Genomic DNA, 56020 nt, shown 5'->3' on the forward strand with positions numbered 1-56020 from the left:
CCGTCACGAAGAAGTGGGAGTACACCGGGGTCATCAGGAAGTTCCCGACGTACCCCGCGATCTTCCTGATGAACAACGGCAAGCTCTTCTACTCCGGCTCCAACGCCGGGTACGGGCCCGCCGACGAGGGCCGCGAGCCGGGCATCTGGGATCTGAAGACCAACAAGTTCAAGAAGATCCCCGGCCTCAGCGACCCGGACCGGATGGAGACCTCCGCGACCGTGCGGCTGCCTCCGGCCCAGGACGAGAAGTACATGGTCATCGGCGGCGGCGGCGTCGGCGAGTCCGAGAAGTCCAGCGAGAAGTCACGCCTGGTCGATCTCAAGGAGGCGAACCCGCGCTTCAAGGACGGCGACTCGCTCGACGAGGGCACCCGCTACCCGAGCGCGTCCCTGATGCCCGACGACTCCGTCCTGATCACCGGCGGCTCCAACGACTACCGGGGGCGCGGCGGCTCGGACATCCTCCAGGCGCGGCTGTACGACGCCAAGACCGGCAAGTACCGCCGGGTGGCAGACCCGGCCGTGGGCCGCAACTACCACTCGGGCTCGCTGCTGCTGCCCGACGGGCGCGTCATGATCTTCGGTTCCGACTCGCTGTACTCCGACAAGGCCAACACCCGGCCCGGCGTCTTCGAGCAGCGCATCGAGATCTACACGCCGCCGTACCTCTTCAGGGACGCTCGGCCGAAGCTCACCGGCGGCCCGAAGACCATCAAGCGGGGCGGTACGGCGACCTTCAAGTCGGCGCACGCCACGTCCATCAAGGACGCGAAGCTGATGCGGCCCAGCGCCGTCACGCACGTCACCGACGTCGACCAGCGCACGGTCGCGCTGGAGATGAAGAAGACGAAGGGCGGTATCTCGGTCACCGTGCCGAAGAACCGGGCGCTGGTCCCGTCCGGCTACTACATGCTGTTCGTGACGGACGACCAGGGCACACCGTCCGAGGGAGTCTGGATCGAGGTCCCGTAAGCCCGCGGGAACGGAAAGGGAGGGCCGCCCGGTGCCGGGCGGCCCTCCCTTCGCGTTCCCCGCGACCGCTACTTCTGCTTCGCGTTGCGGGCCAGTTCGAGCGCGTACTCCTCGTACCACTCGCCGGCCTTCGGACCGCCCTTGCAGTCGCCGTCCGACTCGCCGGGACGCTTGATCCACAGGAACGCGTCGACCAGGTCGTCGCCGGTCTTGGTCGTCGGCTTCTCACCGAGCGCGCGGCCCGGCGGATTGCACCAGTTCTCCGCGGGGTCGCCCCCGGTGTACGGACCGTTGCCGTTGCGGCTGGTGTCGATCACGAAGGGCTTGTTGCCGACCTTCGCCGAGACCTTCTTGCCGAAGTCCTTGCTGACCTCGGTGGTCTGGAAGTTGGAGACGTTGACCGAGAAGCCGTCCGCTTCCGCGATCCCCGCCCACTGGAGCGGCTCGAACAGCGAGTCGGGCGACTTCCAGCCCGCGTTTCCCGCGTCCAGGTAGACCTTCGCCTTCGGCTGCTGCTTGAGCCGCTCGATGGCGCCCTTGAGGAGGTCGTACCGCTCCTCGTGGAACTCCTCGGGCGTACACCCGTCGACCAGGTGCAGCAACGCGTCCGGCTCCAGGATCACGGTCGCCGGGCGGTCCCCGATGCCCTTGGCGACCTCCTCGACCCACGCGCGGTAGGCGTTGCCGTCGGCCGCGCCACCCTTCGAGAACTGCCCGCAGTCGCGGTGCGGGATGTTGTACATGACGAGCAAGGCGTCACGGTCGGCCTTCTCCGCCGCCTCCGTGTACCCCTTGGCCTGCGCCTCGGCGTTCTCCGGCAGGATCCACTCGGCGGCCGGCTGCTCGGCGATCTTCCTGATCAGGCCGGCCTTCTCGTCGTCGCCTTCCTTGGCGTACGCCGCGACCTGCTTCGCGGCGGTTCCTTCGGGATTGACCCAGTACGGATCGCTGCCCTTCGGCTGCTGCTTCACCGGCGGTTGGTCGCCTCCGTCGCCTCCGTCACCGCCGGATGACGAACAACCCGCCAGTAGCAGTGCGGCCCCCACAGCCCCCATCGCTGTCACCCGGAAATTCCTGCGCCTACGGCCGCTGTAACTGCCGTACATCCAATCCCCCTTGGCTGCACTGAATATATGAGGACCCCCCGGCCCCTCCCCGGACACATCCGGTCGAAACCATCCTGACACACCGGCCCGGCGCGAGGGCGCGGAAGGGTACGGGCACGGGTGCGCGAGGGCCGGTCGCCACGCCGTGACCTTGCGGTGACTTGGTGTCAAAATGACCCTGCGATCTTCCGTGCCTCCCGCGTCGACGCCGGGCTTCTCCCGCAGCCCGGGCATCCGCGGTCGAGGACCGGCCCGGTCGGCGGCCCCGGGGGGAGCGGGTCGCCGGCCGGGCCAGGTGAGCCGGTCCTGCGGGCAGCGGCAGGGGGCCTGTTGACAGTGCTCAGCCAGGCTGGGACTCTCCGGGAGACAACTCCACACACATCGAGGCGACGGTGGACAGGAACCCGGTGCGATCCCGGGACGGTCCCGCCACTGTGACCGTACGAGAGCCCAAGGCGGCTCCCGTACGGAAGTCAGGAACTGACCCGTCGTCCTCCTGAATTGGGGCGTGGAAACCCCAGAAGGAGGCTCACCGGTATGTCTCTGCACACTGCGCAGCACACCGACACCGCGGCGGTCGCGTCCGCCACGACCACCACCCGCGACTGGCTGATCATGGCCGCCGCGGCGATCATCGCCGTGATCGCGCTCTACGCGGTCTTCATGGACAACGGCACGGTCGTTTCCGCGACGGGCGACTACCTGCACGAGTTCTCTCACGACGGCCGGCACCTCTTCGGTGCCCCCTGCCACTGATCGGGGCCGTACGCACCATGTCAACACCTGTACTGCCCCTGCTCGGACGCGGGCTCGCGGCGGGCGGGGCGGCCGGTCTTGCCACCGGCCTCTTCTCGCTGCTCCTCGCCGAGCCCCTGATGGACCGGGCGATCCGCCTCGAAGAGGCACGTTCGGCCGCCGAGGAACACGCGCACGGGGCCGCCGCCACGGCCGTCCAGCACCACGAGGAACTGTTCTCCCGCTCCACCCAGCACTTCGGCCTGGTCGTCACGGCGGTCGTCGCGGGCCTCGCGCTGGGCGCCCTGTTCGCCCTCGCGTACGCCCTGGTGCACCGCCGTACGGGCCTCGGTGAACGGCCGTGGCCCCGCGCCCTGGCCTTCGGCGCGGCCGCCTTCGTGGCGGTCTCGCTGCTGCCCGGCCTGCGCTACCCCGCCAACCCGCCCGGTGTCGGAGACTCCGGCACCGTGTCCAACCGCCAAGGCCTGTGGGTGGCCGCCGTCGTGATCGGCGTCCTCGGCATGGCGCTGGCCTGGCAGGTGTACGTACGCCTCGCCGACCGGTCGGTCCCGGTGCGCCAGGTCGCGGTGGCCGTCACGGCCGTCGCCACGCTCGCGGTGCTCTTCGCACTGCCGGGCAACCCGGACGAGGTCCCGGTGGCGGCGACGCTGCTGTGGGACTTCCGGATCCTGTCGCTGGCGTCGCACGCGCTGCTGTGGGCGGTGTTCGCGGGGGTCTTCGGGGCGCTGGGCCTGCGGGCCGCGGCCCGCACGGCTCCGGCCGCCGCGCCGGTAGCGGCGTAGTGACAGCTGCTCAGCCCTTGCCCGTACCCGTCAGGTAGGCCGAGACGACGACGTTCGCCGTGTAGGTGCGGGCCTTCTTGTCGTACGTGCCCCCGCAGGTGATCAGGCGCAGTTCCGCCCGGTCGCTCTCGCGGGGGCCGTACACCTTCTGCGGGTCGAAGCGTTCGCGGGTGAAGACCTGAACGTCGTCGATGGTGAACTCCAGGCTCTCGCCACCGGCCCCCGTCACCCGGACCTTCTCGCCGGGGCGCGCGGCGCTCAGGCCGTAGAAGACGGCCGGTCTGCTCTCGGTGTCGACATGGCCGACGAGCAGGGCGACTCCCGCGGCGCCCGGCATGGCCCCGCCCTCGTACCAGCCGACCTTCGACGACTGGCGGTACGGCGGCGGATCGACGGCGCCCGACGTGTCGAGCCCACGGGGCACGACGGGAGCCGTGACGGCTATGGAGGGCACGGTGAGGTGCTGCGGCCGCGCGCCCTCGACGGGGGCGTGCGCGGGAGGAAGCGGCACTCCCAGGGGGCGGCCGACAGCCGCCACGTCACCGGTGGTCGGCGCCGAGCTGCCGCCGGGACCGTCTGTCACCTCCCGGCCCCACAGCCACAGTCCGAGCAGCAGCACGGCCCACGCGACACCGGTCAGCAGCCGTCCGCCGCCGCTGCCGCCTTCGGCCGGGCGGTCGTCGGCGGACATGTCAGTCCGAGTCCGTGGTACGACGACGGCGTACGCTCCGGTACGCCACGGCCACGGCCGCCACACCCGCCAGCACGAGACCGATCACGGTGTGCCGCGTCCCGGGCCCGCCCTCCTCGGCCGCCGCGACCTCCGCCGTACCGCCGCCACCCGCGTGCACGGGCGCGACGGGGGTCGAGTGGTGGGTCGGGTGGTGCGTGGGCTTGTGGTGGACGACCGTGACGGTGCCGCTGGCCTGGCCGCCGCCCTTGCACTTCACCCAGATCTCGTAGTCCTTGGCCCGGGCGTCGGAGCGGATGCGGGCCTCGGCGAAGAGGTCACCCCGGTCCGCCGCCGGGTTGAAGTGGGCGGGCGACGAGAAGGCGTCGGACGTACCCGTGGCCTGATCGCCCCTGCACACGTCGACCCGCAGATCCACCTCCCCGCCGGGAGCGATGGTGGACGGGGTGACGACGACACGCCCCTCCTCGTCGCCGGCGTGGGCGGCGGCTGCGGGCACGAGGACCGCCGCGGCCGCCGCGCCGACACAGAGAGCAAGCTGCACTGAGCGCATAGTGAACCTCCTGGTACTACGAAGATTCACCGGTACGGCCGGTTTCCGCATCTCCAGAGGCCCGCGACTGGGCCGTACGGGCCTCCGGAGAACGCCGCCGGAACGGTCAGACGCGGTCGACGAGGTCCGCGATCGAGTCGACGATCGTCGAGGGCCGGAACGGGTAGCGGTCGACGTCCGCCGGCCCGGTCAGACCGGTCAGCACCAGGAACGTCTCCATGCCCGCCTCGAGACCCGCCAGCACATCCGTGTCCATCCGGTCGCCGATCATCGCGCTGGTCTCGGAGTGCGCGCCGATCGCGTTGAGCCCGGTCCGCATCATCAGCGGGTTGGGCTTGCCCGCGAAGTACGGGTCCTTGCCCGTCGCCTTGGTGATCAGCGCGGCGACGGCCCCGGTGGCGGGCAGCGGGCCCTCGCGGCTCGGGCCGGTCTCGTCGGGGTTGGTGCAGATGAAGCGCGCACCGGCGTTGATGAGCCGGATGGCCTTGGTGAGTGCCTCGAAGCTGTACGTACGCGTCTCGCCCAGGACGACGTAGTCGGGCTCGTGGTCGGTCAGGACGTAACCGATGTCGTGCAGCGCGGTCGTCAGTCCCGCCTCGCCGATGACGTACGCCGTGCCGCCGGGCCGCTGGTCGTCGAGGAAACGGGCGGTGGCGAGCGCCGAGGTCCAGATGTTCTCGACCGGCACGTCCAGGCCCATGCGGAAGAGGCGCGCGTGGAGGTCGCGGGCGGTGTAGATCGAGTTGTTGGTCAGCACCAGGAAGGGCCTGCCCGACTCGCGGAGCCGCTTGATGAAGGCATCGGCGCCGGGGATGGGCGTTCCCTCGTGGATGAGTACGCCGTCCATGTCGGTGAGCCATGATTCGATCGGCTTGCGCTCTGCCATTGCCGGACTCCTGCCGTACGCAAAAAAACGCTGGGGGCGCCCGGACCACACCGTCCGGGCGCCCCCACCTTAATCAGCCTGCTGTGATCTTGACCCCGTCGACCACCCAGTACCAGTTGTTGCTGCCGGTGTAGCGGAAGCGGAAGCTGACGCTGGTGGCGCCGGAGGGGACGTCCAGGGTCAGGGACTGCGGCTGCGAGATGACGTCCGACGTGTACGACTTGACGGCGACCGGCGTGCCGCCGTTCCAGGAGGCGAGGATCTGGGCGCTCTGGCTGCCCTCCGGTCGGTAGAAGGTGGTGAAGTCGAGCGTGACGCTGGCCTTGCCGCCGACGGCGTGCGCCGGGGTGACGAGTGTCGAGTCGTACGTACCGGAGAAGCTCTTGTCCGCCCACTCGTCGGAGTCGGCGACCGCGAAGACCCCGCGCGAGCGGACGTTGAGCTCGCGGGACTGGTCGCGCTGGGTCCTGGACCAGAACTCGTCGGTGGCGAAGGACCAGCCGCGCCACTCGGTCATGCCGCCGGTGCCCATCGCGTTGTTGATGACGGACCAGCCGCTGGGCGCGGTGTGCGTGAAGCCGAGGACGCCGGCCGGGATGCCGGTCTCGTCGACCCGCCCGGAGAGCGAGGGGTACAGGGCGTCGAAGGTGTCGGCGGACCGCTGCTGGATCGGCTTGCCGTCCAGGCCCCAGGCGGGGTCGGGGACGATCCCGAGCTGCTTGAAGACGGTCGCGGCGACATCGACGAGCCTGGTGTCGACGGGCCGGGCGCCGGCGGCGATTCCGGGACCCTGGGCGAGGACGAACGTACGGCGCTCCTCGATGGCGCTTCCGCCGTGACCGCCCGCGTCGGTGTGGCCGTGGTCGGTGGTGACGACGACGGTCCAGCGCTCGGAGGAGTAGGTGGGGCGGGCCTTGATGGCGGAGAGCAAGCGGCCTACGTAGGCGTCCTGGACGTCGATGGCTTCGAGGTACTTCGGGCTGGCTGCGCCGGAGTTGTGGCCGACGATGTCGGTGTTGCCGAAGTAGACGAAGAGGACGTCCGGGTTCTGGTTGCGCAGGATCGACTCGGTCTCGGTGGCGATGGTGGCGTCGTGGCCGGTGTAGCCGTCGGCGTCCCCGTCGAGTACGAGCTTGGCGTCGGCGCCGGGGGTGACTGTGCCCTGGGTGTCCAGCGGCTTCCAGTCGACGGCGGCGTACGTGGAGAGACCGGGGCGGACCTGGGCGAGGCGGGCGAGGAAGCCGGGGTACTTGGCGTAGTTCTTGCCGGTGAAGGTGTTGTCCTTCACGCCGTGCTTGTCGGGCCAGACTCCGGTGGCGATGGTGGACCAGCCGGGGCCGGACGAGGTGGCCGCCATGGGGTTGGCGTACAGGAGCGAGGTGCCGTATGTGCCGTTCGCCATCAGGGACTTGAGGTGCGGGGCCTTGGCGGCGGAAATCCTGTCGTGGCGCAGGCCGTCCATGCCGATGACGAGCACCTTGTCGAGGCTGGTGCCGTTGGGGAGGGTGGGGGCGGCGTGGGCGGGGGCGACGGTGAGCGATCCGGTGGCGGCGACGGCGGCTGCCGCCGTGCCGGCGGCGAGGACGGAACGTCTGGGTATACCTCGGGACATGTGATCCTCCAACGTACATGCGTGGAGTCTGGACCAGACCCGTTACCTTTGCGTGATAACGGGGACCGGTCCAGACCCTCGCAGCCAAGCTTGGCCGAATGGTTACTGATCAGCTTCCAGTTGCCGACTTCCAGGCGTCGATGTAGTCGTCGAGGTTGGTGCCGACGTCGTTCCAGTCGGGCTCGAAAATCTCAACTCCCCTGAGGAGGCTGGCGAGTTCGGTGGAGTTGGGACCGGTCGCCTTGATGTCCGTACGAGCCGGGAAGCCGCCGCCGATCTCGCTGACCTGCTGCTGTGCGCCCTCGGCGAGCATGAAGTCGAGGAGCTTCTTGCCGTTCTCGGTGTGAGGGGCCTTGCTGGCCAGGCCGGCGGCGTACGGCAGGGCGAAGGTGGTGGGCTTGCCGCCCTCCTTCGCCGGGAACCAGATGCCGAGGTTCGGCATGGACTTGGACTGCGCGAAGTTCATCTGTACGTCGCCGTTCGCGACCAGGATCTCGCCCTTGTCGACCTTCGGCGCGAGCTTGGAGGTGGAGGAGGACGGACCGACGTTGTTGGCCTGGAGCTTCTTCAGGTACTCCATCGCCGGCTCCTTGCCGCCGAAGTCGTGCATGGCCTTGATGACGACGGCAGTACCGTCGCCCGCGACGCCGGGCGTGGAGTACTGGAGCTTGTCCTTGTAGGAGGGGTCGAGGAGGTCCTCCCAGGTCTTCGGCACCCTGCCGTCCTTGAGCTCCTTCTTGTTGTGGATGAACCCGAAGTAATTGTTGACGACGGAGGTCCACTTGCCGTCGGCAGCCTTGTCGCCGGCGGCGACCTTGGACGCCCCCTGGGGCTCGTACTTCTGCAGCAGCCCCTTCCGGTCGGCCTGCTGGATGAACGGCGGCAGGGTGACGAGGACATCGGCCTGGGTGTTGGACTTCTCGCGGGTGGCGCGCTGCACCATCTCGCCGGAGCCGCCCTCGACGTACTTGACCTTGATGCCGGTCTTCTTCTCGAAGTCCTTGAAGACCCGGTCGTACCAGCCGTCGCCGTTCTCGCCCTTGAGGCCGTCGGCGCTGTAGACGGTGACGGTCTTCTCGTCGGACGCGGCGGACGAGCCGCCGCAGGCGGAGAGGGAGGCGGCGAGCGCGAGGCTGCCGGTGGCGGCGGCGATCGGCTTGACGATGCTGCGGGGGGAGCGGGACATGACGTTTCGCATCTCCTGGTTCAGCGGTACGAGGCTTTGGTTCGGATACGGGACACGGCGAGCAGCACGAGCAGCGTCGTACCCATGAGGACGACGGCGACTGCCGAGCCGGTGAAGAGGGAGCCGCGGTCGGTGGCGGTGAAGATCTGCACCGGGAGCGGCATCCAGTCCGGCGGGTAGAGCATCATCGTGGCGCTCAGCTCGCCCATGGACAGGGCGAAGCAGAGCCCGGCGGCCGCGTTGAGCGACGGCAGCAGGAGCGGGAGCTTCACCTTCCACAGGACGTACGAGGGGCGGGCGCCGAGGGATGCGGCTGCCTGCTCGTACACCGGGTCCAGACGCAGGATGGCGGCCGAAACCGACTGGTAGGCAAACGCCGTGACAAGAACCGTGTGCGCGAGGATCACGATCCAGCGCGTGCCGTTGAGCAGCATGGGCGGCTGCGAGAACGCGACGAGGACGGCGAGGCCGACGACGACGGAGGGCACAGCGACGGGCAGCATGAACAGCGCGTCGAGTACGCGCTTCCCGCCCTTCTTGAGCGCGGCGGCGGCGAGCGCCGCCCAGCTGCCGACGGTGAGCGCGAGCAGGCTCGCGGTGACGGCGGTGACCAGGCTGGTGGTGAGCGCCTGGAGGGACTCTCCGCGTACGGCGGAGGTGTAGTGCGCGGTGGTCGGAGCCGAGGGGAAGGCGCCGGACCAGTTGGTGGAGAAGGAGGCGGCGACGATGACGAGGAGGGGGAGGGCGAAGAGGGGGACGAAGAGGACGAGGAAGAGCCCCCAGGCCGCCCACTTTCCCGTACGGCTATGCACCAACACGGCGGCTCACCACCCGGTAGAGGCTGTAGAGGCCCACGGAGATCGCGATGTTGACGACGGCGACGACGCAGGCGGCGGGGTAGTCGGATTCGAGGATCGCCTTGCTGTAGACGAGCATCGGGAGAGTCGTGACGCCCTTGGCCCCGGTGAAGAGCACGATGCCGAACTCGTTCAGGCACATGACGAGGACGAGGCTGCCGGCGGCGGCGAGGGCGGGGAGCGCCTCGGGGAGGATCACCTGCCGGACGATCCGGGCGGGCTTGGCACCCAGCGACGAGGCGACTTCGAGCTGCGCGGTGTCGAGCTGCGAGAAGGCGGCGAGCAGGGGGCGCATCACGAAGGGCGTGAAGTACGTGATCTCCGCGAGCAGTACGCCCCAAGGGGTGGTGAGGAAGTGGAAGGGCCCTTCGGCGGCGCCCGTGACGTCGGTCCAGACGCCGTTGGCCATCCCGACCGTGCCGTAGATGAACAGCAGCGCGAGGGTGATCAGGAAGGACGGGAAGGACAGGAACACGTCGATGAACTTCGCGACCGCCTTGCCGCCGGGGAAGGGCACGAAGGCGATGACGAGGGCCAGTACGAAGCCGAGGACGAGACACCCGGCGGTCGACCCGACGGCCAGCCACACGGTGGTGGTCAACGCTTCCCGGAACGCCTCGGAGGCGAAGACCTCGGCGTAGGGCTCGACGGAGGTGCCGCCGTCGTCGGGCGAGAAGGACTGCTGGACGACGAGGGCGAGGGGGTAGAGGAAGAAGAGCGCGAGTACGGCGAGGGGAGGCAGTGCCCAGACCCAGCGGGGGACGGCACGGGTGGGCTCGAGCCGCGTGGGGCCGGGAACGGTGACCGCCGCGCTAGCCATCGGACGTCACCCCCGCGCCCAGCAGCACCGCGTCCTCCGCGGCGAAGTGCACCGTGACTTCCTCCCCCAGCGTCGGGGGCTCGCGCAGCTCGCGCAGGTCCGCCTTGAGGCGGTGGCCGTCCACATCGACGTACAGCCGGTGCGTCGCACCACGCCACTGGACCTCGGCGATCGTGCCGCGAAGGGCGTTCGGTCCCTCGCCGAGGCCGACGAGATGCGGGCGTACGCACAGGGTGGCCGTCGCGCCGCTCGTCGCGCCCCCGGTGGCGACCTTCAGCGGCGTACCGGCGAAGGAGACACCCGTGCCCTCCCCGCCGACCGTGACCGGCAGGAGATTCGCATGGCCGACGAACGACGCGGTGAACTCGGTGGTCGGCCTGCGGTACAGCTGCTGTGGCGTACCGCAGTCCTGGAGCCGCGCCTTGTCCATGACGGCGATACGGTCGGCGAGGGTCAGCGCCTCGACCTGGTCGTGAGTGACGTACAGGATCGAGACTTCGGGCAACTCCCGGTGCAGTCGCGCCAGTTCGGCCAGCATGCCCGACCTGAGCTGCGCGTCGAGCGCCGACAGCGGCTCGTCGAGGAGCAGCACGCCGGGCCGGATGGCGAGCGCCCGCGCGATCGCGACGCGCTGCTGCTGGCCGCCGGACAGCTCGCGCGGACAGCGCTTGGCGTACGACGCCATGCCGGTCATTTCCAGCGCCTCGGCGACCCGGCCGGGGATCTCGGCCTTGTTCACCTTCTGCGCCTTCAGGCCGAAGGCCACGTTGTCCTCGACGCGCAGGTGCGGGAAGAGCGCGTACTGCTGGACGACCATGCCGATGCCGCGCCGGTGCGGCGGCAGCGCGGTGACGTCGCGTTCCCCGATGAAGACCCGCCCGGAGACGGGCTGCACGAACCCGGCGACGGCGCGCAGGGCGGTGGTCTTGCCGGACCCGGACGGGCCGAGCAGCGCCATGACCTCACCCGGCTCGACGGTCAGGTCCAGCGAGTCGAGGACGGTGTTCTCACCGTGCCTGCCGTACGCGACCGAGACGTTGTCGAAGCGGATGCCGCTCGTCATCGTCCCTCCCCCGCCAGCAGGCCGGGCAGCCCCTCGACGGAGCCGAGGACGTGCGTGGCGCCGTGTGCGAGCAACTGCTTCCGGTCGTGCGCGCCGGTCAGGACGCCCGCGACGACGCTCGCGCCGGAGCGGACGCCGCTGAGCATGTCGTACGACGTGTCGCCGGCGACGGCGATCTCCTGGACCCCGTCAGCCGCCCCGGTGCGCAGCAGCGCGGCGAGCACCATGTCCGGGTACGGACGGCCGCGGCCCCCCGCGTCGGCCGGGCAGAGCGTCAGCTCGACGAGCCTCTGCCAGCCGAGCGCGTCGAGGATCGCGTCCTGCGTGACGCGGGCGAACCCGGTGGTCAGGACCACGCGCCGGCCGCCGGAGCGCAGCTTCTCGATGGTCTCGCGGGCGCCGGGGACGGGGGCGATGTGCCCGGCGTCGACGAGGCTGCCGTACGCCTCCTCGAAGGCGGCGTTGGCCTGCTGCGCCCTGGCCTCGTCCCCGAAGAGGTGCCGGAAGACGGAGATCTTGGACTCGCCCATGGTGGCGCGTACGTAGTCGAGCTTCGTGGCGTGATCGTCCGATCCCGGCTCGACGCCGAGGCGTTCGGCGGCGGCGGAGAAGGCCCGCTCGACGAGTCCGCCGTCGGCGACGGTGGTACCGGCCATGTCGAGGACGACCAGCTTGACGGTGTGCGCTTCGTTCATGGTTGGTTCACCAGCCCAGTTCGTTGGCGGTCGTCTCGGCGATGGCCGGTGAGCACGTCATGCCGCGCCCGCCGGGCCCGGTCACCAGCCACAGGCCGTCGCGCACCTGCTGACGGTGTACGACGCGGCTCGTGTCGGTGCACTGCGCGTAAACGCCTGCCCAGCGGTAACGGATCTTGGGGAGCGGGCGGCCGAGGAAGGATTCGGCCACCCGGGCGACGTGCTCGTACGGCTCCTCGACGACGTCGAAGGCGAAGGGATGCTCGTACTCGTGGGTGTCGCCGATGGTCAGTCCGCCGTCGCGGCGCTGGACCATGAGCAGCTGCATCTTGTGCGCGGCGGCGGTCGGGTGCTGGGCCTGGGCGGCGTTGAGGGCGTCGAGGGCGTCGCTCGCGTAGGCGGGGTAGTAGCGGAAGCTGTCGGCGTCGGCGACGGAGGTGGTGAGGGCCTCGCCGAGGGGCTCGGTCTGCATCATCTGGAGGCGTACGCGGCGTACGGGCAGATCGGGAACGAGCTCCTTGACGAGCCCGCCGAGCCAGGCACCCGTGCAGAGGACGACGGAGTCGCCGGTGTGTACGTCGCCGTGGTCGTCCCGGACGGCGTGCTCCCCCACGACCTCACGGACTTCGCGCCCGCCGAGGAAGGTGTACCGCCCGGACGCCAACAGTGCCTTTTTGAGGGCGAGTTGAGCGGTGCGCGGTTCGACGGCGGCGTCGCGCTCGCACCACAGGGCGGCTTCGAAGGCGCCGCGCAGGGCGGGGTTCACGGTGCGGGCCTCGCCGGCCGTCAGCAGCTTGTAGCCGCGGGCGGCGGCGTCGGGGCGGTTCAGGGCGGCTTCGGCGACGGCCAGCTCGAGGTCGCCCCGTACGGGCGTCAGGGAGCCGATGGCCCGGAAGCCCAGCTCGGGGATGCGGGCCCCGATGCCCTCCCACAGCTCGCGGGCGCGCAGGGCCGTCTCCAGCTCCTCACCGCCCGCGCGCCCGCTGACCCATATCTGGCCGAAGTTGCGGAGGCTGGCCCCGCGGGCTTCTGTCTCGCGCTCGATCTGGACGACCTCGTGGCCGCGTTCCACTGCGTGCCAGGCGTGCATGGTTCCCACGACGCCGGCTCCAACGACTATGACTCTCACGGCGGCCACGCTCCTGGGGGCGGGTGGCCCGGACGGATCGACACGGCAACGGCACGGTGAACAGCCACCCAAGGATGGCCTAGACCCGTTACGTTTTCGTTACCGGTGCGCTGGATCTGCTGGGCGGGAGGGCCGGCAGCGGGCCATTCCCCACCCCCGCCCTACCCCCCGCCACCCCCCAGCCGCGCCGTGAAGCTGAAGCGGTCGCCCCGGAAAAGCGTCCGCACCCGCTCCAGCGGCCGCCCCGCCACGTCCCGCGACAGCCGATGAATCAGCAGCATGGGAAGCGCCGGCGGCGTACCGATGAGGAGCGCCTCGCGCGGAGTCGCCAGGACCGTCTCGATCCGCTCGTCGGCGTCACCGAACGCCACCCCGACCCGGTCGTGAAGGTAGGAGTAGAAGGACGAGTCCGGCTCGAAGTCGGCGTCGAGGCGCGGGACCCGGGAGACGGCGACGTACGTACTCTCCACTCCCACCCGCTCGTCGTCCGCCAGCAGCACCCGCTCCAGATGCCAGACCGGATCCCCCGCGTCCACACCCACATCGGCCGCCAGCGACGCCGGACAGGGGAAGCGGTCGAGCCCGATGAGGTTGCGCCCGGGCCGCCGGTTCTGGCGGCGTACGCCCTCGGTGTAGCTGGCCAGGGCGAGAGGCTGTTCGAGCTTCGGGCCCGCGACGACGGTGCCGCGCCCCCGGCGGCGGAGGCGCCCTTCCAGGAGCAGCTCGCGCAGCGCCTGGCGCACGGTCTCGCGCGAGACCTCGTACCGTACGGCGAGATCCCGCTCGGTCGGCAGCAGCCCGCCTTCACCCAACTCACCGATCATGGCGGCGATATGGGCCTTCACGGCGTAGTACTTCGGAACGCGGCCGTGCTCCGGAATGCCGGAGCGGATCGGTGCGCCGGGGTCCTGGTCGTGCGCGTACGGGTAGTCCTTCGGGTAGTCCACGCACTGGATGTTCGCAGACGATTTTGAACGAACGCTCGCTGCGAGCCCTCATGAGCACTGACCGGCACCCGGCACCCGGCACCCGCCACCCGTCAGCTCCGGCGCCCCTTCACTCGCGCCGCCTCCCCCCGAAGGCGCCGGGATCCGGCCATCAGCGCCGCGCCCCCGAGGAGCAGCGCGCCGGCGGCGGCCCCGAGCGCGAGCAGCGACCCGGGGTCGCGGCCCGTCATGGCGAGGGCGTGGGGGTGCTCGGGGATGCGCGACGTACCGTCGTCGCCGGTTCCGGTGTCGGTGTCGGGGTCTCCGGCGTCGGTGTCCGGGGCGGGATCAAGATCCCCGTCGGGGGTCGGGCCGACGTCTGGGTCCGAGTCGGAATCGTGGCCCGGCTCTCGGCCGGTGATGGTGAAGCGGTAGTCGTTCGACTCGCCGACCCACTCGCTGTCGTCGGAGTGCCGCTGCACGACGGCGGCGTTGGCGACGGCGCGAGCGCGGGCGGTGTCGGAGTCGAAGGCGAGCCGCACCTTGACGGTGACGGTGCGGTCGGCGGCGACGGTGAAGCCCGGGAAGCCCCCGTCGAAGACGCCGATGTGCTCGTCCTCGTCGGTGGTGTCGAAGGGTACGTCGATCCACCGCCCCGCGCCGTCGCTGAACTCCAGCTCCACCTGCTCGGAGTCGAGTTCGCGCTCGCTGTCCGTGAGGACGACGACCGGGTGGATGTTGCCGCAGCTCTCGTCAGTGGTGTTGGTCAGCTCCAGCGCCCATTCACCGGCCGCCCCGCCCGCCCTGTAGGTGTCGGGGCCGCCGCGCAGGCGGGTGGTGATGGGGAAGTCGGGCGAGGCGGGGTCACCGCAGGAGGGCCGCTGGCCCGGGGCGGCGCCATGGGCAGCGACGGCCGCCGACGTAACAAGGGCGGCTGCCGTAACTCCGAGGGCGAGGGCAATGCGCAGTCGCATGAGAAGCCTTTGCAGGTCGGGGTCACCCAGTCATCACCCGCTGACCCTGTCATCCCCGCGCGAGGGACCCTCGAACGCCACGCGCCGGTACGTTCATATGACTACCGCGATTCCCCCCAACGGCCCACTGCCTCGCTCCCCCCACCCGGGAACGCCACGTCCGCATGCCCGAAAACCGGCGCCAGTACGAGCTGCGCCGCCCCGTCGGCAACCGCGCGCCCATCGCCTCCCGCCGCGGCCACCGGCACGGCGGGCCCGCTGCCCTCGCGCCGGGCGAGGTCGGCCAGTACCTCCTCCGCACCTCGTACGAACACGTCCTCGTGCGCGGCGACGACACGGCCGCCGAGCAGCACCCGGTCGATGTCCAGCAGCCCGACGAGGTTGGCGGCTCCGGTCCCGAGGATCCGCGCGGCCTCCGCGATGTCGCCACGGGCGACGGCGGCGAGGCAGAGCGCTTCGAGGCAGCCGCGACCACCGCAGGAGCAGGGCGGCCCGTCCAGCTGAAGGGTCTGGTGCCCGAACTCGCCCGCCCCGGTGCGCGCCCCGCGATAGAGCGCGCCGCCGAGCACGAGTCCGGAGCCCAGCCCCGTACCGAGATGGAGGTACGCGAACGATCCGCCTGCGGGGCGCGCCCGCAGAGCCAGCCCGAGGGCGGCGGCGTTCGTGTCCTTGTCCAGCACCACGGGCAGCCCGAGCCGCTCGCTCAGTACGTCCCGCAACGCGAACCCGTCCCACTGCGGGAACCCGGTGACGCGATGCAGCACCCCCCGACCGTGATCAAGCGGCCCCGGCGCGGCAACGCCGACTCCGAGCAGCGCCTGCGGCAGGGGTGGCAACTGCGGCCGGGGCGGTCCGGGCGGCACGTGCGGCCGCGACGGACCGGGCAGCGCCTGCGGCCGCGACGGACCGGGCGGCGGGAAGGCGAGCGCGGCGATCTCGCGGGACGCCGCCTCCAGCACCACCTCCGCGCCCGCCCCCAGATCCAGCGGCGACCTCCGCTCGGCGACCGTCGCACCCGCCAGGTCCACCAGGACAGCCGTCAGTTCGTCGCGGTCCAGGTGCAGCCCGACCGCGTACCCGGCGTCCGGCACCAGCCGCAGCACCGTCCTCGGTTTGCCGCCGGTCGACGGGCGGCGGCCGGCCTCCGCCGCCAGGCCCTCCGCCCGCAGCCGTGCAGTGATCTTGCTGACGGCCTGCGGGGTGAGGCCGGTGCGCTCCGCGAGCTCGAGGCGGCTGATGCCCGCCTCGCCCGCCGTACGCAGCAGGTCGAGGACCAGCGCCGCGTTGTGGCTGCGCAGCACCGGTAGATTCGCTCCTGTATTGCTCCTGTTCACGGACCCATTGTCCACTGCGTCGCTTGCGCTTTGGCAACAGCGTTGTTTAAGTGGATGCCATGACTGGCACCGGTACCGACAGCACCGCCCCCCACGCTCCCCACGCCCCCCTGCGCGTCGGACTCGTGGGCTTCGGCCTCGCGGGCTCCGTCTTCCACGCCCCGCTCATCGCCGCGACCGAGGGCCTGGCCCTCGATACGGTCGTCACCTCGAACCCGGAGCGGCAGGAGCAGGCCCGCGCCGAGTTCCCCGGCGTCCGCGTCGCGGCCTCGTCCGACGAGCTGTGGGCGCGCGCGGACGAGCTCGACCTGATCGTGATCGCGTCCCCGAACAAGACCCACTTCCCGATCGCCACCGCCGCGCTCAAGGCCGGCCTGCCGGTCGTCGTGGACAAGCCGCTCGCCGGCACCGCCGCCGAGGCGCGTGAGCTCGCCGCGCTCGCGGAGGACCGCGGCCTGCTGCTCTCCGTCTTCCAGAACCGCCGCTGGGACAATGACTTCCTCACTCTCCAGCAGCTGATCGCCTCCGGCGAGCTCGGCGACGTACAGCGCTTCGAATCACGCTTCGAGCGGTGGCGCCCGCAGACCAAGGGCGGCTGGCGCGAGTCGGGCGACCCGGCGGAGATCGGCGGGCTGCTGTACGACCTGGGCAGCCACGTCGTCGACCAGGCGCTGGTGCTTTTCGGCCCGGCGGCCCAGGTGTACGCCGAGTCCGACGTACGCCGCCCGGGGGCGGAGGCGGACGACGACACGTTCATCGCGATCACACACGTGAACGGCGTCCGCTCGCACCTCTACGTGAGCGCCACCACTGCCCAGCTCGGCCCGCGCTTTCGCGTGCTGGGCTCGCGCGCGGGCTATGTGAAGTACGGCCTGGACCCGCAGGAGAGCGCGCTGCGCGAAGGCAAGCGGCCCTCGGCGGACGGGAACTGGGGCGAGGAGCCGGAGGCGGCCTGGGGCCGCATCGGCGCGGGCGAGTCCCCGGCGACGGGCGGCGGCAGCCCGGTCCCGACGCTGCCGGGCGACTACCCGGCGTACTACGCGGCCGTCGCCGCCGCCGTACGCACGGGCACGGCTGCGCCGGTCACCGCCGAGCAGGCGGCCGCGGCACTCGACGTACTGGAAGCAGCGCGCCGTTCGGCCCGCGAAGGCATGACGGTGGAGGTCCGGTCATGACGTCCACAAACCCTACGGTGGCCGAACTGATCGCCCAAGAACGCCGCCTCGTCCTCCCCCGCTTCACCCACGAGGACGCGTGGGCCCTCGGCAGCCTCCTCGTCGACCTGGCCCGCGAGCGCGACGCCCCTGTGGCGATCGACATCCGGCGCGGCGCGCAGCAGCTCTTCCACTGCGCGCTGCCGGGGTCGAGCGCGGACAACGACGCGTGGATCGACCGCAAGCGCCGGGTGGTGGAGCGGTACGGGGAGAGCTCGTACCTGGTCGGCACGCGCTTCCGCGCCAAGGGGACGACGTTCGAGGACTCGTCACGCCTGGACCCGGACGCGTACGCGGCACACGGCGGCGCGTTCCCGATCGCGGTGGAGGGCGCGGGCGTGATCGGCACGGTCACGGTCTCCGGCCTCCCGCAGGCGGAGGACCACGCGCTGGTGGTGGAGGCCCTGGAACGCTTCATGGCGTGACGCGGGCGGATCTTTGCCGACCCGGCCGGCGCCGGACGGGCCGAAAAAGCTGCCGCAACGCGACAAAGCAGCCCGTCCGGCGTTTGAGGACCGGGCCTGGGCCACGGGCCTGGGCCAGGGCCAGGGCCAGGGCCAGGGCCAGGGCTCAGACAACGCGACGGGCACCCGGCCCCGGTCCCTGGCCCCCCCCGGGCCCCGACCACCGCTTCGACGGCCCCTGCCCCTCGCCGGGAGGCGACGACTACGCGTCCTTCAGCTCCTGGCGCTGCCGGCCCAGCCCCTCGACCTCGAGCTCCACCACATCCCCCGACCGCAGATACGGCTTCGGCTCCGCCTGCCCCATCGCCACGCCCGCCGGCGTACCCGTGTTGATCACGTCGCCCGGGTACAGCGTCATGAACTGGCTGACGTACCGGACCACTTCCCCGACCGCGAAGATCTGCTCAGCAGTCGTGCCGTCCTGCTTCAGCTCGCCGTTCACCCACAGCTTCAGACGCAGCGCCTGCGGATCCCCGACCTCGTCCGCCGTCACCAGCCACGGACCCAGCGGGTTGAACGTCTCGCAGTTCTTGCCCTTGTCCCAGGTGCCGCCGCGCTCGATCTGGAACTCGCGCTCGGAGACGTCGTGCGCGACCGCGTACCCCGCAACATGCGCGAGCCCGTCCTCCGCCGAGTCCAGGTAGCGCGCGGTACGGCCGATGACCACGGCCAGCTCGACTTCCCAGTCGGTCTTGGTGCTGCCGCGCGGTACGAGAACCGTGTCGTCGGGGCCGACAACCGTGTCCGGAGCCTTGAAGAAGAGGATCGGCTCGGCAGGTATCGCCGCCCCCGTCTCGGCCGCGTGATCGTGATAATTCAGTCCAATACACACGATCTTGCCGATGCGTCCGAGCGGCGGCCCGACCCGGAGCGTCCCCGCCGCATCGTCGATCACCGGCAGCTCACCAGCCGCCGCGGCAGCGCGCACCCGGCCGAGCGCCGCCTCGTCGGCGAGCAGGTCGCCGTCGATGTCGGTGACGAGACCGGACAGATCCCGCAGCGTCCCGTCCTGGTCGAGCAGCGCCGGACGTTCGGCACCCGCCGTTCCCACACGCAGCAGCTTCATGGTCAGTCTCCTCTGGTCGAGAGTCGCGTTCGGCCCCGGCCGATGGGTGCGGCCATCGGAGGATTGGCTGATCCTCCAAGGTCCGGGTCCAGTCCGCAAGACCCCGTTCACGGACTGGACCCTTACGCGGCAGTAGCCACCGCGCCCCCACCAGCCGGAATGTCTCGATAGAGGTACGCCCGCTCAACCGCACTCCACGTCGTACTGGTGACGACGTACAACGCGGCAGCCAACGGCACCACCGCCACCGTGATCAGCGTCGCGAAGGACATCAGCGGTATCACCTTGGCCATGGCCCCCATCGCGCCGGCGCCCGGCAGCTCGACCCCGTCCGGGCCGGCGACCGGCATGCCGGGGGACGCCGCCATCTGCTGCTTCGTACGCCGGTAGGTGAACGTCGCCACCGCCGCGACGACCGCGAACAGCGCGACGTACAGCAGTCCCTGCGCTCCGAAGACCCCGCCGTCCGCCAGCGCGTCGGTCCAGCGGTCGCCGAGCGGGCTCGCGAAGAGGGTGTGGCCGAGGAGTTCGTTCGGTACGCCTCCGATCTGCTGGTTCGAGAAGAGGTGGTACATCAGGAAGAACGCCGGCAGCTGGAACAGGCTCGGGAGGCAGCCCGACAGCGGCGACACCTTCTCCTTGGCGTGCAGTTCCAAGATCGCCTTCTGCAGACGCTCCGGGTTCTTGCCGTGCTTCTTCCGCAGCTCGGCGATCTGCGGCGCGAGCTTGGTCCGGGCCTTCTGGCCTCGGGCCGTAGCCCGCGACAGGGGATGGATGGCGAGTCGCACACAAGCCGTGAACAGGACGATCGCGGCGGCTGCGGCAGAGGCGTGGAAGAACGGTTCGAGCAGATCAGCAAGACGTGCGACCAGGCTGGCGAAGACGGACATGGTGAGCCCTCCGAGGGGTCTCGTCGTGCCGGAAGAGAGACAAATCGGCATGACGACCCACGCGAGGTACGTACGTATGAGTACGCGAGCACGGAAGTACGCGGGCTGAGGGGCGTACTCCGGAAAAGCGGCGGTGCGCGCCCTACGTGGTGGTCGTCACAGGACGACGACACCCGGCGCTCGGGGCCTGGTCCGCCCCCGCGCATCGGGATCACGCTGGGGCAGAAACGCGGTGCGTTTCTCCCGGTCCCGTATCGCCGTACGCACCCGTGTGCGCGGCACGGCGGGAACGGAGCGCGCCGCGACGAGCACGCAGGCGGTGAGGGCGGAACCGGCCGCGGCGGTGGCGGCGAGCGCGACGGCGGCGGAGAAGCTGCCGTTGTCGATGAGGAGGACCTCGGTCACGAGGAAGAGGACAAGACCGACCGTGCGCAACAACCGCGCCGAGCAACTGATCACGCTCTTCCTCCCCTCATCCGACTCATCGGCCGACTCTCGGACGATGCTAATGCCCGGCACTGACAACGGCCCTGTCGGCTACTTCGCGTCCATCCCCCGGACCCGAAGCAAGCACGTCCACGTCGGGCCGCCGGTCCACATCCCGCGGCCCGTAATGACTGACGCACAACGCGACCACCAAGTTCCCCGCGAGCGCCACAACCCCCGCGTTCATCAGGACCTGGCCGCCTGGCGCGGCCGCATCGACGCCAGCTTTCCCCAGACCACCAGCCGGTACTTGGACGTGTACTCGGGCGTGCAGGTGGTGAGCGTCAGGTAGTAACCGGCGTCGCTGTAGCCGACGTCTGTACGCACATTGCTCCGGGGCACCTTCGCGATCACCCCGCTGTCGCGCGCCGACGTCTGCGCGAGCGCCTTGTCGACGACGTACGTAAAGACCGCTTCCCGCGTCTCGACCTCCACCTCGTCCCCGGCCCGCAGCCGGTTGATGTAGCGAAACGGCTCTCCGTGCGTATTGCGGTGCCCCGCGAGCGCGAAGTTGCCGGCGCCACCCGGCTGAGCGGTCTGCGGATAGTGCCCGACGTACCCCTTGTCGAGTACGCCGCCCTTGCTGACGCCCTGCGCGACGGGCGCGGTGACGCCGAGGCGCGGGATGCGGAGGACGGCGTACGCCTGATCCCAGCGGGGCGGCGACGGCTTACGCTCGCCGGCGCGCGACCGGGGACGGTCGTCGGCGCCCCCATCCGCCTCACCGCTACCGGGCACCTCGTCCCCCACCCCCTCACGACCAGCGGACGGCCCGGCATCAGGCACCTCCTGCACCGGCACCTCCCCCGCCGGCGGAGCCGCCTCCCCCCTCTCCCACTCCCTCTCCAACGCCTGAACCTTCCGCTCGGCGCCGTCGCGGGCCTGCCGGTTGGTCCACCACAGCTGATGTACGACGAGGAGCAGCACGACGACCCCGAACGTCACCGCGGCCTCGCCGCCCGCCCACAACCCGCGCGCGGCCACCGCACGCCCCCGGCGGGCGCCCTGCACCACCACCGGAATCCGCCGCCGCTCGCGCCTCTGCTCCCGCTGCCGCACGGCGGGCACGATAGGGGCTGCCCCGGCAACTCACCAGACCCACGCCCACCGCATCCGTGCTCTGGCGCACCGGGCTCTCTCGCCTACCCCCCGCACAGCAGTACGGTGTGGACCATGCGCCCCGACACGCCTGCCGATCACGCCGATCACACCGCCGAAGCCGAGCGCCTGCTGCGTACCGCGGCGCAGTATCCCGAGGACAAGGAGCCGCTGTACCTACAGGCCGCGGCCCACCTGGAGCTGTCCGGCGACCGCGCCCGCGCGGCGACGCTCTACGACCACATCCTGGCGAACACCCCGGACAACCCGCCGCTCGTGAAGGCCCTCAAGGCGGCCAACCTGTGGGAGTACGGCCACGAGGCGGAGGCCCGCGCGATCATCGACGGCATCCGCGCCGCGGCCCCGCGCGAGGCGGCGCCGTGGGAGATCATCGCCGAAGCCCTGGAATCCCACGACGAACTGCACGCGTCCCACGACGCGTTCACCACCGCCCTCACCCTCCTCATCGACCCGTCGGAGGAGATCCCGTACACGTCGCACTCGCTCCTGACCGGCCGCCACCGCGTACGCCGCATGCTGGGCCTGCCGCACGACGAGTGGGACGCGACGGCCGACTCCGTGAACGCGGGCCCGATCGCCCTGGACGAGCTGCACGACCCGAAGCGACTGTGGGCGCTGGGTTCGGACAACCCGGCAGAGCTCCGGGCCGAGATCGCCCGCCTGCGCGCCGAGCTTGGCACGTACCGCACCGCGCTCTCGCGCCCGTTCCCGGTGGCGATGCTGCACTGGCCGCAGGAGGAGCTGCGCGAACTCCTGACGGCGTACCCGGCCCTCGCGGCGGACTACCCGACCCCCGAGGCCCACCTCACCGCAATCGAGTCGTCCCTGCGGGACCTGTCCGCAACCGGCACCAGGAACCTGGGCATCGTAAGGGGCACAGTCCCCTCGTACGAGGCATTCGCGGCATCGGAATCGACAACCCCCGCAGACGCGTCACTCCTCCCCCAGTACGCCACAACCCTGGCAGCCCGAGGCCGAGCCACCTCCTGGCCCCCACCCCGCAACGCCCCGTGCTGGTGCGGCTCTTCGAACCCCTACCGCACCTGTCACGGGGTGTAGCGGACTCCGACAAGCACACGCGCAGTCCGGATAACCTTGGAGATATGCCAGAGAAGGAGGAGTGGACAGCTCCAGCAGGTTCGTGGGCATCGTCGGCCGCACGTCGCCGAAACATGCAGGCCATCCGAAGCCGGGACACTAAGCCCGAGCAAGTCATCCGGCGGCTCGTGCACGCTCAGGGACTCCGTTACCGCGTCTGCGCCCGTCCCCTTCCGGAACTTCGACGCACAGCTGACCTAGTGTTCCGCTCGGCCAAGGTCGCAGTTTTCATCGACGGCTGTTACTGGCACGGGTGCCCCGAACACTACGTGCCGCCCAAAACAAATTCCGGGTATTGGTCCGAGAAAGTGCTACGCAACGTTGAGCGAGACCGCGACACTGATCTAAAGCTCAAGAATGCGGGATGGTTGGTGCTCCGCTTCTGGGAGCACCAGCCATCAGCCTCTTGCGCTGACGAGATCGCCGCGACGGTCCTCACGCGGAGAGCCCTCGACGATAACACTGACAGGAAAAATAGCTGACTCGGCTTCTTCCACCACGGGCTCGGCGACAGATGCAGCCTCCTCCATCGCATAACCCTTGAGGAGTTCAGCCCTGCTCTCTGGGCGCAGGACCGCGGCAATAGCACGCCCAATGGCTTCAGCAACAGGCGGCGGAAACGCATTACCCACTTGTCGGTATTGAGCGGTCTTCTTCCCGGCGAAGTTCCACGAGGGAGGAAAGCCTTGAATAATGGCGGCCTGCTCTACTGTAAGCATGGGGCCAGCGGGCCGGAAAAGGTCACGCTTGGGGTCGCACTCGCCTCTTTCATTTGCCAGCCCGTTTCCGTCGACACCCATGGCAGCCCAGGCGCGCTTAGCTCGAGTGGGACCTAGATCAGCACCTCCGTGCTTCCTTGATCCACCCACCAGAGTAGGGGCGACGCCCCCAGAGCTACTCCGCAGGGCCAGCCGGGCCGACTTGCGCCAAGCACGGAAGATGTTCTTTCCGGCCACCTCGCCAGGGAGCGCAGGCTTTCCTTCTTTGTTTAGCGCCCAGTAATCGCTGCACCGGTCATACATAGAACGCGAGAGTTTATCTAGAACCGTCGAAGTACCATCGAGATCTTCAGCTGGCCAAACGAACCCACGTCCCGCTTTAGCACTCCCGTGGATCGCCACGAGGACCGCCCTGGGCCGCAGTTGAGGAACGTCGAATTTTTTTGCGTCTACACGCCGCCAGACTCGACTCATCTCAGTATTTTGCCTATTCGTGGACCACTTCGCGTCGATCTGCGGGACGTCGTACCCCAGGCCATGGAGACGGTTCACAATGGAACGGCGATAATCAATAAATACTTCCGGAGGCTCGAGAATGCCGCGGACATTCTCGATCATAATTGCCCTCGGCCGGAGCTCTTCGACGATTTTCAACATGTCGGGAAAAAGGTCCCGCTCATCCTCGGCGCCCAATTGCTTCCCTGCCAGCGAGAACGGGGGGCATGGCACACCGCCGGCCAATAGGTCGATGCGCCGACCGCTGGTCTTAATTTCCTTGCACTCTTGAGACTCAAGAAAATCTTTTACGTCACCTGGCTGGAGCGAAGCAACCTTATCCTCGTCCCATCCTGGCCAAGAAGCCACGTTCTTCCGGAGAGTTCCGACGGCATGTTGGTCCCACTCAACAAGCGCCACGTGATCAAAGCCGGCGTTGTGCAGCCCGAGAGCCTGTCCGCCCGCTCCCGCGCAGATCTCAACCGAGATGAGCGACTCGTCGAACTGCGGTCGTTCCCGCCGGGGGGCCATCAGAACTCCTCGTGGTGTGGCGCAAATTAGCTGCTCAAGTCTCGCAGAGAGAACAGGGATCACAGCACGGATCACAGCAATCCTGCAAGATTCTCGCAGCACGGCGAAGTGCCGCCCGCTGCGGGTGAGCGGACGGCACGTAGACCACGACGGTCGCAGGCTCCTACCTCGCTCCCCCCATGTGTCGCAGCAGGGCTTCTACGTCTCCGGAAGCCAACCCCGCAGCGATTGAGGGTTCCTCCTGCAAGTCAGCCAGCTGCTGCACAGAGGGGTCATCGAGGATCTTCCCCATGAATTCGAGCTTCTGATCAAGTCGCGCCGCGACAACCTCATCAATCGTGTCGCGGACCGCGAGCACTGTGACGCGGGTCTCGGTGTTCGGGGCCAGGCCTAGCCGGTGAATGCGATCAAGGCTCTGCAGGAAGCGACCTGCCATGAAGTCACGATCCACGTACACAGCGTCATGACAGACCTGATGCAGGCTGATGCCTTCACCGAGGGTGGCAGGGTTGGAGATGAGAACCATGCATGCAGGATCTTCCCTGAAGCGCCGAAGCTGCTCCTCACGGTCAAGGGTTCCGCCGTACACGACTGCCGGCGCGTACTTCTCCAGAAGCCGTTCGAGTGTGGTCAGACTCCGAACGAACGTCGTCCAGACGAGCGTCTTCCTCCCCTGTTGAGCGTTCTCAGCGATGATCGCGGCAGCCTCTTTGTACTTGGGCGACAACTCATAGTCAGGCAGGTCCTGCATGAGTGTGTACAGCGAGTGCCCCTGCGGGATTTCCAACGGCGGCAACTGGTACGCCAATGGTTCATAACGGCTTCCACCGTCGAGCAACAGAGCCGGGCTTGTAGCGGCCATCAGCATGCGCAGCGCTGTCTTTCCCAGAGAGCTCAGGTCCTCCCGTGAGGCGCGCGCCCCGGGATCTCCCACCAGAGACCCGTAGATTTCGGCGTGCAGGGGCGGCATGTCGACGTACCGCATCCGAAGTTCGACGGGCGGCAGACCAAGCTCCAGCTTGGTGGTACGGGTGAAGAGGGGCTTGAGGGCAACGCTGGCCTGCGCCAGGTTCCCGCCCGCCACGGCACGAGCGACCGACCGCTGCCCATGCCCCGGCCAGACAAAGCCCAACAGATTTTCCAGGTCCTTCGACCCATTGGGCGCCGGCGTGCCAGTGAGGATCAAACGCCGCTGAGCTAGGGGCCCGAGCGCCATGCAGGCTGCTCCGTACGTGCCCCTAGCCCCAAGCTTCATCCGATGCGCCTCGTCGAGGATGATCATCGACGGTTCGGCCTTGAGCCATGCCGCTAGGGTCGCGAGCGAACGATCCAGGCGTTCGTAGTTAACGATCAGTACCTCCGCCCATCCGTCGAGCGAACCATCAAGCACATGCGGACGCAGCCTGTGACGGAAGCAAACCGCTGTCTCGTACTGCCAGGATTCATACGCCGACTTCGGGCACACCACCAGCAGCCTCTTGACGTGTCCCATCGTCTTCTGGGCCGCGTACACGCCTAGAGCCGAACGGGTCTTGCCGGCACCAGGCACGCTGAAGTTCGCACCGTGCTGCAGAGAGAGCAGCTTCGCAATATCTCTCCGTTGGAACTCCCCGAGTTCTGCGACCCATTCATCACCGAGCAGGTGGGGCACATCGTCCGCGAGAACCTCGCCACTGACGTCGGGGCCCGTCAGCCGCCTCTCGACGGTCGCTGCGTCTTGGAGGTTACCCAGGATCAGGCTCCTCAGGTCGGGAGCCCACTCCACGCCTGCCGGGTCGGGCCACCCCGCTATCTTGTCGACGCCTGCCAGCAAGTCATCGAGATCAACTGCGGCGGCCAGAGGAGCCAGCTGGCCGCCCGTTCGGAAACGAGCGGCCAGCTGGACAAGCTCTCCGCGGTAGTTCTCGTTGGTCCTGAGAACTACCTTGGTGCGCGCCTCATCAAAGCCCAGGCGCAGTGAGGCCTGAGCTGTAGCGCTACTGCTCACTGCTTAGCCCCGCTGACAGCCTCGACGAGCCACGTCACACCATGGCCAGGTTCTCCCTGTATGCGCTTCGCCTGCTGAGCGAGTTTGCTCAGGCTCTCCCTCAGCTGGAGCACGGCGTCATCGAAAGCCTCTTCATCGAGGCTGCGTGCGGTGCGTGCTTGGACGAGCTCAACGATGCACTGATCGATATCGGCACACGCATCCGCGAGCCGAGCGGGGGCCAGCTGCTTCTTCTTTCGTACGCGTGCATCCCGGCCGGCATCGTCAATCGCCTTGTCGAACGCATCCCTCGCGTCCTCGAAGAGAGCCCTCGCAGCCTGCCTCTGAGCCCCAGAGACGTCCGGCCCAGTAGTTCCGGCGACAGCTTTGGCCTTCAGGATCTGGTCGTTCAGGGCACGAGCGGCAGCCACCCGCGATGTGCTTCCCGGTACTGCCACACCAAGACCGGGCACCATAACGGCTTCCGTCTCAAGACCTGCACTCGTGGCCGCATCGCTGAGGTTTGACGGAAGGTTCCTCGCCAGGTAATCCGCTTTAGCGAAGTGCTCGTCGATGTGGCGGACGTCCGTCTTAGCGAAATCGAGCAGCATCGCAGCGAGCCGCCACTCCTTAATGACCTCTGCCTCGTCCGGTTCGACAGCGGAAAGCTTTTTGTAAAGCCTCTCCAACTCCTTCAGCTTCTCTTGATCACCTTCGAAGTCGACCAACCGCAGGGTAGCGCTGCCAGTCTTGCTGCGGTCGATGAGCTCCCGGATGGTGCTAAGGATCCACCGCTCCTGGTGGTAGGTCTTGACCTGGACCCTGAACTCCTTGGCAATCCGTTCCGGCGTCCGCCCCAGCCCCGCCTGCTCCTCCATGGCGAGCAGTCGATTCATGTACGAGTAGTCTCTACGGTGATCCTTTCGCAGCTGGAGCGACAGCTCGACAGCGTTGACGTCTGCCCACGTGAAAGATGCCGGCAACACCCCAACTCTCATCGACTGCACGCCACTCTCCCGGAGCGCAGCGGCCCTGGTGTTGCCGTTGACGAGTACGCCGTGGTGCGTCACCAGGCCTGGATCGTTCTGACCAAACTGCTCGAGACTCTCTTTGAGCGTCACGAAAGCGGGGTCACGCACATTCGGATTGGCCGGATCAGCCTGAAGCAGATGCTTGAGATAACCCTGACTCTCAGCGCTCCACGGATCCGTTTCCAAAGCCACACTCTTCAAAGCGTCATGACTGAGCTGCGCCTGGATGCGGTGAGTGCCGGGGTTGAAGTAGAGGCTTTCGAGCGGGAGGTCAACTACTTCTACGTGGATCGCCTGCCCGTTCCAGTCGACAGTCACCGTCTCCCTGGTTCCGCCCGAGTTCTTCACCTCCTCTAGCCTCTTCTTGATCAACTCGCTAAACTCGTCGGCTCTCGGCGGCGCCTGAAACTCCCGGAACATACTGTCCCCAATCCCTTTGATCTCGACGTTTATTACTTGCCTATTCGTCGCCCCCGACGACGGCCTTCTGGACTACCTCCCTAGATGCCACCGGAAGCGTCCGGAAAGTTCCCCAGAGCTTCTCCAAGGAGCCCTGGGTGCGCTGGTCGACTGCGATCCAACCTGCGAAGACGTCCTTCTCCAATGCCGAAAGTCCCGCCACCTTGGAGAGCAGTTTCGCGAGATCGACCTCACGCTCTCCGCCGGTACCACACCGCTTGCACTCAGTGACCAGCTGAAAGTCCGTGCCGCCGTCCGCCAGCACGACCTTGCGCCGGGCCACGTTCAACTGACCTAGGACGTCGGTCTTGTCGTCGTACGGTTCGCCAGCGCCGATCCCACACGTTCGGCAGAGGAAGCTGTCATCCTGCATGGCCTTGGTTCGCTGGGCGGTGGTCAGACTGTTCTTGTGCTTCGCCACCTTCGCCTGACCCGGGATCCAGACCTCAGCTCCCCTGGCCACATAACGCTGTTCCTCTTGCTTCAGAGCCGGGTCGTCACGGTTCGTGTCGATTCGCCATCCGAAGTCCCTGAGCTCACGCAACCGCCGGTCGATTTGCGCCACATCAGGGAAAGCTCCGCGCAGATCAGCCTTGGTGAATGTGTTCCCCTCTCTGACCTCGGCTTCCAGCCAGAGCGCGGCACGGATCTTGCCGCCGAACTTTCCGTTCCGCCAAGAAGGCAATGACATGCTTGCTCTCCGATCCTTCATCCCTCAACCAGCGTGACTGCATGCGCATGCCACCCGCCCGGCATAGAGTCGGATGTCAGGCGTCGCGCGTCACGTACCGGTCGTGCGGGCCCAGGGCCCCCCTGAGTTGACTAATTGATGTCGCATCACCAAACCGAAGTCCAGCGAAAACTCATGTTGCGCTCAAAGACGTCGACATCCCGGGCGCCCAGCAGCCAGCACCTCCAGAGGCCCGCAGCAGTGGGCCCCAACCAGGGAGCAGGAACAGAATGCTTGCCGGGCAAGTTGGCACCAAGATCAGCCCTGACCTGCCTCCGGGGAGGCGGCATCTTGCGCACACACTCAAGGCAATCCACCAGCATGTTCGCCCGTCGGCACCCACGTTGGCCTGCTTGGTAAGCCTCTTGCTCACCAAGCACGGTTACGCCACGACCCGCGACGCCCTATCCCGCTACTTCAACGGTCGCCAGTTGCCTGCGCTCCGTTTCGTCACGCTTATGCACACAACAGCGGTCGGGGTCGCAGGCTCTGAGAGCGCGGTAGGCATAACAAGGGCAGACGCCATCAAGGCGCACAGCCGAGCCGAGCCGACCCTGAGGCTATGCCGAAGGTGTCCGGAGCTGAGACGCGAGAACGACAGTCTCCATGAGGAAAACGAGCAGCTGAAGGAGGCTCGGGCCGGCCTGTCGCAGGCGGCGGTAAGAACTCGTCGGCAGCCAGCACACCTGCCGGTCCCCCTCCATGAGGGGGACCGGCAGCGAGTTGCAAGCGATGTTGCGGGCGCCACACAGATGGCCAATGCGGCCACAAAGCTCCAAAACCAGGGCAAAGCCGCCGCAGCTCTGGCCGTGCTTGCCGATACGGCTGGGACTTTGACGCCCCTTGAGAGCGTCACATCCCTAGCCGTGCTGCGGGCGCATCAGCAGAGTCAACTCGCCGACGCTTTGGTTCACATATACGGTCGCGAGCGGCCGGAGAGGGAAATCATCCAGGTGGCTCTCGAACTTCATGAGCGCGGAATGGCGAATGACGCAGTGGCGATGTTGCGCGCCGCCACCAACGACCCAGGGTCTCAAGCCAGAAGGGACCACCTGGGGTGAGGGGTTCTAGACCCGTTGGCGCAGCAGCCGGCCCAGGCATGCAGTGGCACCTCTTCAGGCCGCGTCAGCCTCGAAGTGCCTTTGAGCACGATCCAGAACTTCGTCCGGGTCGCTGCCCCGTGCGGTCAGCCAGTGGAGCAAGTCTGCGATGAGGTCGGTTGCCGACTCCTCCAGAACCGATAGGCGCCCTACATCCATGAAGACAGGGCCGCCAGCCATCCGGCGGTAGCCGTCCAACACTGCTGACGCACGCTGAGTCCGCTGGCACCACTGATCCGGCCCGGCAGCAAGCTCACACCACACCGCCTTGCCGGTCGCGGTCAGAACAGTGCCCCAGTCGATGGACAGCGCGGCCAACAGGTGAAGGCCCCGACCACACTCGTCACCGCACAGGGGCTCTACCTTCGTCGGCACATGGTGGCTCTTGTCGTGGAGTTCCAAGCGAAGCCGCTCTTCAGTGGACTCCATGACCAGCGTGGCCGACGCACCTTCGCCTACGTGCTTGATCACGTTTGTCGCGAGCTCCGTCATCGCAAGCTGGGCCTCCTCGATGAGAGCCTGCAAACCCCAATGGGTCAGCTGGTCCCGCACGATTCTTCTAAGTGCGTGGAGTTCGGCCGGCTCGGCCTCAAAAGGCAGAACGCAGCGGAGTCGAGGTTCAGTGGCTTCGTAGCCGTGCATGGCTGCACTCCCTCCCGCGCCACGTCAACCTTGAGCAAGCCGTATCCGTACGGCTGCGCTGCGTAGCGCTTCGGATGCGAGTATGGCAGCGAGAAGTCTCGCTGTGTAACTTCTCACGGGAATCGTCCGGGTGAATCTGGTGGTTCACCAACTGGCTCCGTGCATAGCCTTGTTGTCGGCCGGACATCCGGTCGGCACTGAACGGAAGGCCGCTTCCATGTCAGCGAGAGCTACGACCCGTCGCCGTCAGCTGGGCGTGATGATGCGCAAGTTGCGTGCTCGCAAAGGCATGACGCTGGAGGAGGCCGGCCGACTGGTAGGAGTATCGAAGGCCACCGTCAGCAGGTACGAGACCCAGGAAGGGCCCGTGAAGTGGCCCATCGTGGACGCCCTCTGCCGTGAGTTCGGCGCGAGCGAGGCTGAGCGAAATGCGGTCGTCGGGCTTGCCAAGGATGCGAAGCAGCAGGGCTGGTGGAGTTCCTTCGCCGACTCCATCCCGGAGACCATGAATCTCCTGCTCACGCTCGAGGACGAGGCCGTACGGGAGGATCACTTCTCCTGCGTATACGTGCCCGGGCTCTTGCAGACCCGCAGCTACAACACTGCCGTTCAGCAGGCCAACGAGATGCGACTCGCCCCCCAGGAGATCGAGCGGCTCGTCGACATCCGGATGAAGCGGCAGGAAATCCTCAGCCGGGCGAGGCCCCCGCACCTGTGGGCGATCCTTGACGAGTCAGTGATACGGCGAGTGGTGGGGTCACGGGACGTGATGCGAGAGCAGCTCAGTCATCTTCTGCAAGCCAACGAGTCGCCCGACATCACACTGCAGGTCCTGCCGTTCGCCAAGGGCGCCCACACGGCCGCACTCGGCAGCTTCGTCATCCTGGGAGGAGCCGAGCCGTCATTGGATGTGGTCTACGTCGATCTCCACGTCGGTTCGCTCTTCATGGAGAAGGACGAGGAACTGGACCGATACAGACTTGCGTTCGACTACCTTCGCGCACAAGCGTTGGACATGGCCGCATCCTCGGCCGTGATCAAACGTGTACGCGAGGAGATCTGATGGGCTCTGCCTTTCCTGAAGTGCCTGACCACGCCTGGTTCAAGTCTTCGTACAGCGGTGGCAACCAGACGGAGTGTGTCGAGGTAGCGACCATCGGCGTCTGTACCGCTGTGCGTGACTCGAAGGTGCCCAAGGGGGCTCGTATCGCCGTTTCGAGTGGGGCGTGGGCCGGGTTCGTTCGTGCCGTGCGGTGCGGGGAGGTCGGGGCGGGCTAGGCATCAGTGGCACCCGGGGCGGAACAGCCGAAAGGGCCGACCGGGGGACGTGCGTGTCGGCCCGGTCAGCCCGTTCTTCGGCAGGGGCCGGCTAGCGGTGGTGCTTGTTGAGGGTCGCGAGGAGCAGGTTCGGGTTCTCCATCGTGAAGTAGGCGGCGCTGGGTACGTAGACCGTCTTGCCGCGCACCGCCACGGAGGTGGGGTTCGACAGGCCGTCCTTCGCCGTCAGTACGACCGAGTGCTTGCCGTTGGGACGTACGAGGGCCACCTTGCTGTCGGAGATCAAGGCGGCCAGGACCGTGTCGTCACGGCCGCCCGTGAAGGCGAAGTCGTCGATGCCGGTCAGGCCGGTGGCCCTGGTCTGGATCGCGCCCGCGGAGCCGTTCGGCTTCACGGGGATGCGCAGCAGCAGCCCCTTGTCGGAGTTGGTCACCCACACGGCACCGTGGCGCAGCTGAAGGCCATTGGCGCCGACAAACCCGGTCGGCGCGGCGGCCCGCTGAAGCTTGCTGCCCGTGGCCCAGGCCTTCGGCTTGACGCAGCCGCGGCTCGGGGCGGCCTTCGTCGGGACGCGCCATACGGTGCCGCGCGTCGAGTCGGCGGCGTACAGTACGCCGCGCTTCTCGTCGAGCGCGAGGCCGTTGGGGAAGCCGTTCGTCGGCAGGCACGCGATCTGCTTGGCCGTGTGGTGGCGGGGGTGGATGCGCCAGATGCCCGTCAGCTTGTTTCCAGTGGCGTAGTTGACGTACAGAGCCCCGTCATGCGCCCGTGCGATCCCGGTCGTGACCGCGGCGCCGGCGATCGGGGTGTCCGGGTTCGCCACCGCTGGGAGCTCCGCGATGATTCGCGGCTCGTGGTGCGGGGAGAGGCGGGCGACCTGTCGGGCGAAGGCGAACGTCACGTTGGCGGAGCCGTCGGGCTCGAGCGCGATGTTCTCCGGTGTCTGGCCTGCGGCGAAGTCGAAGTGTTCGACGACGCGCGGATCCGTCACTGTCGGCTCGTGGGCGGAGGTGGGTGCCGACGCGAGCGCCGCGAGGGCGATGGCGGCCGTGGCAATGCCGACCAGGCGGCGTGGGAAGCGGGGCATGGGGCTCCTCCGGGCTGTGCGCAGGCGCGGGATGCGGGGGTACGGGGCCCAGCAGAACATGACGGAGCGTCACTTCCGGCGCGTCGGCCACTGTCGGGACAAGAGATCGCCCGCGTGGCCGACACCGCGGTCCGCGGCGGAGGCTCGGGCAGCACGGGGGTGTGTCGTGATACCGGCCGGTGGGCGGCGCGTGGTTGTCGTCGCCGCTGTCGGTGTTGGTGTCTGCGTCTGCGTCTGCGTCTGCGTCTGCGTCTGCGTCTGCGTCTGCCAGCGTTGAATACATCTCGGGCGCCGTACGTACTGACTGGCAACTCCCCCGTTGGCTGGGCGCGTGACCGGCGTCGGCCGTTGGTCGCGCACCCAGCGTGTGGTGAGGGAGCAGCCCCGCCCCGGCGGGTTCGGCCCGTACGCGAAAGGCCAAAAAGAGCCGGCACGTGGCGTGCGGACGCGACGTTCGCACGCCGAAGCCGGCGGGCCGCCTGAAGGGGCCCGCCGGCAGGTGAGTTGCCGCCGCTGGTTGGGGCTGGCTAGAAGACGCTCACCCCGTACGCGCCCAGCGCCTCAGTCACCGGCTGGAAGAACGTGGTGCCGCCCGACGAGCAGTTGCCGCTGCCGCCGGACGTCAGGCCCAGCGCGGTGCTGCCCGCGAACATGGCGCCGCCGCTGTCGCCGGGCTCGGCGCAGACGTTCGTCTGGATGAGGCCGTAGACGATGTCGCCCCCGCCGTAGTTGACCGTCGCGTTGAGGCCGGTGACCGTGCCGCCGCGCAGGCCGGTGGTGCTGCCGCTGCGCTGGACCGCCTGGCCGACGGAGGCGTTGCCGGCGGCCGTGATGTCGCGGTACGAGCCGTTGTAGAGGTAGACACGGCCGTCGGCGGCGGAGGCGTTGGAGTGGCGGATGATGCCGTAGTCGTTGTTCGGGAAGCTGGAGCCGGCGGTGGAGCCGAGCACCGTGGTCCTGGCGGAGTTGGTGTACCAGGTGCTCGTGCCGTTGGTGCAGTGGCCGGCCGTGAGGGCGTAGTACGTCGACCCGCTGCGCACGTTGAAGCCGAGCGAGCAGCGGCCGCTGCCGCTGTAGATGGCCTGGCCGCCCGCGATGAGCTTGCTCATCTTGCCGGGCGTGCGCTTGATCACGAGGGCGTCGGCCTGCGCGCCCGCCGCCTTCTTGATCTTGGCGAGTTCGGCGGCCGAGACGGTGTCGTCCGCCGTGACGACGAGCTTGCCCGACTCCTTGTCCGAGTACCACGCGGTACCGGACACGTCCGCGCCGAGCACCGCGTCACCCGTACGGGCGAGCTGGGCGGCGGTCGCCCGTGCACCGTCGCCCTGTTCGGCCGAGGCGATCGGGGTGGCAAGCGCGGAGACGGTCAGCAGAGTCGATGCCACGGCGATCAGCCGTGCACGTCTCGCGACGCCGCCGAGGGGGGAGAGGCGCTTGAAGTTCACTACATCCTCCGGTGGGGGATCCCAGGGGCCCGCTGGGTAGGCAGGCCCGTCAGTACGCCGATGCCGGCCGACCATCCGTAGCGGTCATGAGCCTGACAAGCGGCGTGGTAGGAATCCTGCGGTCCGGTTGAGCCGTCAACAAGAGCACCTTTCAGCCGCTCTACGCGCGCCCACCAGCCGCATGCACCACGCCGGGAACGAAGCCGCCGGCGGCGGCTTCGGCCCGCCCGGTCCGAGGCGGCGCTGCCGGCCGGGCGAAGGCACCGCCCGGCCGGCAGCGAAGTACCGAGATCGTTTGCTGATTGGCCGTCAACTGATCGTCGGGTCAGGAAGCCACGGGTGCGCCGCTCGGCGGACCCGGCGGCCGGCGGCCGGGGCGCGGTGCGCCGACTCCGCTGCTCACCGGCCGCCGAGGACCGAACAGTCCGTGCGTCGCGGGCGCGGTACGGCAGGACACCGCGCTCCCCCGGAGCGCCCGACCGCACCCCGGCTCCGCGTCGCCGGCGGCCGTGGCTATTGCACATACGCCCCTTCAGCCTCCGACCGCCCCTCGGGCAACCTGCGACCCGTCCCGCGACCGACGCACCCTCCGGACGCCCGGCCGTTCCCCCACCCGCGGCCACGACCACCGCACCGCGCGGCACCCCGCCGCGCAGCGTTATGCGGCGATCCCTACTGTTCGTACGCCGAGCGCGGCTGTCCGGTTCTGGCCAGTGGGTGGCTTCAGGCGTCGTCATTACTCGCGACGAGTCACGCCGGAGAAGAAGAGAACGGCCATTGAACAGACCGCGCCTCCCCCACGTACTACTCACCAACTCCCCCACATGCTGGGCGCGTGGCCGACGACAGGCGGTCGCGCGCCCAGCGCGTCCCGCCTGGGGGCCGTCACCCCCCCACCGCATGCGACACCGTATAAATCAGCAACCCCGCCAGCGCCCCCACCACCGTGCCGTTGATCCTGATGAACTGCAGGTCCCGGCCGATGTGCGCCTCGATCTTCTTCGACGTGTGCTCCGCGTCCCAGCCCGCCACCGTGTCGCTGATCAGCGAAGTGATCTCGGCGCGGTACGTCGTCACCACGTACACCGCAGCGTCCTCCAGCCACCCGTCCAGCTTCCCCTGCAGCCGCCCGTCCGTCGCCAGCCGCGCGCCCAGGGAGAGGAGCGAGGCCCTTACCCGCAGGCGCAGTTCGCTCTGCTCGTCCTCCGCCGCCGAGATGATCATGGTGCGTACGGACGCCCACGCCGAGGCGATCACGTCCTGCACCTCGCCCCGCCCCAGGATCTCCGACTTCAGCCGCTCCACCTTCGCCCGCGTGTCGGCGTCCGACTGGAGGTCGGAGGCGAAATCCGTCAGGAAGCGGTCGATCGCGCCGCGCGCCGGATGGTCCGGCTCGTCGCGCATCTCGGAGATGAAGCGCAGCAGTTCCTTGTAGACGCGGTCGCCGACCTTCCGGTCCACGAAGCGCGGTGTCCAGCCCGGCGCTCCGCCCTCGATCGCCTCCATCACCGAATCCCCGTGCAGCACCAGCCAGGCGTAGGCGCGCGTGCAGATCAGGTCCACAGCGCGGTCGTGCGCGCCGTCCGCGACGACGTTCTCCAGCGCCTTCCCGATGCCCGGTGCGATCTCCGCCGCGTCCGCCCGCCGCGTGATCGCCTCACCGACGACCGCCTGCACGTCGGAATCGCGCAGGACGGTCAGCGCCCCGCGCAGGGCCGTGGACAGTTCCTCCGTCACGCGGTCGGCGTGTGCCGGCTCCGCCAGCCAGGCGCCGACCCGGGCGCCGATTCCGATCGCGCGCAGGCGGGTGCGTACGACGTCCTCCGAGAGAAAGTTCTCACCGACGAAGGAACCGAGCGTCGTGCCCAGCTGGTCCTTCTTCGACGGGATGATCGCGGTGTGCGGAATGGGCAGGCCCATCGGGCGCTTGAACAGAGCCGTTACGGCGAACCAGTCCGCCAGCGCGCCCACCATGCCCGCCTCGGCCGCCGCCGCCACGTACGCCGGCCAGCCACCGACACCCGACCGCTCCGCCCAGGTGGCGAGCACGTAGATCAGCGCCACCAGGAGCAGCAGCCCGGTGGCCATCGCCTTCATTCGGCGTACGCCCTGGCGCTTCTCCTCGTCGGCCGCGCTGTACGCGAAGGGCGGGAGCGGGGCGGCCGCGGCCGAGGACCCGGAGGCCTCCTTGTCCGGCATGCCGTCAGTTCCCGTCGTCTTACGTTCCATCCGCTCCACCCATCCGCTCCACCCGTCCGCCTCACACGTACCGTCTCGTACGTAATTTTCCCTACCTGACCTACTCGTGGAACGCACTGCGAGTTCCCGACGTCTACCAGGGCGGTGCAATGGCGCATCATTGAGTGAGTTCGAACGGAGCCTCGGGCTCCCCGCGCCCGAGGAGATACACCAAGCATGACCAAGCGCAACGGTTATGCCTTGCTCGCCGCGCTCGCCGCGGTGGTGGTCCTCATCTCGGGGGCCATATTCGCCGGAGCGACGCTCGGCGGTCACGGCCCTGACGACGACCCAGAGGCCCGCCCCCGTACGCCGCTCCGTTCCGCGGCCCCCGCCACCTCCGCTTCCTGGGTCGGCACCTGGTCCACCGCGCCCGCCTTCGCCGAACCCGGTACGGAGCAAGGCTTCCCGGGACGTTCGCTTCGTAACGTCGTGCACACCAGCATCGGCGGCACCAGCGCCCGCATCACCCTCTCCAACCTCTTCGGCGTACAGCCGCTGCACATCACCCACGCCTCGATCGCCGTCGCCGCCACCCCCGGCGCCCCGACCGCCACACCCGGCACCATGCGCCGCCTGCTCTTCGGCGGCTCGCCCTCGGTCGTGATCCCGCCCGGCGGACAGGTCCTCAGCGACCCGGCCCTGCTGAAGGTTCCGTACGACGCGGACCTGCTCGTCACCACCTACTCCCCCACGCCCAGTGGCCCGGTGACGCATCATCCGCGCGCCCGCCAGACGTCGTACGTAGCGGAGGGCGACCGTACGGAAGACCCGCTGGGGGACGCCTACACCGGTCAGACGCCGTACTGGCGCTACCTCACCGCCGTCGACGTACTCAGCGGCCAGGCCGAGGGCGCGGTCGTCGTCATCGGCGACTCCATCACCGACGGCGTCACCTCCACGGCCGGCGCGAACCGCCGCTGGACGGACGTGCTCGCCGACCGCCTCGACGGGCGCTACGGCGTCCTCAACGAGGGCATCAGCGGAAACCGGCTGCTCAGCGACGGTACGGGCCCGAGCGGTCTCGCCCGCTTCGACCGGGACGTGCTCTCACGGTCCGGCGCCAAGGCGGTCGTCGTCGTCCTCGGCATCAACGACATACTGCGGCCGCCGCACGAGCTCGACGCGGCGCGCATCACGGCGGGCCTCGAACAACTCGCGCGCCAGGCACGGGCGCGCGGCCTGCGGGTCATCGGCTCGACGGTCATGCCGTTCGAGGGGACGCGGGCGCACACGCCGCAGCTCGAAGCAGTGCGGGACAGTGTCAACGAGGCGATCCGTACGCGCGGCATCTTCGACGCGGTCGTGGACTTCGACGAGGCGCTGCGCGACCCGTTCGCCCCGGACCGGCTCCTTCCGGCGTACGACTCGGGCGACCATCTGCACCCGAGCGACGCGGGCTACCGGCGGATGGGCATGGCCTTCGACATCGCGAGTCTGAGCCGGAGCGCGGACGCGGCGGGAGTGTAGCGGTACGGAGGGCGGCAGCAGCCACGGCGGAGGCCGCACCAGGGCCGGGGTCAGTCCAGCTCCTTGCGGTCGGCTTCCGCCTTCCTCGCCAGCTTCTCCTGCTTGCGCGCCTCCTTGAGGCGCTGCTTCTCCGCGCGGGTGACCTTGCGTTCGACGCCCACGCCGCCCATCAGCGCGAACCCGGTGATCGTCACGCGCGGCGAGTCCGGCGCCACCGGCTCCGACGACTGGGTCGTCAGGTCCCCGAAGCCGCCCATGAAGCCGACTCCCTTGACGTTCACGTCCAGGCCCGGCGGCACCGTGACCGCCATCCCGCCCATGATCGCGAAGCAGCGGATCACAGTGTCGCGGTCCTCGAAGCGGGCCTCGCGCAGGTCGATCTCGCCGCCGCCCATCAGCGCGAACGCCGTGAACCTGCGGCCCACCGTCCACGTGCCCTTGCGCCCGAAGCCGCTCCAGAAGGCGAAGCCACCCCTCGACGTGGCCGGGCCGCCGATCCGGGACGCGAAGGAGACCGGCGCACCGGAGGCAGAATCAGGCGCCGTGAGCTGTGCGGCGGGGCCGCCCGTGCCCGGCACCGGCAGGTCGCGGACCAGCGGCTCCAGCTCGCCGTGCGTACGCGCCTTGTAGACGGCGTCGAGGCGCTGGTCGAACTCCTCCATGTCCAGCCGCCCCTCGGCGACCGCGTCGCGCAGCACCTCGGCCACCCGCTCGCGCTCGGCGTCGGAGGCGCGCATTTCCGGAAGTCCACTGGTCATACCGACCAGACTAGTCAACTGGCGCGCTCGGTCCCAGGGTTCACGGCAAGTGATCAGAGGGTCGAGCGGTCCGCGTACATCTTCGCGATCACGGCCTCGATGTCCGGCTCCCGCACCGACAGGTCCACCAACGGATACCTCTCCGCGACCGCCGCCACCAGCGGCGCCGCCGAAACCGACGCCGGGAACGCCAGCCACTGCCTCGGCCCCTCCACCTTCACCACCCGCGCCCCCGCCACCTCGACCGGCGGCAGCTCGCGCTCCAGATCCACCACCAGCGTGCGCTCGCTCTCGCCCACCTCGTGCAACCCGGCCAGCGCCCCGTCGTACACCAGGCGCCCGTGGTCGATGACCATCACGCGCTTGCACAGCTGCTCGATGTCGGTCAGATCGTGCGTCGTCAGCAGGACCGTCGTGCCGCGCTCCGCGTTCAAGTCCCGCAGGAAGTCCCGGACCTTCGCCTTCGAGATGACATCAAGCCCGATCGTCGGCTCGTCCAGATACAGCACCTCGGGATCGTGCAGCAGCGCGGCCGCGATGTCGCCCCGCATCCGCTGGCCCAGCGACAGCTGCCGTACCGGTACGTCCAGCAGCTCGCCCAGGTCGAGCTGCTCGACGCAGCGCGCCATGTTCACCTTGAAGCGGTCGTCCGGGATCCGGTACATGCGGTGCATCAGGCGGTACGAGTCGCGCAGCGGCAGGTCCCACCACAGCGTCGTACGCTGCCCGAACACCACCCCGATGCGCTGCGCCAGCCGCGTCCGCTCCCGCGACGGATCGATGCCCGCGACCCGCACCCGGCCGCCGCTCGGCGTGAGGATGCCGGTCAGCATCTTGATGGTGGTCGACTTGCCCGCGCCGTTCGGCCCGATGTAGCCCACCATCTCGCCGCGCGGCACCGAGAAGCTGATCCCGTCGACCGCCCGCACCTGCGTCTTCTCGCGCCGCAGCCGGCCTGTCTTGCGGCGTACGTCGAAGACCTTCTCGACGCCGTCCAGCTCGATGAAGTCACTTGCCATGGCCATACGCCCTCAGCTCCCCGTACTGCGATACGAACGAAGGCCCACCCGCCACGCCACCCCGGCCAGCGCACAGCACGCACCCGCGACCAGCGGCGGCAGGAAGGCGAGCCAGGACGGCAGGTCCAGGGGGTACGAGCGGTCCAGCACATACAGCGCCGGCAGCCAGTTGACGAAAGCCAGCGGCAGCACGAACGTCACCCCGCGCACGAGGTCCTTCGCGAAGACCGTCGGCGGGTACTGGAGAAGCGTGGTGCCGCCGTACGTGAAGGAGTTCTGCACCTCTGACGCGTCCTGCGCCCAGAACTGGAACGCCGCCCCCGCCACGAACACCGACGCGAAGATCGCCGCGCCGCTCAGGATCATCATCGGCAGCATGAGGATCTTCAGCGGCGTCCACGCGATGTCCAGCGTCAGCAGCGCGTACCCGAGCACCAGCAGCCCCTGCGTGATCCGGCCCAGCCTGCGCAGCGCGAAGCGGTCGGCCGCGATCTGCGCGAGGACCGGAACCGGGCGTACGAGCAAGGTGTCCAGCGTCCCGTCGCGCACCCGGCGCCCCAGCCGGTCCATCGAACCCATCGCCAGGTCGGAGAGGCCGAAGGCCGCGCCCGCCGTCCCGTAGAGGAAGGCCACCTCGGGCAGCGTGTAGCCACCCAGGGCGTCCACGTGGGAGAACATCAGCAGGATGCCGACGAAGTCGAGGCCGGTCGCCGCGAAGTTCCCGAAGGCCGCCATCGCGAAGGACGCGCGGTAGGCCATCGTCGAGCGGATCCACATCGCCGCGATCATCCGGTAGGCCCGGAGCCCGGCCCGCAGCTGCCCGACGGCTCCGAGCGCTGCACGCCCTTGGGCGGTCGTCTCGGCCTCCCGCGCGCCGGCGGGCCGGCTCACCGGTGCGGTCTGCGTCGCCTCAGGGGTTTCCGTCGCCTCAGGGGTTTCCGTCGACTCAGCCACCCTGCACCACCACCCTGCGCGTAGCCACCGTCTGCAGCAGCCGCCCGGCCGTCAGCAGAACCGCCGCCCAGCCGATCTGGAACGCGTACGCCTGGGCGAGCCCCCAGCCCGTGTGCTTGCCGAGGAAGACGTCGGCCGGGATCTGGAGCAGCGCCGACCAGGGCAGCGCCTGCGCCAGGGTGCCCAGGCCGCCGGGGAAGACCGTGAGCGGCAGCACCATCCCGGAGAAGAACAGGCCGACGAGCCACGTGATCTGCGCGACACCCGCCCCGTCGAGCAGCCAGAACGCGGACAGCGCCACCAGGAACCGGATCGCGAAGCTGACGACTACACCCAGCGCGACGGCGACCAGGAAGGCGAGCCACACGAACGGGTCGACCGGCAGCGCCAGATCGAAGGCGAGCGCGCCGAGCGCCATCGGGACGACACCGCGCCCGAGGAGGTGGAAGGCGGCCCGCCCCAGGTCGCTCGCCAGCCAGAAGAGCTGGAGGTCGGCGGGACGATAGAGGTCGATCGCGATGTCGCCGGTACGGATCCGCTCCATCAGATCGTTCTCGAAACCGCCGCCCATCATGGCGGCGGTCATCAGCAGCGCCTGCCCCAGCCACACATAGGTGAGGGCCTGCGAGAGGTCGTACCCGCCGAGCTGCGGACGCTCGTTCCACAGGGCTGTGAAGGTGTACGCCACGATGAAGCCGAAGACGGTGTTGGTGAACACACCGGCCGCCGTCGCCACTCGGTACGTCGCATGACGCCGGAAACCACCGGCCGCGACGACCGCGTATACACGCACGCCGCCCCCTCGATTCGCCCAAAGCACCAAAACGCCCGACCCTAGCCCAATGGGGTCAGCCGCCGCAGGCATTTTTCGCGGTGCGTGCACCCGGTGCGTGCACTATGGGCGTACAGGCGAATCGCCCGATACGACACTGTTACGCCGGAGAACGAACCTCTGGCCGCGCCCAGGGAGTCTCCACCAGCATGAGCGACGAGCCACAGCAGCCCCAGGGCTGGGCACCCCGGGACCCCTCCGACCCCTCCGACCCCACCACCGCCTCCCAGCCCTCCACCGGCAAGGGGCAGAGCAAGACCAAGGAGCAGGGCAAGGCCAAGCGCAAGCGCACCGGCCTGCGCCGGCTGATCCCCACCTGGCGGATGCTCCTCGGCGCATTCCTGCTGCTGGCCCTGCTCCTGATCGGCGCGTTCCTCGCGGGCTACACGCTCGTCAAGATCCCGGCGGCCAACAGCGCCGCCACCTCCCAGAGCAACGTCTACCTCTACGCCGACGGCTCACAGCTCGCCCGCGACGGCGAGGTCAACCGCGAGAACGTCAAGCTCGCCCAGATCCCCAAGACCGTCCAGCACGCGGTACTGGCCGCCGAGGACCGCGATTTCTACTCCGAGCGGGCCGTCGACCCCCAGGCCATGCTCCGCGCCGGCTGGAACACCCTCACCGGCAAGGGCAAGCAGTCCGGTTCCACCATCACCCAGCAGTACGTCAAGAACTACTACCTCGGCCAGGAACAGACCGTCACCCGCAAGGTGAAGGAGTTCTTCATCTCGATCAAGCTCGATCGCGAGGAGAGCAAGAACGACATCTTCGAGGGCTATCTGAACACCAGCTACTTCGGGCGCAACGCGTACGGCATCCAGGCCGCAGCCCAGGCGTACTACGGCAAGGACATCGACGAAGTCACCACCGCCGAGGGCGCCTACCTCGCCTCGCTCCTCAACGCCCCCAGCGCGTACGACGTGACCACCCACCCCGAGAACAAGGGCGCGGCTCTGGGGCGCTGGAACTACGTACTCGACGGCATGGTGAAGGAGAAGTGGCTGAGCCCCGCAGACCGCGCCGCGGCGAAGTTCCCCGCGCCGCACGAGGCCAAGCCGGCCTCCGGGCTCTCCGGGCAGCGCGGCTACCTCGTGCAGGCCGTCGAGGACTACCTCACCAACAACAAGATCATCGACGAGGACACGCTCGCCACCGGCGGCTACCGCATCACCACGACCCTCGAGAAGTCGAAGCAGGACGCCTTCGCCGAGGCCGTCGACGACAAGGTGACGTCGCAGACGAGCAAGGACCGCAAGGCCGACCGCAACGTGCGTGTGGGCGGCGCCTCCATCGACCCGGCGACCGGCAAGGTCGTCGCGATGTACGGCGGCATCGACTACACGAAGCAGTACGTCAACAACGCGACGCGCCGCGACTACCAGGTCGGCTCCGCCTTCAAGCCGTTCGTCTTCACCTCGGCCGTCGAGAACGGCTCGACCACCCAGGACGGCGTGCAGATCACCCCGAACACCATCTACGACGGCACCAACAAGCGGATGGTGGAAGGCCCCAACGGGCCGACCGGGTACGCCCCGGAGAACGAGGACCAGGGCAGTTACGGCCCGGTGACCGTCCGTACCGCGACCGACAAGTCGATCAACTCGGTGTACGCGCAGATGGCACAGGACGTCGGCCCCGGCAAGGTCAAGGACACCGCCGTCGCCCTCGGCGTCCCCGAGAACACCCCGAGCCTGGACGCGTACCCGTCGATCGCGCTCGGAGTCGCCACCGCGAGCGTCCTCGACATGACGGAGGCGTACGCGACACTCGCCAACCACGGCGAGCACGGCACGTACACGATCGTCGAGAAGATCACCAAGAACGGCCAGACCATCAGCCTCCCCGAGGCGGGCGCGGACTCCAACTCCGGGACGGACTCGGGGTCGGACTCCGACTCCAACCCCAACTCCGGCTCCGGCTCCACGCAGGCCGTCTCCCGCGAGGCCGCCGACACCACGACGTCGATCCTCCGGAGCGTCGTCGACGGCGGTACGGGCACGGCGGCCCAGTCCGCCGGCCGCCCCGCGGCGGGCAAGACCGGCACCGCCGAGGAGGACAAGGCCGCCTGGTTCGCGGGCTACACGCCCGACCTGGCGACGGTCGTCGCGGTGATGGGCCAGGACCCGGAAACCGGCGTACAGAAGCCGCTGTACGGAGCGCTGGGACAGCCGCGCATCAACGGCGGCGGGGCGCCCGCGCAGATCTGGGGCCAGTTCACGGCCGCCGCGCTCAAGGGCAAGCCGGTGCAGGAATTCGACCTGCGGACGATGGCCGGCTCGGATGACCCCGTCGCCTCCCCGTCCGAAGAGGAAACGGACACCGGGGAGCCCGAGGGGTCCGGGGAACCGCCGGCGAGCGAAAGCCCGGACGGCCCGACGCAGACCCCGCCGGGCAACGGTCAGGACACGGGCGGCACAACGGACACCGGTGGCACCACTGGCACCCCCGGCACCGACGGCGGCCCCACGGACACCGGCGGCACGGGAGGCGGGGCGGACACGGGTGGCACCGGTGGAGCGACCGACACCGGTGGTACGACCGACACGGGCGGGACCACCGGTTCGACGGGCGGCGCGACCGAGGGCGGAACGACAGGCACCGGCGGCACAGGCGGCGGCGACACGGACGGCGGCACCACCGGCCCGCCGTCCGACGGCGTACTGAACGGCTCGCGCGGCCGGGCCTGACCGACCTGGCCGACTTGGCCGACTTGGCCGACTTGGCCGACCTGACCGACCTGACCGACCTGGCTGGACAGCGCTAGTGCCCCGAGGTCGCCTTCAGCCCCACGACGGCGACCAGCAGCAGACAGACGAAGAAAATCCGGGCGGCGGTCGCCGGCTCACCGAGCACCACCATGCCGAGCACCGCCGCACCGGCCGCGCCGATACCGACCCACACTCCGTACGCAGTACCGATCGGCAGCGTCTTGGCGGCGTGCGACAGCAGCATCATGCTCGCGACGATCCCCACACCCGTGAACACGCTGGGCCAGAGCCGAGTAAAGCCGTCGGTGTACTTCATCCCGATCGACCAGCCGACCTCGAGCAGACCGGCGACAACAAGCAGAACCCAGGCCATGACGGGCACCTCCGAAAACGAAACGCGGAATCAACGGGGATGCGTCGTCTTTGCGTTACAACCCGGTACGGCGCGTCTCGTCGGGGGTGTTTCCAACATAGCAAAGGGGCAGCGAAAGAGGCCGGTGACCCTGATCACCGGGTCACCGGCCCTCGCACACCCTGTCCGTCCGCCTGCGAATGCAAGGCCTACAAATACAAACCGGTCGAGTCCTCCGAGACCCGCTCAGAAGCCACCGCGTGCAGATCGCGCTCCCGCATCAGTACGTACGGGACGCCGCGCACCTCGACCTCGGCCCGGTCCTCCGGGTCGTACAAAACCCTGTCGCCCGGCTCCACGGTCCGTACGTTCTGGCCGACCGCGACCACCTCGGCCCAGGCCAGCCGCTTGCCTACCGCGGCGGTCGCCGGAATTAGGATGCCGCCGCCCGAGCGGCGCTCGCCCTCGGGACTGTCGGACCTGACCAGGACACGGTCGTGCAGCATGCGGATGGGCAGCTTGTCGTGCGTGGTGTTCTCGCTCACGCCCCCGAACCTACCTGCCCCCACGCCTACGCCCACGCCCCGCGCCCGCCCCGTCATCGGCCGGGGCCGTCAGCCGACCGACAACCGGCCGTCAGCCGGAGCCGTCAGCCGGAGCCGTCAGCCGCGCCTGCGGCGCGCCGACAGGGCGAGCAGCCCCACCAGCCCCACGGCCACCAGGGCCACCGGAACGAGCCGCTCAAGGCGCGGCGAGCCGTCCTCGGACACGAACTGCGCCTTCACGTCGGACACCGTACGGTTCACCGCTACGAACGCCCGGCCGGCGGTCTGGTCCACGGTCGATGCGACCCTGGCCTTCGCGTCACCGACGATCGTCTTCGGGTGCAGCCGCACTCCGATCTCGTCGAGCGTTACGGCGAGCTGGTCACGCCGGCTCTTGATGTCCGCCTCGATCTGCGCAGGGGTCCTGGCATCCGACACTGCGCTGCCTCCGTGGTGGTGAGTCGTGGGCCGAATCCGGTAGTCCTTCATCGACAGTCTGTCAGCTCGGGCCGTCCCATACCCCACGGCACCCCCATTACGCTCGGGGCGGTATGACAACAACCGCGCGGACGACCGCAGCATGACCGTCCGTACAACCCGCGCAACAACTCACGCAACAACCCCGCACGAGGAGACCGAGACCCGATGAGCGAGCGACTCCAGACCGGCGACACCGCCCCCGACTTCACCCTGCCCGACGCCGACGGAACCGAAATCTCCCTCGCCGCGCACAAGGGCCGCAAGGTCATCGTCTACTTCTACCCGGCCGCCCTGACTCCCGGCTGCACCAAGCAGGCGTGCGACTTCACCGACAACCTGGAGCTGCTGACGGGGGCGGGTTACGACGTCATCGGCGTCTCCCCGGACAAGCCGGAGAAGCTGGCGAAGTTCCGCGACAAGGAAGACCTCAAGGTCACGCTGGTCGGCGACCCGTCCAAGGAAGTCCTGACGGCGTACGGCGCCTTCGGCGAGAAGAAGCTGTACGGCAAGACGGTCACCGGGGTGATCCGCTCGACGATCGTCGTGGACGAGGACGGCAAGGTGGAGCGCGCCCTGTACAACGTCAAGGCGACCGGCCACGTTGCGAAGATCATCAAGGACCTGGGCATCTGAGACGCTCGAGACAGGTGGAGTGTTTTGTTTGCTTGTGACCAAGGTCCCGAAACAGGGGACCTTGGTTTGCAGCATTAAATAAAAGGCAGAGGTTCAACTTGGACATTGGAAACGCGTCCGCGTCCGCGTCCGAGGAAAGGAACCTGCCATGGCGGCCACCGGCCCCGGCTCCGGCCCCGACCACGTGGCCGATCCCGAAGCGATCAAGCGCCACCGCATGCTCTTCCGCGCCGCGAAGAGGCGGAAGAACCCGCCGCTGCGCCGCTCCGACATCACCGTCACCGACGACGCGGCGGTCAAGCGCGCGGTCAAAGCCGCCTCGCTCGGCAACGCCATGGAGTGGTTCGACTTCGGTATCTACAGCTACCTGGCGGTGACGATCGGCCACGTCTTCTTCCCGTCCGGGAACGACACGGCCCAGCTTCTCTCCTCCTTCGCGACCTTCGCCGTCGCGTTCCTTGTACGGCCCATCGGCGGCATGTTTTTCGGCCCGATGGGCGACAAGGTGGGCCGCAAGAAGGTCCTCGCCCTCACGATGATCCTGATGGCCATCGGCACGCTGGCCATCGGCCTCATCCCGTCGTACGCCACGATCGGCTTCTGGGCGCCGGTACTGCTGATCTTCTTCCGCCTCGTGCAGGGCTTCTCTACGGGCGGTGAGTACGGCGGCGCGTCGACGTTCATCGCCGAGTACGCCCCCGACAAGCGCCGGGGTTTCTTCGGCAGCTTCCTCGAATTCGGCACCCTGGCGGGCTACACGGGCGCGGCCGGCCTGGTAACCGTCCTGACGGCGTGGCTCGGCTCGGACGCCATGGAGGCGTGGGGCTGGCGCATCCCGTTCCTGGTGGCGGGCCCGCTGGGCCTGGTGGGCCTCTACCTGCGGCTGCGACTGGACGAGACTCCGGCCTTCCAGAAGCTCGAGAGCGGAAACGTGCGCGCTTCGGAGGCCGCCGACCCGGTGGAGACCACCGCCAAGGGCGACCTCGCGAAGATCTTCCGGCAGTACTGGCCGACGCTGATCCTGTGCATCGCCCTGGTAGGCGCGTACAACGTGACGGACTACATGCTGCTCTCCTACATGCCGACGTACCTCTCGGACGAACTCGGCTACAGCGAGACGCACGGACTGCTGATCCTGCTGGGTGTCATGGTCTGCCTGATGGCGATCATCAGCCAGGTGGGCCGCCTGAACGACCACTTCGGCCGCAAGCCGCTGCTGATGGCCGGCATGCTGGGCTTCTTCTTCCTCTCCCTCCCGTCCTTCCTGCTGATCAAGCAGGGCAGCATTCCGGCGATCATCGCGGGCATGCTGATGCTGGGCCTGTCGCTGGTCTGCCTGCTGGGCACGATGTCGGCGGCGCTACCGGCCCTGTTCCCGACGCACGTCAGGTACGGCTCACTGTCGGTCGGCTACAACCTCTCGGCGTCCCTGTTCGGCGGGACGACGCCGCTGGTCATCACCGGCCTGATCAGCCTCACCGGCAACAACCTCATGCCGGCGTACTACTCGATGGCGGCGGCATTCATCGGCATCATCGCGGTGGCGTGCATGAAGGAGACGGCAAAGAAGCCACTGTCGGGCTCGCCGCCGTCGGTGGAAACGAAGGAGGAGGCGGCGGAACTTGTAGCGGCCCAAACGCCGGGACCGAGGTTCTGAGGCGGGGCGGCGGGGCCGGGGGGGGCGGGGGCCGGGGTCGGGGTCGGGGGTAAAGACAACCACTGGTTGCGTCTGGGGGTTTCGGGCCGTCCCGAGCGCTCGAGTGTCGGTGGGCCGGGGCGCCGCGTCAAGGGCGCTCCCTACGGTCGCGTCGCTGCGCGATGGACCTACGGCCCACCCTTGACCCGCCACCCCGACCCACCGCTAACGCTCAACAGGGGACGGCCCAAGAAAAAACGCCCTGCACGGGGACTTCGGGAAGGGGCTGGGGTGGGTTCGGTGGCTTGCGGGTGTGTGGGTGGGGCGCGGACGGTCTATGGGGTGGTGCGGCCCCTGGCTCAGCGAGTGCGGGAACGGCCGTTGGTGCACCATCCCCATTCCGACGCACACGCGCACCCACGCCGGTGGACGGCCGACCGTCCGGGCCGACCTGCGAACTCATGGGTGCGCGGGTGGGGCGCAACAGTTGAATGGGGCGACTCGGGCCGGTTCGGCGTCCACCCCGCCCGGTGACCGGTCGAGCGACAAGCACGGGGCTGGCCTTGGTGGGTGGAAGGGCACCCAGGAGCGAGTAGTCCTGTCGACGATCAAGGCCGGGGCGGACGTCCCGGCCGGTAGGGCCGACGGCCGAGACCCTCGCCCTTCCCGGGCCGGATGCCACACCACCGGCGTGGCATGCGCCTCGGATGTTCGCATGTCCGAGCCGACATCCGGTGAGACCGCCGGTTGTCGGCTGGACGTTTCCGCTCCGCCCGGTCAGCGGCTCAGGTCGCTTATGGAGCCCGTACGGACGTTCGTTGTTGGTGAGCTGCGGTCGCCCGATGCGACGAACTCGACACATGGCGAATCTCAACGCCCCTCACGCCTCACTCGTCACAGCCGTTGCGCTTCCGGTCATCACGGGAGCGTTTCGACCCACCGGCAGGCGGGTGGTGGGTTGAAAGGGCTGCCGTCGCGGGGTCGGCTCGGCGGACATGGGCCCGGTCGGGCGCTCTTTCCGCCTCTGTCTCAGCCGAAGCAGCTGGCCGGCTTTAGCCTTCTGCACGATCCGGTCGCCTCACCCGCCGCCCCCAAGGGAGTTGGGTGCAACGAACTCGACACGTGACGAGTCTCAACGCCTCTTCAGTCCCATCCGTCTCAGCCGTATCGCTTCCGGTCGTCATGGGAGCCTTTCGACCCACGGCGGCCCTACGAACCGTGCGAACCGATCGGATGGTGCGGCTGGTGTGAGGGGTGTCACTGGTGGGATGACGGGCCAGAAAGCCCCCGTCGTACCGGGGTTGGTTGCCGCTGACGGGGCGGTCTGCTGGTCGCAGGCGTGCCGCAGCCATCGGCAGAACCACACTCCTGGATGCCCCTCCACCCACCAAGCCCAGCAACCTGCTTGTGGCCCTGCCGACCACCGGCCGGGGTGGACGCCACACCCGCCGAGTCGCCCCATTCAACTGTCGCGCCCCACCCGCAGACGGGACGGGTCGCAGGTCGATCCGGTTGGGCGGCCGCCTACCGGCGTGGGTGCGCGTGTACGTCGAGTTTGGGGATGGTGCACCAACGGCCGTTCCCGCACCCGCTGAGCCAGGGGCCGAGCCACCCCCTAAAGCTCATGCGCCGCACCCACACACCCGCCGCCCGGCAACGACAGCCCAGCCACTCCCCGAGCCTTCCCCGTGGGCTCCCCCCGGGGGCCGCCCCCCTTAAGCATTGCGGCGGAGGTTCGGCGGTCAAGGGTGGAGCGGAGCGCAATCGCCGCAGGCGACGCGACGCAGGAGCGCCCTTGAGGGGCGGGCCTCCGACGCCACCCTCACCAAAGGCGGCCCCCACACCAGACGCAACCAACGCCCCAGAACCGCCAACGCCCCGCCTCGCCGCGCTCGCGCACAGCCATGCGACTGGTAGACAGCAACCATGGCTTACTACCCGGACCTCACGCCCTACACCTACGACACGGACAGAACGGCGCCCGGAGGAGAAGCCGGCCCGGCCCCCCGCTCCCCCGGCTCCCCCGCCCTTCCCAACTTTTCCGACTCTCGCAACTTCCCCGACTCCCGCGACTTTCGCGGGCTTCCGCAAGTGAACGTGGGCTGGCTCGCTCGGGTCAGGCCGTACGCCAAGGGCGACACTCCTCCCGACCTGGTCGACGCGCTCAAGGCCTTGCGGCACACCCAGCGCGTCCAACAGACCCGCGGTTATCACTTCTGTCCCTGGTGCGCCGCAAGGCTCCTCGGCCTCGCTGCCGCGCGTGACAACTGCCCGCGCGGCAGCGCCGAGATACGTGTCATCGGCGAGGGCGTCGTCTATGCCGCGCCGGAGCTGATCGCCCACTACGTCGAAGACCACAACTACGCACCACCGGCCGAATTCGTCCGAGCGGTCCTCGCTTCCAGAAGCTGACCCCCCAACGGCTCCCAAGCCCACAGCCCTCAGCTCCCAGCTCCCAGCCCCCAGCTCCACCGGCTCACCCCCGGCTCCCACCCGCCCCCGCCGCATATTCGGTGGTGGCCATCGGCCGCACGCGTCACGATCAGAAGATGTGCAGCCAGAAGATGCGCAGCTTCTTTCTCGAGACAGAGCGGCTCGTCCTTCGTGCGTTCGGTGAGGACCGAGACCGCGACATCGAACGGCTCGTCGCCCTCGACAGTGACCCCGAAGTCATGCGCTTCATCAATGGCGGGCGGCCCACCTCCCGCGCATTCGTCATCGAGCGCGTCCTTCCACAGGTGACGCGCGACCACCCCTGCACCGGAACCCGTGGCTTCTGGGCCGCCGAGGAGAAGACGACCGGAGCGTTCCTCGGCTGGTTCGAGTTCCGGCCGACGGCCGACGACAGTGCCGACGTCGTCGAGCTCGGGTACCGGCTCGGTCAGGCCGCCTGGGGGCGCGGCTACGCCACCGAAGGCGCCCGCGCCCTGATCGCCAAGGGGTTCACCGACCTCGGCGTGCAGAGGGTCACGGCGGACACCATGTACGTCAACTCCCGTTCCCGGCGCGTGATGGAGAAGGCGGGGCTCCTCTTCGTGCGCCGCTGGTACGGGGAGTGGCCCGACAGAATCGACGGCTGGGAGCACGGAGATGTCGAGTACGCCCTGGAACGCAGTCAGTGGAAGGGTGCCCCGGGTACGTAGCGTGATCCTGACCAGGGATTATTACGTCCCGTGTTCACCAACCTCGTCACCGTCGTCGGCCTGGCCACTCTCGCCTGGGCCCTCGTCCATGTCACCCGCCTCGCCCTCCGCAACCAGCGGGCCAAGCGCTTCGACGCCGCCGCCTACGGCCTCGTCCCCCGCGACCGGCTCGACAGCCGGCGCCCCGGCCCGCCCCGCGATGAACCCGCGATGCGCCTCGCCGTCGAGGCCGCCTGTCGGGGCGACTGGGAGCCCGCCTCGGGTCTGCTGGCCGCAGCCACGGACGATGAGGACTGGGAGGCGCGCTGGCGGCTCGTCGGAGTCTTCGCGGACGTCGCTGTCGAGGACGAGCACCGGCTGCGGGCTTGGCGCGCCGAGCAGCCGCACAACGCCGATGCCGTCGTCGTGCACGCGCATGCCCTGCTGCTGCGCGCTTGGGCCGCGCGCGGCACGAAGTACGCCCAGCAGACCTCGGACGGCCGGATGGAGCTGTTCGCCGAGCTGCTGCCGACCGCGATGTACGCCGCCCAGGAGGCGGCCAGGCTCGCGCCGCGCGATCCGTCGCCGTGGATCACGATGGTCGCCGCCGCGCGCGGACTCGGGCTCTCGCACGACGAGTTCCGGCAGCTGTGGGCCGAGCTCACCGCTCGCGCGCCGCAGCATTACGACGCCCACTGGCAGGCACTCCAGTACTGGTGCCAGAAGTGGCACGGCTCGCACAAGCTCATGTTCGAGTTCGCCAAGGAGGCGGCGGAGTCGGCGCCGGCCGGTTCCCTGCTCTCGGGCATCCCTCTGCACGCCGTGCACGAGGCCGTACTCCAGGACGGCGACCAGGCCTACCGCACCTGGGTCACCAAGCCGATGCTCGCCCGCGTCCAGGCCGACCTGGCACAGGCGGCCCCCGACGATCACCGGCTGCCCCGGATACGGCACCTGCTCGCCGCGACGCTGGTGAAGAGAGGGCGTTACGCCGAGGCCCTTGTCCAGTTCCGGCTGATCGGCGGCTGGTGCGGAGCCGCTCCCTGGACCGAGGCGAACGACCCCGCGCTGGCCTTCGACCACGCTCGCGGCCTCGCCGCGCTGGGATCCGGCCACCCGTAGGGAACGGCGGTGGGGCGCCCCCGCGTCCCCCTCGCGGACTTCCACTTCCGTCCCGTGGACGAGGTCCCCCCGGAGGGATACGGGTTAGGGGCCAACTTCTCAGGTGATGCGGCTGATGCCGCCGGCACGGCCGCCTCCGCCGTCCTCAGATCGTCGCCGCGTCGATCACGAAGCGGTAGCGCACATCGCTCGCCAGGACTCGCTCGTACGCCTCGTTGATCTGGTCGGCGCTGATCAGTTCGATCTCCGCGCCCAGCCCGTGCCGCGCGCAGAAGTCGAGCATTTCCTGCGTCTCGGCGATGCCGCCGATCATCGAACCGGCCAGCGTCTTGTTGCCGCCGATCAGCGAGAACATGTTGATGGAGTTGGGCTCCTCGGGAGCGCCCACGTTCACGAAGGCCCCGCCCACCTTGAGCAGGCCGAGGTACGCGTCCATGTCCAGCGGCGCGGAGACCGTCGAGACGATCAGGTCGAAGGAGCCGGCCAGCTCCTCGAAGGTCTTCGGGTCGCTGGTCGCGTAGTAGTGGTCGGCGCCGAGCCTCAGCCCGTCCTCCTTCTTGCGCAGGCTCTGGCTCAGTACGGTCACCTCGGCGCCCAGCGCGTCCGCGATCTTGACGCCCATGTGCCCGAGACCGCCCAGGCCGAGGATCGCGACCTTCTTGCCGGGGCCCGCCTGCCAGTGGTTGAGCGGCGAGTAGAGGGTGATGCCCGCGCACAGCAGCGGCGCGGCTACGTCCAGCGAAAGGCCCTCGGGGATGCGGACGGCGTAGTTCTCGTCGACGACGAGGTGGGTGGAGTAGCCGCCGTACGTCGGCTCGCCGTTCTTGTCGAGAGCGTTGTACGTGCCGGTCATGCCCTTGGCGCAGTGCTGCTCCTGACCCGCGCGGCAGGCCTCGCACTCGCGGCAGGAGTCGACGAAGCAGCCCACGCCGACCCGGTCGCCGACCGCGTACTTGGTGACTCCGGGGCCGGCCTCCGTGACGATGCCGGCGATCTCGTGGCCGGGGACCATGGGGTAGATGCCCTCACCCCAGCCGTCTCGGACCTGGTGGATGTCGGAGTGGCAGATGCCCGCGTACTTGACCTCGATCATCACGTCGTGCTCGCCGACCGGGCGGCGCGGCACAGAGATCTTCTCCAGCGGTGCCTTCGCGGAAGGGGCGGCGTACGCGGCGACGGAGGAAGCAGAAGTAGTCATGGCGACCAGCCTGCCTGAGCTGCGGAGATCCACCCAGGCCCCTGTTGAGCGTACGTCCGCTGTGCGTACCACTGGCGGGGACAGGATCACCGGGAATCACCGTCGTACGACAGGCAATACTTGGGTGTTATGGACCAGCGCGCCGAACTGAGTGAGTTCCTCCGCTCCCGCCGTGCGCGGCTCAAGCCCGAGGACGTCGGCCTGCCGGACTTCGGCAGGCACCGCCGCGTCCCCGGTCTGCGCCGCGAGGAGCTGGCGCAGCTGGCGGGGGTCTCCGTCGCGTACTACACGCGTCTCGAGCAGGGCAACGGCCGCAACGTGTCCACGGGGGTGCTGGACGCGATCGCCCGCGCCCTGCGGCTGTCCGACGCCGAGCGCGACCACCTGACGCACCTCGCCAAGCCGACGCAGCAGCGGAGGCGTCCGGCGCGGCCGCAGCGTCTGCGGCCCGGGATGCAGCAGCTGATGGACGCCATGGACGGGGTACCGGCGTACGTCATGGGGCGGCGCACCGACGTCCTCGGCTGCAACCGCATGGCCCGCGCGCTGTTCGGAGACATCCCCGCGCTCCCGCCCGAGGAGCGCAACATCGCCCGGCTCCTCTTCCTGGTCGACGACTTCCGGGACGTGTACGTCGACTGGGAGCTCAAGGCGTGCGAGGTCGTCAGCTACCTGCGCCTGGACGCGGGCTGCCACCCGGACGATCCACTGCTGTCCGCGCTGGTCGGCGAGCTGTCGGTGAAGAACGAGGTGTTCAGGAGTCTGTGGGCCGCGCACCACGTGAAGGACAAGGGCCACGGCACCAAGCGCCTGCATCACCCCTTGGTGGGTGAATTGACACTGGCGTACGAGACCCTGAGGCTGCCCGACGACCCGGAGCAGTACCTGGTCACCTTCCACGCGGAGCCGGGCTCGCCCTCGCAGGAGGCCCTGCAGCTGCTGGCGAACTGGGGCACGGATGTGGAGTACGTCGCCTGAGTGACGCGAAAGTGGCCTGCGCCGGGCGGCCGGGCCCGTCGACGGCGTGCGGGATTTCTTCCACGGCACGGTGCTGGTTGACCTTGACGTGTCCGACGCCCTGGATGCGGACCCGGGTCACCGGGCCGTGCGGGGTCGAGTCCCACCGGACACCATCCCCGTCCTTGGGGAAGTCCACCGTGTCGAACCAGCTCACCCCACGAAAGCGCGGGTAACCGGGGGCGTCCCCGGTCTTGACCCGACGGAAGAGCGCCGCGAACGCCTTGTCGAGACGGCGAAGCGTCGCCTGCTGCGAGGAGAACGACCACCGGCCTTGGCTGTCCGGGTCGAATGCCCGGATCTCCTTTAGCTGCCCGACTGCGTCCCGTACCGGACGGTGGTCTTCGAGACGTGCCGGTAGGCGTCGCGGCGTTCCTGCAACGCACCGTTGCAGAGGGAGCAGTGATCCCGCAGCATCTCGCCCAGCGCGATCGTCTGGCCCACGGTGGGCCGCGTGAGGAACTTGTACGCACGAATCATCCAGCCTCACCCCCTCATGGCCTGGCGACCGGCAATACCGAAGATTTGCCTGCCACCCATACCTTCCGCGGCCTTCCGCAGGTCCTCACCCGAACGTGTGATGCAGGCCCTGCCGAGAATGGATGGCGCGAAGGTACAGGCGGCTCGATACGGCAGGAGGAGGCCCGTCTGAGAGCCGCATGGGAAGGCGGGAATCGCGAACAGCGGCGGGCGCCACCCCCGGAGTTGAGGGGTGGCGCCCGCCGCCGTGAGCGCTGTGGGAACGCGAGGAGGTCTCGGTCGGATCAGGCCGCGGAGCCGGCCTTCCACTGCTCCCAGTCCATGTTCCAGCCGTTGAGGCCGTTGTCCGGCTTGATGGTCTTGTCCGGGGAGTTCTTGACGACGACCACGTCGCCGACGAGCGAGTTGTTGAAGAACCAGGCACCGGGCTGCTTCGGGTCGTTCGCACCCTTGGCGTCGTTCAGGCCCACGCAGCCGTGGCTGGTGTTGGCGCTGCCGAAGATCGAGTCGGCGCCCCAGTAGTTGCCGTGGATGAACGTGCCCGACGTGGACAGCCGCATGGCGTGCGGAACGTCCTTGATGTCGTACTCGCCCTTGCCGTCGTCGTCCGTGAAGCCGACCGTCGCACCGTTCATCCGGGTCTCCTTGAACTTCTCGGAGATCACCATCTCGCCGTTGTACGTCGGGTTGTCCGGCGCGCCGGCGGAGATCGGGATGGTCTTGATCGTCTTGCCGTCCTGCGTGACCGTCATGGTCTTGGTCTTGGCATCGACGGTGCTGACCTGGTTGCGGCCCACCGAGAAGGTGACGGTCTTGTCCTGGACGCCGTAGATCCCTTCGGCGCCCTCGACGCCGTCGAGGGCCAGCTTCATGGTGACCGTGGAGTCGCCCTTCCAGTACTCCTGGGGGCGGAAGTCCAGACGCTGCGAGCTGAACCAGTGGCCGACGACTTCCTGGCCGCTGCTCGACGTGACCGTGATGCCCTTCTGGACGGCGGCCTTGTCGGTGATCGGCTTGTCGAAGTTGATCGACACCGGCATGCCCACGCCGACCTTGGAGCCGTCGTCGGGCGTGAAGTTCCCGATGAAGCTGTTGTCGGGCGAGACGGTGGTGAAGGAACCGTTCTCGTGCGCCTCGCGGCCCTCGGAGTCCGCCGCCGTCGCCGAGATCTTGTACGTCGTCGAACGCTGCAGCTGCGCGTCCGGCTTCCAGCTCTTGCCGTCGGCGGCGATCGTGCCCGCCACCTTCGCACCGGCGGTCGAGGTCATGGTCACCTCGGTCAGCTTGCCCTC

General features: G+C 68.9%; 53 protein-coding genes, 1 pseudogene and 2 riboswitches (2 of these 56 only partly in view). Of the genes and pseudogenes, 18 read left to right on the forward strand and 36 right to left on the reverse strand.

The features are described from left to right. A protein-coding gene (glxA, locus tag AC1P0E_RS11950; RefSeq protein ID WP_482742157.1) for a radical copper oxidase GlxA crosses the window boundary here: on the forward strand, window positions 1-974 show its 3' portion. Its footprint begins 961 nt before the window's first position; 974 of the gene's 1935 nt are visible here — the last part of the coding sequence; its start codon lies off the left edge, out of view; its stop codon occupies window positions 972-974. Window positions 975-1042: 68 nt separating this feature from the next. On the opposite strand, the gene AC1P0E_RS11955 is transcribed toward glxA, so the two are convergent. Then, window positions 1043-2080, reverse strand: a complete 1038-nt coding sequence (locus AC1P0E_RS11955; RefSeq protein WP_482742158.1) for a glycoside hydrolase family 6 protein — start codon at window positions 2078-2080, stop codon at window positions 1043-1045. A 333-nt stretch (window positions 2081-2413) separates the two neighbouring features. Next, window positions 2414-2583: riboswitch (cobalamin riboswitch) on the forward strand. Between the two features lie 34 nt (window positions 2584-2617). Here AC1P0E_RS11955 and AC1P0E_RS11960 point away from each other — a divergent pair. After that, window positions 2618-2836 carry a CbtB domain-containing protein gene (locus tag AC1P0E_RS11960; RefSeq protein ID WP_454375622.1) on the forward strand — a complete coding sequence of 73 codons (219 nt, stop codon included), beginning with the start codon at window positions 2618-2620 and terminating at the stop codon, window positions 2834-2836. 17 nt (window positions 2837-2853) lie between these two features. Then, window positions 2854-3618 (forward strand): CbtA family protein, encoded by a 765-nt coding sequence (locus AC1P0E_RS11965; protein ID WP_482742159.1) that lies wholly within the window; start codon window positions 2854-2856, stop codon window positions 3616-3618. Window positions 3619-3628: 10 nt separating this feature from the next. On the opposite strand, the gene AC1P0E_RS11970 is transcribed toward AC1P0E_RS11965, so the two are convergent. From AC1P0E_RS11970 to AC1P0E_RS12030, 13 genes are all read right to left on the reverse strand, one after another. Then, on the reverse strand, window positions 3629-4309 hold the full coding sequence (locus tag AC1P0E_RS11970) for a class F sortase (protein WP_482742160.1): 681 nt from the start codon (window positions 4307-4309) through the stop codon (window positions 3629-3631). A 1-nt stretch (window position 4310) separates the two neighbouring features. Further along, window positions 4311-4862, reverse strand: coding sequence for a hypothetical protein (locus tag AC1P0E_RS11975; RefSeq protein WP_482742161.1), 552 nt, complete (start codon window positions 4860-4862; stop codon window positions 4311-4313). A 106-nt stretch (window positions 4863-4968) separates the two neighbouring features. Further along, a complete protein-coding gene (locus AC1P0E_RS11980; RefSeq protein ID WP_214898322.1) occupies window positions 4969-5748 on the reverse strand; it encodes an HAD-IIA family hydrolase in 780 nt (259 codons plus the stop codon). A gap of 73 nt (window positions 5749-5821) precedes the next feature. Next, window positions 5822-7360, reverse strand: a complete 1539-nt coding sequence (locus AC1P0E_RS11985; protein ID WP_482742162.1) for an alkaline phosphatase family protein — start codon at window positions 7358-7360, stop codon at window positions 5822-5824. Between the two features lie 109 nt (window positions 7361-7469). After that, window positions 7470-8546, reverse strand: a complete 1077-nt coding sequence (locus tag AC1P0E_RS11990) for a 2-aminoethylphosphonate ABC transporter substrate-binding protein (RefSeq protein ID WP_482742163.1) — start codon at window positions 8544-8546, stop codon at window positions 7470-7472. A 20-nt stretch (window positions 8547-8566) separates the two neighbouring features. After that, window positions 8567-9364: an ABC transporter permease gene (locus AC1P0E_RS11995; protein ID WP_482742164.1), complete on the reverse strand. Its 798-nt coding sequence runs from the start codon at window positions 9362-9364 to the stop codon at window positions 8567-8569. Further along, the gene (locus AC1P0E_RS12000) at window positions 9351-10223 is read right to left on the reverse strand and encodes a 2-aminoethylphosphonate ABC transporter permease subunit (protein WP_482742165.1); all 873 of its coding nucleotides are present in this window, start codon (window positions 10221-10223) and stop codon (window positions 9351-9353) included. The genes AC1P0E_RS11995 and AC1P0E_RS12000 overlap by 14 nt, the downstream gene beginning before the upstream one ends. Continuing rightward, window positions 10216-11286: an ABC transporter ATP-binding protein gene (locus AC1P0E_RS12005; protein ID WP_482742166.1), complete on the reverse strand. Its 1071-nt coding sequence runs from the start codon at window positions 11284-11286 to the stop codon at window positions 10216-10218. Before AC1P0E_RS12005 ends, AC1P0E_RS12000 begins: the two co-directional genes overlap by 8 nt. Continuing rightward, window positions 11283-11981, reverse strand: a complete 699-nt coding sequence (locus tag AC1P0E_RS12010) for a phosphonatase-like hydrolase (protein WP_482742167.1) — start codon at window positions 11979-11981, stop codon at window positions 11283-11285. The genes AC1P0E_RS12005 and AC1P0E_RS12010 overlap by 4 nt, the downstream gene beginning before the upstream one ends. Before the next feature lie 7 nt (window positions 11982-11988). Then, window positions 11989-13110 carry a TIGR03364 family FAD-dependent oxidoreductase gene (locus AC1P0E_RS12015; RefSeq protein WP_482742168.1) on the reverse strand — a complete coding sequence of 374 codons (1122 nt, stop codon included), beginning with the start codon at window positions 13108-13110 and terminating at the stop codon, window positions 11989-11991. Between the two features lie 161 nt (window positions 13111-13271). Then, window positions 13272-14057, reverse strand: coding sequence for a GntR family transcriptional regulator (locus AC1P0E_RS12020; RefSeq protein ID WP_482742169.1), 786 nt, complete (start codon window positions 14055-14057; stop codon window positions 13272-13274). 92 nt (window positions 14058-14149) lie between these two features. Next, window positions 14150-15010 carry a hypothetical protein gene (locus AC1P0E_RS12025; protein ID WP_482742170.1) on the reverse strand — a complete coding sequence of 287 codons (861 nt, stop codon included), beginning with the start codon at window positions 15008-15010 and terminating at the stop codon, window positions 14150-14152. A 101-nt stretch (window positions 15011-15111) separates the two neighbouring features. Further along, a complete protein-coding gene (locus AC1P0E_RS12030) occupies window positions 15112-16344 on the reverse strand; it encodes an ROK family transcriptional regulator (protein WP_482742171.1) in 1233 nt (410 codons plus the stop codon). Window positions 16345-16403: 59 nt separating this feature from the next. On the opposite strand from AC1P0E_RS12030, the gene AC1P0E_RS12035 reads away from it, so the two are divergent. Both AC1P0E_RS12035 and AC1P0E_RS12040 read left to right on the forward strand, forming a co-directional pair. Further along, window positions 16404-17519 carry a Gfo/Idh/MocA family oxidoreductase gene (locus AC1P0E_RS12035; protein ID WP_482742172.1) on the forward strand — a complete coding sequence of 372 codons (1116 nt, stop codon included), beginning with the start codon at window positions 16404-16406 and terminating at the stop codon, window positions 17517-17519. Continuing rightward, window positions 17516-17983 (forward strand): heme-degrading domain-containing protein, encoded by a 468-nt coding sequence (locus tag AC1P0E_RS12040; RefSeq protein ID WP_482742173.1) that lies wholly within the window; start codon window positions 17516-17518, stop codon window positions 17981-17983. Before AC1P0E_RS12035 ends, AC1P0E_RS12040 begins: the two co-directional genes overlap by 4 nt. A gap of 241 nt (window positions 17984-18224) precedes the next feature. Here the strand turns inward: AC1P0E_RS12040 and AC1P0E_RS12045 are convergent, their stop codons facing one another. The 4 genes from AC1P0E_RS12045 to AC1P0E_RS12060 all read right to left on the reverse strand — a co-directional run bounded on the left by AC1P0E_RS12045 (window position 18225) and on the right by AC1P0E_RS12060 (window position 21523). After that, a complete protein-coding gene (locus AC1P0E_RS12045; protein WP_482742174.1) occupies window positions 18225-19088 on the reverse strand; it encodes a fumarylacetoacetate hydrolase family protein in 864 nt (287 codons plus the stop codon). A gap of 122 nt (window positions 19089-19210) precedes the next feature. After that, window positions 19211-19978: a YidC/Oxa1 family membrane protein insertase gene (locus tag AC1P0E_RS12050; RefSeq protein WP_482742175.1), complete on the reverse strand. Its 768-nt coding sequence runs from the start codon at window positions 19976-19978 to the stop codon at window positions 19211-19213. A 156-nt stretch (window positions 19979-20134) separates the two neighbouring features. Next, window positions 20135-20437 carry a DUF6412 domain-containing protein gene (locus AC1P0E_RS12055; protein WP_482742176.1) on the reverse strand — a complete coding sequence of 101 codons (303 nt, stop codon included), beginning with the start codon at window positions 20435-20437 and terminating at the stop codon, window positions 20135-20137. 213 nt (window positions 20438-20650) lie between these two features. Then, a complete protein-coding gene (locus AC1P0E_RS12060) occupies window positions 20651-21523 on the reverse strand; it encodes a class E sortase (protein ID WP_482742177.1) in 873 nt (290 codons plus the stop codon). Window positions 21524-21637: 114 nt separating this feature from the next. On the opposite strand from AC1P0E_RS12060, the gene AC1P0E_RS12065 reads away from it, so the two are divergent. Both AC1P0E_RS12065 and AC1P0E_RS12070 read left to right on the forward strand, forming a co-directional pair. Beyond that, window positions 21638-22642 carry an SEC-C metal-binding domain-containing protein gene (locus AC1P0E_RS12065; RefSeq protein ID WP_482742178.1) on the forward strand — a complete coding sequence of 335 codons (1005 nt, stop codon included), beginning with the start codon at window positions 21638-21640 and terminating at the stop codon, window positions 22640-22642. Between the two features lie 44 nt (window positions 22643-22686). Next, window positions 22687-23163, forward strand: a complete 477-nt coding sequence (locus AC1P0E_RS12070; protein ID WP_482742179.1) for a very short patch repair endonuclease — start codon at window positions 22687-22689, stop codon at window positions 23161-23163. Here the strand turns inward: AC1P0E_RS12070 and AC1P0E_RS12075 are convergent. The 4 genes from AC1P0E_RS12075 to AC1P0E_RS12090 form a co-directional block, all read right to left on the reverse strand. After that, window positions 23080-24426 carry a DNA cytosine methyltransferase gene (locus tag AC1P0E_RS12075; protein WP_482742180.1) on the reverse strand — a complete coding sequence of 449 codons (1347 nt, stop codon included), beginning with the start codon at window positions 24424-24426 and terminating at the stop codon, window positions 23080-23082. The genes AC1P0E_RS12070 and AC1P0E_RS12075 overlap by 84 nt on opposite strands. 163 nt (window positions 24427-24589) lie before the next feature. Continuing rightward, window positions 24590-26413, reverse strand: coding sequence for a DEAD/DEAH box helicase (locus AC1P0E_RS12080; protein ID WP_482742181.1), 1824 nt, complete (start codon window positions 26411-26413; stop codon window positions 24590-24592). Continuing rightward, on the reverse strand, window positions 26410-27843 hold the full coding sequence (locus tag AC1P0E_RS12085; RefSeq protein WP_482742182.1) for a ParB N-terminal domain-containing protein: 1434 nt from the start codon (window positions 27841-27843) through the stop codon (window positions 26410-26412). Before AC1P0E_RS12085 ends, AC1P0E_RS12080 begins: the two co-directional genes overlap by 4 nt. Window positions 27844-27883: 40 nt before the next feature. Beyond that, window positions 27884-28573: a hypothetical protein gene (locus AC1P0E_RS12090; protein ID WP_482742183.1), complete on the reverse strand. Its 690-nt coding sequence runs from the start codon at window positions 28571-28573 to the stop codon at window positions 27884-27886. Between the two features lie 404 nt (window positions 28574-28977). On the opposite strand from AC1P0E_RS12090, the gene AC1P0E_RS12095 reads away from it, so the two are divergent. Continuing rightward, window positions 28978-29673, forward strand: a complete 696-nt coding sequence (locus AC1P0E_RS12095; RefSeq protein ID WP_482742184.1) for a hypothetical protein — start codon at window positions 28978-28980, stop codon at window positions 29671-29673. Between the two features lie 54 nt (window positions 29674-29727). Here the strand turns inward: AC1P0E_RS12095 and AC1P0E_RS12100 are convergent, their stop codons facing one another. Then, window positions 29728-30354, reverse strand: a complete 627-nt coding sequence (locus tag AC1P0E_RS12100; RefSeq protein ID WP_482742185.1) for an ATP-binding protein — start codon at window positions 30352-30354, stop codon at window positions 29728-29730. A 217-nt stretch (window positions 30355-30571) separates the two neighbouring features. Here AC1P0E_RS12100 and AC1P0E_RS12105 point away from each other — a divergent pair, with 217 nt between their 5' ends. Both AC1P0E_RS12105 and AC1P0E_RS12110 read left to right on the forward strand, forming a co-directional pair. After that, on the forward strand, window positions 30572-31417 hold the full coding sequence (locus AC1P0E_RS12105; protein ID WP_482742186.1) for a helix-turn-helix domain-containing protein: 846 nt from the start codon (window positions 30572-30574) through the stop codon (window positions 31415-31417). Further along, the gene (locus AC1P0E_RS12110) at window positions 31417-31632 is read left to right on the forward strand and encodes a DUF397 domain-containing protein (RefSeq protein WP_482742187.1); all 216 of its coding nucleotides are present in this window, start codon (window positions 31417-31419) and stop codon (window positions 31630-31632) included. Before AC1P0E_RS12105 ends, AC1P0E_RS12110 begins: the two co-directional genes overlap by 1 nt. A 91-nt stretch (window positions 31633-31723) precedes the next feature. On the opposite strand, the gene AC1P0E_RS12115 is transcribed toward AC1P0E_RS12110, so the two are convergent. The 3 genes from AC1P0E_RS12115 to AC1P0E_RS12125 all read right to left on the reverse strand — a co-directional run bounded on the left by AC1P0E_RS12115 (window position 31724) and on the right by AC1P0E_RS12125 (window position 36363). Further along, a complete protein-coding gene (locus AC1P0E_RS12115; protein ID WP_482742188.1) occupies window positions 31724-32719 on the reverse strand; it encodes an NHL repeat-containing protein in 996 nt (331 codons plus the stop codon). A gap of 527 nt (window positions 32720-33246) precedes the next feature. After that, a complete protein-coding gene (locus AC1P0E_RS12120) occupies window positions 33247-34164 on the reverse strand; it encodes a S1 family peptidase (RefSeq protein WP_482742189.1) in 918 nt (305 codons plus the stop codon). Window positions 34165-35049: 885 nt separating this feature from the next. Then, window positions 35050-36363 carry a DUF445 domain-containing protein gene (locus AC1P0E_RS12125; RefSeq protein WP_482745729.1) on the reverse strand — a complete coding sequence of 438 codons (1314 nt, stop codon included), beginning with the start codon at window positions 36361-36363 and terminating at the stop codon, window positions 35050-35052. Between the two features lie 216 nt (window positions 36364-36579). Between AC1P0E_RS12125 and AC1P0E_RS12130 the strand changes: the two genes are divergently transcribed. After that, the gene (locus AC1P0E_RS12130) at window positions 36580-37872 is read left to right on the forward strand and encodes an SGNH/GDSL hydrolase family protein (RefSeq protein WP_482742190.1); all 1293 of its coding nucleotides are present in this window, start codon (window positions 36580-36582) and stop codon (window positions 37870-37872) included. Window positions 37873-37922: 50 nt separating this feature from the next. Here AC1P0E_RS12130 and AC1P0E_RS12135 read toward each other — a convergent pair whose 3' ends face one another. From AC1P0E_RS12135 to AC1P0E_RS12150, 4 genes are all read right to left on the reverse strand, one after another. After that, window positions 37923-38630: a DUF1707 SHOCT-like domain-containing protein gene (locus AC1P0E_RS12135; protein ID WP_482742191.1), complete on the reverse strand. Its 708-nt coding sequence runs from the start codon at window positions 38628-38630 to the stop codon at window positions 37923-37925. Between the two features lie 53 nt (window positions 38631-38683). After that, window positions 38684-39649 carry an ABC transporter ATP-binding protein gene (locus tag AC1P0E_RS12140; protein WP_482745730.1) on the reverse strand — a complete coding sequence of 322 codons (966 nt, stop codon included), beginning with the start codon at window positions 39647-39649 and terminating at the stop codon, window positions 38684-38686. A gap of 12 nt (window positions 39650-39661) precedes the next feature. After that, window positions 39662-40465, reverse strand: a complete 804-nt coding sequence (locus AC1P0E_RS12145) for an ABC transporter permease (protein ID WP_482745731.1) — start codon at window positions 40463-40465, stop codon at window positions 39662-39664. Window positions 40466-40595: 130 nt separating this feature from the next. Then, window positions 40596-41396, reverse strand: a complete 801-nt coding sequence (locus AC1P0E_RS12150; protein WP_482742192.1) for an ABC transporter permease — start codon at window positions 41394-41396, stop codon at window positions 40596-40598. 188 nt (window positions 41397-41584) lie between these two features. On the opposite strand from AC1P0E_RS12150, the gene AC1P0E_RS12155 reads away from it, so the two are divergent. Further along, window positions 41585-44122, forward strand: a complete 2538-nt coding sequence (locus tag AC1P0E_RS12155; protein ID WP_482742193.1) for a transglycosylase domain-containing protein — start codon at window positions 41585-41587, stop codon at window positions 44120-44122. Window positions 44123-44195: 73 nt separating this feature from the next. Here AC1P0E_RS12155 and AC1P0E_RS12160 read toward each other — a convergent pair whose 3' ends face one another. The 3 genes from AC1P0E_RS12160 to AC1P0E_RS12170 all read right to left on the reverse strand — a co-directional run bounded on the left by AC1P0E_RS12160 (window position 44196) and on the right by AC1P0E_RS12170 (window position 45478). Further along, on the reverse strand, window positions 44196-44516 hold the full coding sequence (locus AC1P0E_RS12160) for a DMT family transporter (protein ID WP_482742194.1): 321 nt from the start codon (window positions 44514-44516) through the stop codon (window positions 44196-44198). 38 nt (window positions 44517-44554) lie between these two features. Continuing rightward, window positions 44555-44619: riboswitch (guanidine-III (ykkC-III) riboswitch) on the reverse strand. 85 nt (window positions 44620-44704) lie between these two features. Further along, window positions 44705-45040, reverse strand: a complete 336-nt coding sequence (locus tag AC1P0E_RS12165; RefSeq protein WP_482742195.1) for a GroES family chaperonin — start codon at window positions 45038-45040, stop codon at window positions 44705-44707. 117 nt (window positions 45041-45157) lie between these two features. After that, complete coding sequence (locus tag AC1P0E_RS12170) at window positions 45158-45478, reverse strand: DUF3618 domain-containing protein (protein WP_482742196.1); 321 nt, start codon at window positions 45476-45478, stop codon at window positions 45158-45160. 207 nt (window positions 45479-45685) lie between these two features. Between AC1P0E_RS12170 and bcp the strand changes: the two genes are divergently transcribed. The 5 genes from bcp to AC1P0E_RS12195 all read left to right on the forward strand — a co-directional run bounded on the left by bcp (window position 45686) and on the right by AC1P0E_RS12195 (window position 52033). Then, entirely contained in the window at window positions 45686-46153 is a 468-nt protein-coding gene (gene bcp / locus AC1P0E_RS12175; RefSeq protein WP_482742197.1) for a thioredoxin-dependent thiol peroxidase, read from the forward strand. Window positions 46154-46301: 148 nt separating this feature from the next. Beyond that, complete coding sequence (gene proP / locus AC1P0E_RS12180; protein ID WP_482742198.1) at window positions 46302-47810, forward strand: glycine betaine/L-proline transporter ProP; 1509 nt, start codon at window positions 46302-46304, stop codon at window positions 47808-47810. 1905 nt (window positions 47811-49715) lie between these two features. Further along, window positions 49716-50201 (forward strand): DUF7919 family protein, encoded by a 486-nt coding sequence (locus AC1P0E_RS12185; protein ID WP_482742199.1) that lies wholly within the window; start codon window positions 49716-49718, stop codon window positions 50199-50201. 137 nt (window positions 50202-50338) lie between these two features. Beyond that, window positions 50339-50932, forward strand: a complete 594-nt coding sequence (locus tag AC1P0E_RS12190; protein ID WP_482742200.1) for a GNAT family N-acetyltransferase — start codon at window positions 50339-50341, stop codon at window positions 50930-50932. Window positions 50933-50962: 30 nt separating this feature from the next. Next, complete coding sequence (locus AC1P0E_RS12195) at window positions 50963-52033, forward strand: hypothetical protein (protein ID WP_482742201.1); 1071 nt, start codon at window positions 50963-50965, stop codon at window positions 52031-52033. A 145-nt stretch (window positions 52034-52178) separates the two neighbouring features. Here AC1P0E_RS12195 and AC1P0E_RS12200 read toward each other — a convergent pair whose 3' ends face one another. Continuing rightward, window positions 52179-53231, reverse strand: coding sequence for an NAD(P)-dependent alcohol dehydrogenase (locus AC1P0E_RS12200; RefSeq protein ID WP_482742202.1), 1053 nt, complete (start codon window positions 53229-53231; stop codon window positions 52179-52181). A 129-nt stretch (window positions 53232-53360) separates the two neighbouring features. Here AC1P0E_RS12200 and AC1P0E_RS12205 point away from each other — a divergent pair, with 129 nt between their 5' ends. Next, the gene (locus tag AC1P0E_RS12205) at window positions 53361-54209 is read left to right on the forward strand and encodes a helix-turn-helix transcriptional regulator (protein WP_482742203.1); all 849 of its coding nucleotides are present in this window, start codon (window positions 53361-53363) and stop codon (window positions 54207-54209) included. Between the two features lie 58 nt (window positions 54210-54267). Here AC1P0E_RS12205 and AC1P0E_RS12210 read toward each other — a convergent pair. Together AC1P0E_RS12210 and AC1P0E_RS12215 are read right to left on the reverse strand one after the other, a co-directional pair. Further along, window positions 54268-54728: pseudogene (locus AC1P0E_RS12210) on the reverse strand (nuclease/transposase family protein); the annotation flags it as partial. Window positions 54729-55012: 284 nt separating this feature from the next. After that, window positions 55013-56020: the 3' portion of a L,D-transpeptidase gene (locus AC1P0E_RS12215; protein WP_482742204.1), read on the reverse strand. 261 nt of this gene lie beyond the right edge of the window; only the last 1008 of its 1269 coding nucleotides appear in the window; its start codon lies off the right edge, out of view — the gene reads right to left on this strand; the stop codon is at window positions 55013-55015.

Source organism: Streptomyces sp. TRD_SC_5 (genome assembly GCF_056836825.1).

Coding starts and splice junctions, on each gene's coding strand:
- AC1P0E_RS12190 (WP_482742200.1), top strand. CDS start 50,339: ATGTGCAGCCAGAAGATGCGCAGCTTCTTTCTCGAGACAGAGCGGCTC.
- AC1P0E_RS12185 (WP_482742199.1), top strand. CDS start 49,716: ATGGCTTACTACCCGGACCTCACGCCCTACACCTACGACACGGACAGA.
- AC1P0E_RS12050 (WP_482742175.1), bottom strand. CDS start 19,978: ATGTCCGTCTTCGCCAGCCTGGTCGCACGTCTTGCTGATCTGCTCGAA.
- AC1P0E_RS12025 (WP_482742170.1), bottom strand. CDS start 15,010: ATGCGACTGCGCATTGCCCTCGCCCTCGGAGTTACGGCAGCCGCCCTT.
- AC1P0E_RS12065 (WP_482742178.1), top strand. CDS start 21,638: ATGCGCCCCGACACGCCTGCCGATCACGCCGATCACACCGCCGAAGCC.
- AC1P0E_RS12115 (WP_482742188.1), bottom strand. CDS start 32,719: ATGCCCCGCTTCCCACGCCGCCTGGTCGGCATTGCCACGGCCGCCATC.
- AC1P0E_RS12155 (WP_482742193.1), top strand. CDS start 41,585: ATGAGCGACGAGCCACAGCAGCCCCAGGGCTGGGCACCCCGGGACCCC.
- proP (WP_482742198.1), top strand. CDS start 46,302: ATGGCGGCCACCGGCCCCGGCTCCGGCCCCGACCACGTGGCCGATCCC.
- AC1P0E_RS11955 (WP_482742158.1), bottom strand. CDS start 2,080: ATGTACGGCAGTTACAGCGGCCGTAGGCGCAGGAATTTCCGGGTGACA.
- AC1P0E_RS11985 (WP_482742162.1), bottom strand. CDS start 7,360: ATGTCCCGAGGTATACCCAGACGTTCCGTCCTCGCCGCCGGCACGGCG.
- AC1P0E_RS12140 (WP_482745730.1), bottom strand. CDS start 39,649: ATGGCAAGTGACTTCATCGAGCTGGACGGCGTCGAGAAGGTCTTCGAC.
- AC1P0E_RS12125 (WP_482745729.1), bottom strand. CDS start 36,363: ATGCCGGACAAGGAGGCCTCCGGGTCCTCGGCCGCGGCCGCCCCGCTC.
- AC1P0E_RS11970 (WP_482742160.1), bottom strand. CDS start 4,309: ATGTCCGCCGACGACCGCCCGGCCGAAGGCGGCAGCGGCGGCGGACGG.
- AC1P0E_RS12110 (WP_482742187.1), top strand. CDS start 31,417: ATGGGCTCTGCCTTTCCTGAAGTGCCTGACCACGCCTGGTTCAAGTCT.
- bcp (WP_482742197.1), top strand. CDS start 45,686: ATGAGCGAGCGACTCCAGACCGGCGACACCGCCCCCGACTTCACCCTG.
- AC1P0E_RS12205 (WP_482742203.1), top strand. CDS start 53,361: ATGGACCAGCGCGCCGAACTGAGTGAGTTCCTCCGCTCCCGCCGTGCG.
- AC1P0E_RS11990 (WP_482742163.1), bottom strand. CDS start 8,546: ATGTCCCGCTCCCCCCGCAGCATCGTCAAGCCGATCGCCGCCGCCACC.
- AC1P0E_RS12005 (WP_482742166.1), bottom strand. CDS start 11,286: ATGACGAGCGGCATCCGCTTCGACAACGTCTCGGTCGCGTACGGCAGG.
- AC1P0E_RS12090 (WP_482742183.1), bottom strand. CDS start 28,573: ATGTCATTGCCTTCTTGGCGGAACGGAAAGTTCGGCGGCAAGATCCGT.
- AC1P0E_RS12135 (WP_482742191.1), bottom strand. CDS start 38,630: ATGACCAGTGGACTTCCGGAAATGCGCGCCTCCGACGCCGAGCGCGAG.
- AC1P0E_RS11980 (WP_214898322.1), bottom strand. CDS start 5,748: ATGGCAGAGCGCAAGCCGATCGAATCATGGCTCACCGACATGGACGGC.
- AC1P0E_RS12130 (WP_482742190.1), top strand. CDS start 36,580: ATGACCAAGCGCAACGGTTATGCCTTGCTCGCCGCGCTCGCCGCGGTG.
- AC1P0E_RS11965 (WP_482742159.1), top strand. CDS start 2,854: ATGTCAACACCTGTACTGCCCCTGCTCGGACGCGGGCTCGCGGCGGGC.
- AC1P0E_RS12200 (WP_482742202.1), bottom strand. CDS start 53,231: ATGACTACTTCTGCTTCCTCCGTCGCCGCGTACGCCGCCCCTTCCGCG.
- AC1P0E_RS11960 (WP_454375622.1), top strand. CDS start 2,618: ATGTCTCTGCACACTGCGCAGCACACCGACACCGCGGCGGTCGCGTCC.
- AC1P0E_RS12000 (WP_482742165.1), bottom strand. CDS start 10,223: ATGGCTAGCGCGGCGGTCACCGTTCCCGGCCCCACGCGGCTCGAGCCC.
- AC1P0E_RS12045 (WP_482742174.1), bottom strand. CDS start 19,088: ATGAAGCTGCTGCGTGTGGGAACGGCGGGTGCCGAACGTCCGGCGCTG.
- AC1P0E_RS12075 (WP_482742180.1), bottom strand. CDS start 24,426: ATGGCCCCCCGGCGGGAACGACCGCAGTTCGACGAGTCGCTCATCTCG.
- AC1P0E_RS12070 (WP_482742179.1), top strand. CDS start 22,687: ATGCCAGAGAAGGAGGAGTGGACAGCTCCAGCAGGTTCGTGGGCATCG.
- AC1P0E_RS12160 (WP_482742194.1), bottom strand. CDS start 44,516: ATGGCCTGGGTTCTGCTTGTTGTCGCCGGTCTGCTCGAGGTCGGCTGG.
- AC1P0E_RS12010 (WP_482742167.1), bottom strand. CDS start 11,981: ATGAACGAAGCGCACACCGTCAAGCTGGTCGTCCTCGACATGGCCGGT.
- AC1P0E_RS12105 (WP_482742186.1), top strand. CDS start 30,572: ATGTCAGCGAGAGCTACGACCCGTCGCCGTCAGCTGGGCGTGATGATG.
- AC1P0E_RS12040 (WP_482742173.1), top strand. CDS start 17,516: ATGACGTCCACAAACCCTACGGTGGCCGAACTGATCGCCCAAGAACGC.
- AC1P0E_RS12035 (WP_482742172.1), top strand. CDS start 16,404: ATGACTGGCACCGGTACCGACAGCACCGCCCCCCACGCTCCCCACGCC.
- AC1P0E_RS12085 (WP_482742182.1), bottom strand. CDS start 27,843: ATGTTCCGGGAGTTTCAGGCGCCGCCGAGAGCCGACGAGTTTAGCGAG.
- AC1P0E_RS11975 (WP_482742161.1), bottom strand. CDS start 4,862: ATGCGCTCAGTGCAGCTTGCTCTCTGTGTCGGCGCGGCGGCCGCGGCG.
- AC1P0E_RS12100 (WP_482742185.1), bottom strand. CDS start 30,354: ATGCACGGCTACGAAGCCACTGAACCTCGACTCCGCTGCGTTCTGCCT.